Origin of the sequence: Pararhizobium polonicum (assembly GCF_001687365.1) — a bacterium.
Taxonomy (GTDB): Bacteria; Pseudomonadota; Alphaproteobacteria; order Rhizobiales; family Rhizobiaceae; genus Pararhizobium; species Pararhizobium polonicum.
Map to the genome: position 1 here is coordinate 57,672 of NZ_CM004503.1, position 57,671 is coordinate 115,342.

Consider the following 57,671-nt stretch of genomic DNA (forward strand, 5'->3'; position numbering starts at 1 on the left):
TCGATTTTTCCACCGGGCAGAAGGTGCCGGCCCGCTATTCGACACGAGCGATGATCCGCCTCGAGGCGACGATGGTGCGGCAGACGACCTGGCTGTCTGGCAAGGAAACGCATGCGGTCTCCGCGAGCGTGCTGGATACAACGTTCCAGCGGCATGCGCGGCTCTCGGAAGAGCAGAAAACCGCGATCGAGCGCATCGCCGGTCCCACCCGGATCGCCGCGGTGGTTGGACGTGCTGGTGCGGGCAAGACCACGATGATGAAAGCGGCCCGTGAAGCCTGGGAACTGGCCGGATATCGTGTCGTCGGTGGCGCGCTGGCCGGCAAGGCGGCGGAGGGGTTGGAAAAGGAAGCGGGGATCCACAGCCGGACGCTCGCGTCATGGGAACTGCGCTGGAATCGGGGCCGGGATGTTCTGGACCGCAAAACCGTCTTCGTTATGGACGAGGCTGGCATGGTCGCCTCGAAACAGATGGCCAGGTTTGTCGATACAGCGGTCAGAGCCGGGGCGAAGATCGTTCTGGTCGGCGACCCCGAACAGCTCCAGCCGATCGAGGCGGGTGCCGCCTTCCGCGCTATCGTCGACCGGATCGGTTATGCCGAACTGGAGACGATCTATCGCCAGCGCGAGGACTGGATGCGCAAGGCGTCACTCGATCTGGCCCGAGGCAACGTGGAAAAGGCGCTGACCGCCTATGATGCCAATGTCAGGATCACGGGAACGCGCCTCAAGGCCGAGGCGGTCGAGCGGCTGATCGGTGATTGGAACCACGATTACGATCAGACGAAGACAACGCTGATCCTCGCGCATCTGCGCCGCGACGTGCGCATGCTCAACGTTATGGCCCGGGAAAAACTCGTCGAACGCGGCGTCGTCGGTGAGGGCCATGTCTTCAAAACGGCTGACGGCATTCGCCAGTTCGACGCGGGCGACCAGATCGTCTTCCTGAAGAACGAGACCTCGCTCGGCGTCAAGAACGGCATGATCGCTCATGTCGTTGAGGCCGCACCGAACAGGATCGTTGCTGTCGTCGGAGAGGGTGATAAGCGCCGGCAGGTCATCGTCGAGCAACGCTTCTATAGCAATCTCGATCATGGTTACGCCACGACGATCCATAAATCGCAAGGCGCTACCGTCGACCGCGTGAAGGTGTTGGCAAGCCTCTCCCTCGACCGGCATCTGACCTATGTGGCGATGACCCGCCATCGCGAGGATGTGCAGCTTTACTACGGACGCCGGTCGTTCGCCTTCAACGGCGGGCTGGCCAAGGTACTCTCCCGAAAGAATGCCAAGGAGACCACGCTCGATTACGAGCGCGGAAAGCTTTACCGCGAGGCGCTGCGGTTTGCGGAAGGTCGCGGCCTCAACATCGTCCAGGTGGCCCGCACACTTGTCCGCGATCGGCTCGACTGGACGCTGCGCCAGAAAATGAAATTGGTCGAGCTTGGCCAGCGCCTCGCCGTCTTTGCAGAGCGTCTCGGTCTGCACCACCCCTTAAAAACCCAAACGATGAAGGAGGCCGCGCCCATGGTTGCAGGCATCAAGACATTCTCCGGTTCTGTTGCCGATACGCTTAGTGACAGGCTCGGCGCCGATCCTGCCCTGAAGCAGCAATGGGAGGAGGTCTCGGCTCGCTTCGCTTACGTCTTCGCCGATCCCGAAACTGCATTCCGGGCGATGAACTTCGACGCCGTACTGGCCGACAAGGACAGCGCTCGTCAGGCCCTGGGGAAGCTGGAAGCCGAGCCGGCATCGATCGGGGCGCTGAAGGGCAAGACCGGAATTCTGGCCAGCAAGACGGAGCGCGAGGCACGACGTGTCGCCGAGCTCAATGTGCCTGCCCTGACGCGCGACCTCGCGCAATATCTTAGGATGCGCGAGACCGCGACGCAACGCATGGAGACTGAAGAACAAGCCCTGCGCCAGCGTGTCTCGATCGACATTCCGGCGCTGTCACCCGCAGCGTGCGTCGTGCTTGAGCGTGTGCGCGACGCGATCGACCGGAACGATTTGCCGGCAGCTCTTGGATATGCGCTGAGCAATCGCGAAACCAAGCTGGAGATTGACGGCTTCAACAAGGCCGTCACCGAACGCTTTGGCGAACGCACGCTGCTCACCAATGCTGCGCGTCAACCGTCCGGCACGCTCTTCGACAAACTCTCCAACGGGATGCAGCCGGCGCAAAAGGAACAGCTGAAGGAAGCTTGGCCGGTGATGCGGACAACGCAGCAGCTTGCTGCTCACGAACGCACCACACAGACGCTGAAGCAGGCAGAGGAGCTGCGTCTGTCCCAGCGCCAGTCTCCGGTGATGAAGCAATGACGCAGCGCGGAATATTCCTGTTCCTGGCCGGCGCGGGCGGAGTGATCGCCGGTCTGGCGGCTATCGCCTATATGGGCGGCTATCGAGTGAATCTGACGCCGAGTGAGCCGCTTGGGCTCTGGCGTATCGTGGCTCTCCAGCGCCCGGTCGAGGCCGGCGATCTCGTGTTCATCTGCCCACCGGTGACCGCGTCATTCGAGGAGGCACGGCGCCGCGGCTATGTCAGGCGTGGCCTCTGCCCCCGTGGCTTTGCGCCTCTGATCAAGACAGTGGCTGCACTTCCCGGACAGCACGTCGAAATCGGCGCGAATGTCACGGTCGACGGAAGGCCTCTTCCTTCATCGATCGTTCGAACGAGCGATGGGGAGGGCAGGCCGATCACACCGTTCAAAACCGGCATCGTGCCACTGAGAAATCTGTTTCTTCACTCATCCTTTGCGAGCTCCTATGACTCTCGGTATTTTGGGCCGGTTCCCGACACGGGCCTTCTCGGCCTGGCGCAGCCGGTCCTCACTTTCAAACCGTAAATGGCCGCGATCCTTCCTGCTGATCGCCACGTCCGGCGCTTGCGGCTGGACCGCCTGGAGCGGTCATGTGCTGACCCTTCCGGTCGCTGTGTTGTTTCCGGCGCTATGGGCAATGTCGCCGTCGCGGCTGACGGCGGTACTCGTGTCGGCCGGATATTTTCTGGCTGCCTCGCGTGGGCTGCCGCAGGGCGTCGCCAACTTCTATGCCGCCGATCTCTGGCCTGGGCTTCTGCTCTGGGCAGCTGCTTCGCTCTCCTTCGCCGGCGTGCATGCAACGCTCTGGAAAGGGCAAACGGAAGGGAAGTCTCGGGGAGAAGGTCGAACGGGAATGGCAATGGCGCCACGCTATCTGGCGGCGGCGATGCTCATGGGAATGCCGCCCCTCGGCATAACCGGCTGGGCGCATCCGCTCACCGCTACGGGTGTGCTCTTTCCGGGATGGGGATGGTGGGGGCTTGGCGCGATGACAGCCGGCCTCGCGATGATGACATCGCGATATTGGCCGGCTGCCGCCATGGTCCTGGGAGGATTCTGGCTCTGGTCCACTGCCACGTGGACATCACCGAATCTACCGGAAGGATGGAAGGGCGTCGACCTCGAACAGGGTCAGAAACTTGGGCGAGACGGTTCGCTCGACCATCACCGTGACCTGATCGCAACGGTGCGCGCGGCTGCGGGGGAGAAGACCCGCTTCGTCGTCCTCCCCGAAAGCGCACTCGGCTTCTGGACGCCGACCGTTGCGCGCCTCTGGCAGGAAGGCTTGCGAGGATCGGACCTCATCGTGATCGCAGGCGCAGCCGTCATCAATGCCGGTGGCTACGACAATGTCATGGTGGCGATCTCGGCTGGTGGAGACCGCGTCCTCTATCGCGAGCGCATGCCGGTTCCGGTTTCGATGTGGCAGCCGTGGCGGACGTGGGCCGGGCGGGACGGTGGAGCTCGCGCGCATTTGTTCGACAATCCTGCCGTCGAGATCGATGGAAACAGGATTGCGCCGCTGATCTGCTACGAGCAGCTCATCCTCTGGCCGGTCCTGCAGTCGATGCTGCATTCCCCGATCGCAATCGTCGCCACTGGCAACGGCTGGTGGACGGACGGCACATCGATCGTCGCCATTCAGAAGGCGAGTGTCATCGCCTGGGCAAACCTGTTCGGACTGCCCGTCGTCACAGCGTTCAATATATAGGGATATAGTCGCCATGGTCGATGCCGCACTCATCAAGGAATGCAGCGATCCCGGGCTGAAGCCGGCGGTCGTCGAACAGTTCATCGAGCGGGCAGGGTCGCAGGATCCGCTGGCTGTTACGGTCCGCTCGGGCAATCGTGTCGTGCTCGTCCCGAAGCCCGCGACGGCGGACGAGGCAATGAACCTCATCGGCCAGCATGTCGGCCGAAACGTCGTGCGCGTCGGCGTCACGCAATATCCGGCCGGGCTCGGTGTCGTGGAAGCCGGCCAGCTGAAATCCGACATGGTGGATGCTTGCGAGAACATCCGGATGGGCACGGCGCTGTTCGCCAAGGTCTATCGCATCGTTACCAAATGGTACGGCAATCCGACCGACAAGGACGTTCTGCCGCAGGTGTTCGACGATGCGATCATTGCCTGGCAGACCGGGTATTTCGAAGGGACAGCCGTGTTCCGGGCAGCAGATCCGGGCGACGTGAAGCTGCCAGAGCCGGAACCAACGATGGAATCGGAAACGTCCGAAGTCGGCAGTTACAAGATGAAGGCCGGCAACGTCGCTCCAGCACTTGGGGCGGAGCGGGTCGACCCGAACAAGGCCGGTATTCGGATCGACCTTTCTGGCATCGGCGCGCGCGAGAAGTGAGGAACAAGCTCCTCGCTTCTGCGTGGATGAACGCGGGTCAGGAGGAAAAAATTGTTCGGTGCGCGCGCCAGGCGAATCGCTCCTTAACGAGAGCATGGCGGAAAACAACCACGTGTCGCCATCCTCAAGAATGCATTCTATCTTCGGTCGCAAGGCGGCTATGATTTCTTCTTCAAAACTGCAGGCATTAGGGTATTTCGTGCCTTCCGTCGCCGCAGGCATGTGAAGATTTGCACCGTCGTTCTGTCGTTCGGCGCTGGCATCTCTTTGGAATGGCTCTTATAAGGGGAATGACGCAGTACGCGCTGTGTTGCGGCTTAGAATCCGCAGATGAACGGTTGGCGCTGACCGAAACGGTGCCAGGAACCCTCTGACCTTGTGGCCGGGGGCCTGTGACGCATGTCCAGGCGCCTCGGTGCTAAAGGTCTCAGGGCCGATTCATCTCGGATTCTAACCCCCGGCTTGGGTTCAAAGGGTTCAACGTCAGCGGGGGCGCACCGCAGACAAAACCAGGGTTAGGTCAGGAATGGAATCGGAAGATGCAACATTGACGAAGAAGGTCGAGCTTCGCCCATTGGTTGGGCTGACGCGTGGACTACCTCCAGCGGACCTGGAAGCAATCACGATCGATGCTATCCGGACACACCGGCAGTTGGTGGAAAAAGCTGATGAACTGTTCCAGGGTCTGCCAGAGACCTACAAAACCGGAAAAGAAGCCGGCGGCCCTCAGCATATCCGTTACATAGAAGCGAGCATTGAGATGCATGCGCAGATGAGCGCCGTGAATACGCTGATCAGCATTCTTGGTTTCATTCCCAAGGTCCTCGTGAACTGAATTGCTACAAGAACGCCGTTTAGACGGCCCATAGCCTTCGGGCCGTCGCATCGTGCCCGAGTGCGGGACTGCAGTTCAGGAGCTCTGGTCGGCCGGGACATATCACACTTGATTGAGCGGGCATGGGGACCGGGACTAAAGCGCCTCTCAGTTGGCCTTTGCCGGTCCGAGCGCTGAGCCCTGGGTTGCGGGAAGCGGGAGCACGTGGGGCCCTCGCCAGGCAGTCCCGTCGGCTGGGCAATGGTGAACGCAGTTGCTGGAGGTTGGCGCCAGCTTCACATCATCGAACCTGAATTGCTCCGGCAATTCGAGCAGCGCCGTAGCTTCGCATGCAAGACTATGGCTCGCCGCCGTTTGCTCCTCGACCATGTCGTTTGTGCGTTCTCATATTAGTCGACGTTGTCGATGGTCTCGATGATGTCGCAGCTTTTGACGAGCGACGAGACACCCTGGTTCAGCAAGACAACGAGAACGTCCGTCGAAGGCACGGCAATTTCTAGTTTCTCAAGATGCATAGGCTCCCACACGTGCTCAGGATCTCTCTTCACTTCGCGCTTGAGGTAGAGAACCGCCTGGCGGGCAGCCTCTGCAGTTCCATAGAAATGCCGTTGACCCCCGTCTTCATGCCAGCGCTGCTTGCGCTGAGCGGTTGCCGGCGAATAACTGTACAATGTGCAATGCAATCCATCTGCCAATTTCATTCCTCCGGGATCCCGAGTGTGCGGCGGTCAAAATCGTATTCCGATCAGATCAGTTTCCTTCTGATCGCGAGCGCGGTGAGATGAGCTTTGCTGCGGACGTCGAAGCGCTTCATTGCCTCGCGAAGCTTGACGCGGACACTGTTGTACTTGACCCCCTCCACGTCCGCGATCTCCTCCATCGTCTTACCGACGGCGATCCATCTCAGATAAGTCGCCTCTTTTGGATCGAGCCACGCGGCATCTTCCGCGGTGGGCGAGGTGCGAAGGAAGGAGATGCGGGCATGGAGCTGCCCGACGGCCGCCGCTGCTGCAACCGCATCGATCTCCCGATCAAGCGGGATTGCCGGCCTCTCCGACGCCAGCGTGAACATCGACATCGAACCGTTGGCGGTCCTGATGGGGATGGTGATACCGGAGCGGATGCCAAAATCGGCCGCTTGTGCATAGAAGGCACGCTCTTCTGTCGATAGTCTCGGGCGCTCCTGCTCGCCAGACCAGGCGAAGACGTGCTTCCTGGATCTTGCGCGTTTGACGACCGGGTCGAGAGCGTCGAATTTCTTGTCGAAGTAGAGCGACCGCCAATCGTGATGATAGTTGGTCACGGCGATGATGTGCTTGTGCTGGATGTGGAGATAAGCATAGCCGGTGAAGCCGAAATGGTCGGCGACGTCCGCCAGCCCTGTTTTGAGGATGCACTCATCGCCCTCAATTGCGGTAAGATCGGTCAGCTTGTCCAGCCAATGCTGCATTCTCTATCTCCTTCTAGGCGTTGCCAGTATCCTCGTCGTCGCTGTTCGTCCGACAGCATATCGAGGACATCGATGGCTGAACTTCAGATGGGATGTGGCTTCCCGGTCTCACCAGGTTGCTCATGCGGCCTCTCCTGAGAATGTGAAATCGTAGCAGCCTGAAGCCGTGATCGTTGCCTTGCCTTGGGAGAACGAAACTACTAGTTGAGCAAACTCGGCGTCGAGATTCCAGCTTAAAACAAGGCTTCCGGTGTCATCCGTTGCTACCTCGAATGATCCATTGAAGGCCGGATGGGTGTTACGGAAGCGGATCAAGTCCGACAGTCGTTTGACGAGCGGCGATTCAAGAGCGAGATCAATTTCCCGGTCTTCAAGAAAGCGCCGATTGATGTCACGCCCGACACCGGTCTTTCTCAGCAATTCCATGTCGTTAAGCCCCCCCAAGAAACCGACGTAATAGACTTGCGGGATACCGGGTGTGAAAAACTGGATTGCGCGGGCGATGAGGTAGTCGTCGTCGTTGCGGCCGAGGGCGTCGTAATAGGTGCAATTCACCTGATAGAGATCCAGGTTAGAAGCTGCAGCGCCTGTTGCCAAACGGCTCTGCCCCTCGGAGCGCCTATGAATTTCCTCGACCAGATGGTCGATTGCCTGCGGGTCTAAAAGCCCGGGTCGGCCATCACTGTGCGCGCCCACATCGATGACGCCGATCCCGTCGTGAGTGTCAAGAACTGTGATTGCGTTGCGGGGACTGATCTGCAGCCAACGCGCCAGCGCTGTCGCATCACCTGTGAACAATGAATGCAATATCAGTGGCGGCAGCGCGAAATCGTAGACACGGTCAACCTTCCTGGCGATTTCGATCTGGTCACGATAGTAGCTGTGAATTTCGACAAGAACCTCCATCCCGCGATCCCGTGCCTTTTCGGCGAGCTTGGCAAGGAAGGCATAGGTCTCATCAATCATGAAGCAACTGGTTCCGGCCTTCTTGATCGCGTAGCCGGCGGCATCGAGGCGGATTGCCGTTACGTTGGCTTCAGCAAAGCGATCGAGGATGGTCTCCAAGTATAAGGCGCCATGGGCACTGTGGACATCAATGTCGATCTGTTGGGGGGTGAATGTGGTCCACAGCATCCGCTGGCGGCCATCTGCAAGCGTGGCCTTTGAAAACGGCAGGCCAGGGCGCGGCCGATAGATATTCAGGAGGTCCTGTTCGCTGGCACCACGGGGAAAGACCTTGCCGAATGTCATGAACATGTCTGCAAATTCTGATTCAGGTCCCTTTGTGATGAAGTCCTGGAACCAGCTCGATTGCGCCGAGACGTGGTTGACGATGAGATCGGCCATGATCTCCACGGAAGCGGCTAGGCCGCGAACGTCATCCCAGTTACCGAGGCGAGGATCGACAATCGTGTGATCGGTGGGATCGAACCCGGCATCAGCGCCGTCGATCGGGTTGAAGAAAGGCAAGGCATGGACGCCGCCGAACAGGCCTTGTAGCCTCCCGTCGAGCAAAGCTCTCAACTCGGGGAAACCACCTCCGCTTAACCGGTCGACGTAGGTGATAAGTTGTACACTGTTTTTCATACGGTGCTCTTCGTCTGGCGCCCTCCACTGAGGAGGGCGCATGGGTCATTGGGGTCTTTCAGTTGAACTGCCGGTGATGAGACGACTTTCTCCAAGCAGACCCTGTTCGTCCATGATCGGATGCGCAACGGAAACGATATGGGCGTTGATGCGTTTGAGATCACGCAGGATGTCGAGATGAAGGGAGCTGGTCTGCAGGCTTTCGGTCCGTCCGTCACGCAATCGTTCGAGGTGTCGCTCCGAAGACCGTTTCTCCATGTGGCGCACCTCGATCTTTCGCTCCATAAGTTGTTTTGCGAGGTTGACGTCACGGGTGATGAGAATCGTCTGGGCGATCCTGAGATTGTCGATGGTCAGCTGGAAAAGCTGCTGAAGCTCGGCAAAACCGTCATCGGAGAATTTGAGGCCCTGACCGATCTTCTTGGTGACCTCCGGTAAAAGGCCCTTTTCGATAATGTCACCGATATGCTCGAGGTTGATGGCATAGTCGATGATGACGATGGAACGGCGACCCTCATCTTCAGACAGTCCGGCTCGCCCGAGTTTCGAGAGATAGACTTTGACCTCTTGCTGCAGCCGGTCGACCTGACGTTCAAGCGGCGAGATATCCCTGAGCCTTGCGGCATTGTTCCGCTCGAAGGCGTCCGACACTTTCAGGAGCATTCGTTCGATCAGATCTCCGACACCAAGCACCTCGCGTGAAGCGCTGGTGAGGGCCACGATCGGCGTCGAAAGTTCATCCGAATCCAGAAATTTGGGTGTGTTCTCCGTCTGGGCCTCCTCGGGAATCAGGATGGTCATCCAGCGCGCGAGGAGTTTGGAAAATGGCCAGGCCAGAAGCGCCAGAGCGATGTTGAAGGCCAGATGCGCATCGACTGGTAGCTTGGCGTAGGGGAGGGGCAACATCGAAAGCCAGTCGGCCAAAATGCCGGCCGCAGGCAGAGTGAGCACGCAGCCTATCGCCCGAACGATGAGATTGCCCAACGTGACGCGTCTGGAGGCTGCCGGCCCCGACAGAGCAGCAATCACTGGCGGGATCGCGCCTCCCAGATTGGCCCCCAGAACCAGAGCGACAACAAGGCCACCAGACAGAAGGCCGGTCGTAGCCAATGACAGAATGAGGACGACCGCGGCAAGGCTTGAGGATGACACAAATGCGATCACTGCGGCTAAGATCATCGCGACAGGCCACGCGTCGTCGAGCAGCCCGATGAAGGCTCCAAGCGCCTGAGAATGGCGTAAGGGTTCGGTCGCTGCGCTGAGGAGATGCAGCGAGAGCAGCATCAGCGCGATACCTATCATTGCCGTGCCGGCGCCTTGGCGGGAGGTTGAGCCGCCTCGGTAAAGAACGATGCCCACAACCAATAGAAACGGCGAAATCCACTCAATGCCGGTCGCAACGATCCAGGCTGTGACAGCCGTACCGACATTAGCCCCAAGCAGCACGACCTGCGCCATGCGTGGCTTTATCAATTCCCGCTCAACGAACGACGAAACCATAAGCGCGGTCGCTGTGGAACTCTGAAGCGCAACGGTCGCAACGAAACCCGTCAGGAACGATCGGACGCTGCTTTTCGTCCCGGTAGCGAGACTGGTTCTTAGCTTTGAGCCAAGCGCGCGCGATGCCCCATCCTTCACCTGAGCCAGGCCGAACAGCAGCAATGCCACGGCCCCAAACAGGTTGATCATGACGATGGTCGATTCCAACCTATGCTCCTCACCAAGATCTTCGCGTAGCGGCTTCCACCGATGAGACACCCGCTGGATGCGGCGGTGTACGAGGTAGGACATCTGCTATGTTGGATTTTGAGCTGACGCGCGTGGTTGCTCTCCAAGATGGGCTCGGTTTAGCCGTCTTTCGGCGAAGGAGCCGGTGGGCGAGCGGGGAGGATCGCTGCCCACCGGCATCCTGCCCGCGCCGCCTCGCGGGCAGGATTGACCTGATGTCGACCCGTTTTGCTGGCTTGCGAAAAACAGGTGAGTTGGCTGCCAGGTTCTCAACGCCGCCCGACATCTCATTAAAGTCCGTCATATTTTTCTCTCCCTTGCCCAACTCTTGCCTGTCGCTGCCAGACTGATTGATATCGCTCACTATAACAATGGTTTCGGGGAGAATCTTTCCCTGTTGTTTCGGGAAATCGATCGATATCTGCTTTAACCCGCTGCTGCATCGCAGCAAAACTGTCATGAAACTTTCATTTGACGAAGAACGATTCCGCTCATATTGTGATCGATATAGATCATTTTTCTACTAAAGGGAAGCGCTGGTGTTCAACTCGACTCAGGACCGTCAGGCAAAAATCGTCGAGCTGTTGCGTAGCGAGCAGTTTCTGCCTATCGGCAAGCTAACGGAGCACTTTCAGATTTCTGTGGCGACTGCCCGGCGAGATCTCAGCGAACTCCACGAGGCTGGACTTTTGCGTAGGACCCACGGCGGTGCTGTCAGTGTCACTCAAGTCGCTCAGGACAAGCCCAACGCCGCCCGTGCGGTCTGGAATCAGACTGAGAAAGCGGCCATTGCGGCCGTCGTCGCCGGAATGATTGTCGATGGCGACACGGTTCTCCTCGATGCCGGCACAACGGCACTGGAGGTCGCGAGGACGCTTGCCGGGCGCCGGAACCTCACCTTCATTTCGAACGGTCTCGACATCGTTGAGGAACTGACCCGGGGTGAAGGGCAGAGCATCTATTCGGTCGGAGGAGAATATACCGACACGAACCGCTCTTTTCGGGGCCCTCTGGCCGAACAGTTCATTCGGCAGTTCAATGTTGACAAACTCATTCTCAATGCCGCGTCAATCGATATTGACCGCGGATTGATCTGCACCTCGTCGCCAGTGAATGCGAGTGTCGCCCGCGCCATGATCGAGGTTTCGAGCCGCGTGATCGTTGTTGCGGACCACTCGAAGTTCACCAAATCGAGCCTCTCGGTAACTGCCAGGATCGAGGACATCGGTGTCATCGTCACCGACGCCGGAACCCGAAGCATTATCGAGACAGTACCTGAAAAGCTGCGGAAGAAGTTCGTTATCGCGAACTAGGTTCGAAGCTCGCACGAAAATATCAGCCACATTCACACCGATCTGGGAGGACAACTAAATGCTTAAGACCAATCGCAGGCATTTTATGATGGGCACCGCTGCAATAGCGGTCGCTTCAACTGCAGGCGCCAGGTTCGCCTTCGCGCAGGAACGCCGGGAACTTCGGCTCGGTGTAAACGGATTGCCGAACACGCTGGAGCCGGTGAATGCGATCAGCAATGTCGGTCCCCGTATCGTCAATCAGATCTTCGACACGCTGATTGCGCGCGATTTCTTTGCCAAGGGAGCGCCTGGCAACGCTATCGAACTGGTGCCGGCGCTTGCCGAGAGCTGGGAGCGGATTGACGACAAATCCGTACGCTTCAAGCTACGCCAGAAGGTCATGTTCCACGACGGCGCGGAACTGACGGCACACGATGTCGCATATACCTTCTCGTCGGAGCGGCTCTGGGGCCCCGAAGCGGTCAAGACAATCCCGCTCGGCAAGTCCTACTCGCTCGCCTTCGACGAGCCCGTCGTCGAGGACAAGTATACGGTCGTGCTTCGCACGAAGACGCCCAGCTATCTCATCGAAACCTATGCGGCGTCCTGGATGAGCCGCATCGTTCCCAAGGAATATTACAAGAACCTTGGAGCGGTTGCATTCGGCAACAAGCCGATCGGAACGGGTCCGTATAAGTTTGTTGAGTTCGTCAGCGGCGACCGTGTCGTGCTGGAAGCGAACGACGACTACTGGGGTTCAAAGCCGACAGCCTCGAAAATCACGTACCAGCTTGTCGCAGAGCCAGCCACGCGGGTCGCTGGCCTGATCAGCGGCGAATACGACATTGTCACAACGCTGACGCCCGACGATATCCAGCTCGTAAACAGCTACCCCGACCTGGAAACACGTGGAACGCTCATCGAGAACTTCCAGATGTTCACCTTCAACATGAACCAGCCGGTTTTCAAGGAGAAGACGCTTCGTCGTGCGCTGGCGCTTGCGGTCAATCGCCCGCTGATGGTCGAATCCCTTTGGAAGAACAAGGCCTCGATCCCGCATGGTTTCAACTTCCCGAACTATGGCGAAACTTTCGATCCTAATCGGCCCGCCATGGAATACAATGTCGAGGAAGCCAAGCGCCTGGTGAAGGAGAGTGGCTACGACGGCACGCCGATCACCTATCGTACGATGGGCAACTACTACGCCAACGCCGTTCCGGCGCTGATGATGATGATCGAAATGTGGAAGGAAATCGGCGTCACCGTCGTGCCGGAAATTTACGCACCAGGCACTACGGTGCCTGACGAAAAGAGCTGGATGCGGAACTGGTCCAACGGTCAGTGGATGACGGACGCCTATGCCACCATTGTTCCCGAGTTCGGACCCAACGGCCAGGTTCAGAAGCGGTGGGGCTGGAAAGCGCCGGCCGAATTCAACGAGCTGTGCGAGAAGGTCACGGTGCTGCCGAACGGCAAGGAGCGCTCCGACGCCTACAATCGCATGCGAGACATCTTCGAAGCGGAGGCGCCTGCCGTCATTCTCTACCAGCCGTATGACGTCTACGCCGCCCGCAAGGATGTCCACTGGACGCCCGTAAGCTTCGAAATGATGGAGTTCCGGAACAACCTCAGCTTCGCCTGAGCGTGAGTTTCGTTGGTGGCGGCGCGTATTTGGAGGCGCGCCGCCGAGGAGGAGTTTTCAAGTGACAAGTCTTCTAGCAGTTCGCGATCTCACCGTTCAGGTGCCGGCGCGCGCGCTCAAGATCATCGATGGCATCAGTTTTTCGCTGGGCGCGGGTCAAACGCTCGGCCTCGTCGGCGAATCCGGCTGCGGAAAAAGTATGACCTGCTATGCCATTGCCAAAGCGCTGCCGCGCGGCATTGCTCAAACGGGCGGAACGGTAACGTTGAGTTCTGGTGCGCAGGCCGACGGCCAGGGGAGAGCCCCATCGGTCGCCATGATCTTCCAGGATCCGACGAGCAGCCTGAACCCGGTGCATACAATTGGGTACTACCTCGAATCTGCCCTCTTCCGGCATCAGGGTCTCAGGGGCAGCGACGCGCGGCTGGAGGCGATGCGGCTTCTTGAGCGCGTCGGCATTGATCGTGCCAAGAGTCGGTTGCGTTCTTATCCGCACCAGTTTTCCGGCGGCATGAACCAGCGCGTCATGATCGCTCATGCGCTTGCGGCCAAGCCCCAATTGCTGATCGCGGATGAGCCAACTACCGCGCTCGATGTGACGACGCAAGCGCAGATCCTTTATTTGCTGGAAGAATTGAAGGCCGAAACCGGCATGGCACTCCTCATCGTGTCGCACGATCTCGGAGTGATAGCCCGTTTGGCCGACCGCGCAGCGGTGATGTATTGCGGCAAGATCGTCGAGACGGCGCCCGTGACGGAACTGCTCCGGCGCCCGGCTCATCCCTACGCCCGGGCCCTGATCGACTGTATGCCCAGTATCGATCCCGCGGATCTCGAACCTCCGATCCCTATCCCCGGATCGGTACCCCTTCTCGATAGCCTTCCGGAGGGATGCCATTTCCATCCGCGCTGTCCGCGTGCGAGTGGCGAATGTTCCGTACGCTTCCCCGCGCCCACAAATATAGGCCTCGTCCATGAAGCCTCCTGTTACCATCCGGTGGTCGCATGAATACGCCCTTGCTTCAAACCCACGATCTGGTCAAGGCCTTTAGCCATAAGACCGGGTTCTTCGCCAAGCCGACGAGCCAGCTTGCGGTCAACTCCATCAGCTTCGACCTCGCGCCGCGGGAACGCCTCGGCGTGGTCGGTGAGTCCGGAAGCGGCAAATCGACCCTTGGTCGGCTACTGCTCGGCCTGACCCCACCGACTAGCGGTGATGTCTTGTTCGACGGCGTGAACCACAAGGACCGCACTTCTAAAGACTGGACGAAGTTCCGTATGCGCACCTCGCTTGTGCAACAGAACCCGCTGTCGGCTCTGAACCCGCAGATGACGATTGGAGAGCAGATCGCCGAGGGCCTTCTTGTTCATCACGTTGCAGGTCGCGCGAGCGCGTATGAGCGCGCAGCCGCAATGCTCGAGCGTGTGGGGCTGTCAAGTGCAATGATGACCCGGTACCCGCACCAGATGTCGGGTGGCCAGCGCCAGCGGGTCGTCATTGCCCGTGCTTTGATCCTCGACCCAAAACTGGTTGTTTTCGACGAAGCTGTCTCGGCGCTGGACGTATCCGTCCAGGCTCAGGTTGTGGCGCTACTCCAGTCGCTTTGGCAGGAGTTGGATCTTGCCTACGTGTTTATCACCCACGATCTTCGCATCGTTCGACACCTGGTTGACCGGATCGCCGTCATGTATCTCGGGCGGGTCGTTGAGACCGGCCATATCCGTTCGGTCTACGAACGGCCCCGCCATCCCTATACGAGAGCGCTCCTGGATTCAGTTCCGACGATGGATCCGAGCGTGCGCAACCTTCCGCCACCGCTACAGGGCGAAATCGATGCGAGCAAAGCTTCCGAAGGCTGCGTCTTCCGGACGCGCTGTCCGTTTGCCATCGACAGATGCGCGTCCGAAACGCCGAGGCTTCGCGAATTCGACGGCCAGCAGGTGGCATGTCATCGCGCCGAAGACGTGTCATCCGAGATTTGCCGGAAGGAGATCGCATAATGATAGGCTTCATAATCGCTCGTGCCCTTCGGGCTTTGGTCGTTCTCTTTCTCACCGTGACTTTTGTCTTCATCGTTCTTCGACTGAGCGGCGATCCAGCCCAGACGATGCTGGGCGAGCGTGCAACGCCGGAGGTGCTGGCAGTGTTCCGCGCCGACTGGGGCCTCGACAAGCCGATTCTCCAGCAGTTCTTGATCTATGTGGCCAACGCGTTTCAAGGAAATTTCGGCGTCTCGTCCGCAGACGGCCGCGAGGTCTTTTCGATCATTGCCGAGCGCATACCAAAGACGCTGGTGCTGACGGTATCCGCTTTTATTCTGAGTGTGCTCCTCGGCATACCGGTAGGCATCGTCGCAGCTGTTCGACGCGATAGTCCTGTCGACAAAGCCGTCATAACGGGAGCTGTGCTCGGGTACAGCGTTCCCAACTTTCTCCTTGGTCTCACTCTCATCTTCGTGTTTGCCGTCTGGCTGCGTGTCTTGCCGAGCTCTGGCAGTTCTACCTGGCAGCACGCGATTCTGCCCGTCGCAACCTTCGGCCTATTCAACGCGGCCACAATCGCGCGCTTCACGCGCTCGACGCTCATTGAGGTGCTTGAGCAGCCGTACATCGCCGCCGCCCGTGCCGATGGGATATCAAAGTGGGAGGTCATTCTTCGACACGCACTGCCTAACGCCGCCATCCCGATGGTGACCATGCTGGGCTTTGTCGCAGGCGGTCTCTTGGCCGGTTCGGTGCTCATCGAAACCGTCTTTGCCTGGCCGGGCCTCGGAAGCGGCTTCGTTCATGCAACGACCCACGGCGATCTCAACGTCGTGCAGGCAATGATCCTTCTTTTCACGGCCTTCATGGTCACGATCAACTTGGCCGTCGATATTCTCTACGCGGTCCTCAATCCGAAGATCAGGCTTCAGAAATAATGACCCACGCTAAGATACTCTCCTTGCCGAGGGGGCAATTCTGGAATTTTGCCACCCGAACCCCGATCAGCATCTGGCTGTGCATAATATGGATCGCTGCGATCGTAATTGTCGGTGCGACGGCGCAATGGATCGCACCCTTCGACTATCTGCAACAGTCGCCACTTGCACGCTTCGCGTTGCCGGGCGCCCTGCCAGGACATCTGCTTGGCACGGATTATCTCGGCCGGGATGTGCTTAGCAACCTTTTTGCTGCGATCCAAATGACATTGATGATCGCCTTCGCAGGCTCGGTGATCTGTTTGCTTATCGGCACCATTCTGGGTTTTCTGGCTGCGCATTTTGGGGGCTGGGTCGATAACCTCATCATGGGCTTTGCCGATGCCATGCAGTCCGTGCCCTTCATCATCGTGGCACTTGGCGTGCTGGCGTTTTTCGGTTCGAACCCGCTGCTGTTCGTCTTACTAGCGGGGATCTACAACTGGTGGCGTTATGCTCGTCTGACGCGCGGCCTTGTCCTGGGTGCCAACGAGGACGGTTACGCTGAGGCGGCGCGGATCGTCGGCGTACCGTCATGGCGCATCTATTTGCGCCACATACTCCCAAACATCGCTGGCCCGCTCGTTGTTCAGCTCACTGTCAATTATCCAGAGCTCATTCTGCTCGAGAGTGGTCTGAGTTTTCTCGGGCTCGGCATCCAGCCGCCGTCCACAAGCCTCGGGCTTATGGTTGCCGACGGGCGAAACTACCTAGCGATCGCTTGGTGGCTTGCTGCTTTCCCAGGTGTAGTCCTGGTGTTCACAACATTATCCATAAGCCTGCTTGGCGACTATTTGCGCGATCGTCTCGACGCGCGGCTGCGTTAAATGAAAGGAACTAAAATGAATCCGCTCAGAATGACACCTGAGACGATACGTCTTGGCGGTCACAGAGGCCATAGTGCCGGTGCTCCCGAAAACACCCTCGCAGCGTTCAGGAAGGCATTCGAATTCGGTGGCCAACACGTCACTTGTGAAACTGATCTAGGAATTACCCGCGACGGCGAACTTGTCCTGATTCACGACAAGACGGTTGACCGCACCACCAACGGCCACGGTCTGGTGCAGAACATGACGTATTCCGAACTGTCCAAGCTCGATGCCGGCAGTTGGTTTGGCGATCAATTCAGCGGAGAACGTGTGCCGTTGCTGAAAGAGGCGCTGCAGCTCGCCCGTGAACTTGGTATTATCTACCAGCTGGAGCTCAAGATCTACGACGCGAACGATGTGTTCTTTCCGAAGCTGAGGGCACTGATCGACGAGCTGGGTTGCGCGGATCTTCTGCAGTTTTCCTCGTTCGACTACGTTCAACTGAAGGCTGTCAAGCAGGCAATACCTGACGTGCCGACCGTCGGTCTCATGCATTCGCGTCTGATCGACCCTGCCGCTCTCGCGCGCCAGGCCAACCTCGACGCGATGAACATCGAAATCTACCATTTCGCCAGTGGAGAGGCTCGCCAGCTTCACGAAGAGGGCTTCGCCGCTTTCTGCTACCTACCGGCGGGCTACCACGAGAAACTCCTGAAATATGGCGTCGATATTGAAGCCCAGGTCGTTCAATGGGTTCGTGAAGGTCAGTTGGATCAGCTCCTGGGCGATGACGTCGCGCAAGTGGCAAAGATCAGGGACAGAGCCCATCATGGTTGAGTCCCCTCCTTCCACTCTTTCCGCGCGCCCGTTGGCGGCGATAGTTGAAAACATCGCGAGGGAAGCTGGCAAACTGGCCTTGACCCATTTTGAATCCCTGGCAGACCTTCCCGTCGAAAAAAAGGGGCATCTGGACCTCGTGACCCAGGCGGACAAGCAGGTTGAAGAATTCCTGATTGCCAGACTGCAAGAAGCCTTCCCGGATGACGGGATTTTTGGTGAGGAAGGCGGCGAAATCACAGGAACGTCGGGCCGTATCTGGGTTATTGATCCAATCGACGGAACGTTCAACTTCGTGCGTGGCGGGCAAAACTGGGCGGTTTCGATCGGTCTTTACGAGAATCGGCGGCCCGCGTTCGGTGCCATTTTCGCTCCAGTCCGGGATCTGATGCTTGTTGGAGGCAAATCGGTCGAACCGCTCCTTAATGGTAAACCCATCAAGCCGCTGCCGGCCCTCGACATGTCGCGAGCATCAACCGGATTTAGCTTCCATCCTTCGGTACCAACTGCCGACCGGCTGGAAGTGATCCGCTTTATTTCGGACGAGCTGCAGATCAGCTTCCGGTTCTGCGGATCTGCCACCCTCTCGCTCATAGAGGTCATGATGGGGGAGACTGATGGCTATGTGTCAGTGGGAGATTCAACCTGGGACGTCATGGCGGCTCTGCCTATCCTGGCAGGTCTTGGTGCTTCTCACACAATTGACTGGGATCGGATTGAACTGTCTCAAAAACTCCGCTTCGTATGTGGCAGCAAAGAATTCCTGACCAGAGCCAGACCATTGCTGCAGAACCTTTCAGCCGCCGCTTAACCGCATAGTTGGCTAAAAGACCAATGCACAAATCTGCGCGCTTTTTAGCCAGCACACCAAACCCAAAGGCGTCGCGCACTTTCGCGGCGCCGCATCCAACCCGTAACCGATGGCGTGGTTCTCTCGCGCTGTGTGTTTTTGGAACACCAATTTGAAAGCCTTTGATCTACCGCCCGGCCCAATTCTTTGCGTAACGGGTTTCTGTGACACCCGTGTGAAAGCCAAGGGGTCTGATGTCGAGTAAAGCCCCTAAGCCCGGACCTTTCGCACCTCTCCCGTTCGTTACGGATCTGGCGAAGGATGAGGTTAAAACTCAATGTGCCGCGATCTGCTACAGGCGGATTTTCAAAGGTAGCGACGAGATCGAAGTCCTCTTGATCACGAGCCGCGACAGCGGGCGTTGGGTAATCCCAAAGGGTTGGCCGATGCGAAAAAAGAAACTGCATCAGGTTGCCCGGCAAGAAGCCTGGGAAGAAGCTGGCGTGCGTGGCCATGTACAGAAGACGCCATTCGGGCACTTCAGCTACTTGAAGAAGGTTTCGAAAGATGAAGTCTTCCCGTGTCTGGTTCAAGCCCACCTCCTGACCGTATCCAAACTTGAGGAAGACTTCCCTGAGAAAGGACAACGTCAAATCAAGTGGTTTTCACCTGCCGAGGCAGCGCTGGCTGTAGAAGAGCCTGGGTTGCGACGACTTTTCAACAACCTGCCGTACCACGCCGAACCTGAGCCAACGTCGTCCTGACCAACATTGGTTTGGGAACGTTTGCTGTGCGCGACAAACTACAGAGGGCAATATGGATATCAATCTGCTTAGAAAAACCCCTGATCTAAGAGGCGTCGCGGACATACGACTTGCGACGCTGGACGATGGCCCCGGCCGCGGACAACGCATTCTGATTGCCCGCAACGCGACTGGGGTGGCGTTCGAAGTGGCGGTCGATCGTGGTTTCGACATTGCCAGTCTTTCTTTTAGAGGCATCAATATCGGGTGGCATTCGCCCACGCAGATGCGATTTCCCACAGTCGATCCGGGCTCGGAAGACGGATGGGGCTTCATGCGCAACTTCGATGGCTTCATGGTGACCTGCGGCCTTGATCACATCAGTCGACCGCGCGAGATAGATATCTCCCACTACAATCATCCGCACCTGAAAACGAAGAAAGTGCCACAGCACGGCCGGATATCGACTGAGAAGGCGCGACTGGTGGGATATGGCGTGGACCCTGAATCGGGAGACGTTTTTTGCGAGGCTTTGGTTAGGCAGGCCAGCGTTTTTGGCGAAACGATCGAGTTGCGCCGGCGCATAACCGTGCGCGTGTTTGAGTCAGTGCTCGACATCAACGATACGATCACCAATCGAGGCTTTGCTCCAACACATCACGCGATCATCTACCACCTGAACTACGGGTACCCTTTCCTGGACGATAATCTGGAGATAACCGGACTGCCTGAACACTTGAGCGCCAAAATGGTGGTAGATCCACCTGTGCCGGATGACAAATACGGTGAAAAGGTCGATGTAGTGGAAAGCAACCAGCTTCCCCAAACCGCTCCGATCTTGCTAGCTAATCCTGCCCTTGGCATCTCCGTTGGCCTGACATACAGCCACGCCCATCTGCCTAAACTGGCCGTCTGGCGTGCGTACCAGTCGGGGGTGTTCGCACTCGGCATAGAGCCTCGAACAGACGCGGCCGAAAACCATCCCCTGGTTCAGCCCGGGGAAAGCATCAGTCACTCCTTGCGGCTCGTGATGGACGGCGAAAGAAGCCGATGAACTCGATTTGGTGAGGAGATTTTCCAGGGAAATCGAGTCCTTCCCGCAGCATTTTTGGCGAGATGGATACCCTTTGTCGAAGATTGGGGAGTGCTTGAGATGGAAGCAATCAGGCCGATCTCGACAAAAAATGGACGATCGCGTGGTGGGCTGGTGCGATATTATGACAATCGGCCCTGCCACTTCACATTCTGGAATTTTGCGAATTGGCCTCGTGCCTCAATATCCTGGGCAAGGGACTCCAAGAGAACCAGTAACTCCAGTCATGCCAGGCTAGAGGAAATAGATCGCTCGCGCCGTAACGATGAAATAACCACGTCCGAGCTGAAATTGGGATAAATTCAATTATAGGTTAGGGACATGCTGCAGCTACCTCAGGGCATACTGTTCGATCTTGATGAGACGATACTGACGGAAGGGGATAGGCTCACCATCCTTCTCGATGTTGCAGAGCAGATGGAAGAATTTCTTACACCCAACACCCCTGTAGAACTAGCCGCTGCGTTGGACGCCGCGCTGCGCGATTTCTGGTCATCATCTCCTCAAGCGAGAGCAGAAAGACTTGGAGCACGTTTCAGCATCAAAAGCGCGCGAGAAAGCGTGATTTCCGACGCCCTTCGTGAGCTTTCTGCCTCGGGAATGCCGGAAGTCGGCATCGAGTTCTGTGAGCGGTTCACCCAGGCCCGGGCTTCCGCCACGCGCTTATTTGACGGCGCCGCAGACACGTTAAAAGAGCTCAGGCGCGTGGGCGTTCGTCTCGGCTTAGTTACAAATGGGGCCGCCGATATTCAGAGAGAAAAATTGGAGCGTTTCGAACTCTCCACGCTGTTTGACCATGTGCAGATAGAGGGTGAGATCGGCTTCGGAAAACCTGAAGAAATGGCTTATCGTCACGCCATGAAGTCATTGGGTACTGAACCTGCAAATACCTGGATGGTTGGCGACAATCTTGAGTGGGAAGTCGCGGCACCTCAGCGACTTGGTATTCACGCAATCTGGCATGACCCAAGCGGGAAAGGCTTGCCTGCCGCCTGCCGCATCAGACCAGATCGTATAATCGGACGCCTCAGCGAACTGCTGTATCCTGTTTAGACGGATGCACTCTGACGGTCTGATGTCCCGCATCGAGACCGGTCTAGGCTTCTTCCATAACAGCCGTGGAGGAAGATCCGAAGTCAGGACTCCGAAAACACCGTTTTCAGTCTCCCTTTCGATTGTTAAAACCGCTGGCATCTTTCAGTTCCTAAAAGCATTCCAAATCGACTCATGCGGCATCAATGACACGGCATGACAGAGTTATGAACCCGACAATTGAAGCGTTGGATCAAGCTTATCGCGCAGCCAATCCCCAACCAGACTAATCGATAGCGTCGTCAGAAAGATGACGATGCCAGCTGGAATGCCGGTCCACCATGCCGTCGCGAGATAATTTCGCCCCTCACCGAGCATTAGGCCAAGGCTCGTTTGGGGTGGCTGAATTCCAAGGCCGAGAAAGGAGAGTGCCGTTTCCACAAGGATCAGTTCAGGAAAATTCAACGTCACCTGCACAATCAAAACGGGAAGAATATTGGGCAGGATGTGCCGGGCGTAGATGCGGAACGGGTGAACACCTAGCGTGCCGATCGCAAAGGCATAGCCTTGGCCCTTTGCCTGCAGCACGAGGCTGCGCGTTAGACGAGCGTAGACTTCCCAGCCGTAGAGACCGACAACGACAAGAAAAAGCTCGAAATTGTTGCCGAAGAACGCGAGCACCGCGAGCGCGATGATGAAGAACGGCATGCTCGCCTGGAAATCAACGAAGACCATGATGATGTCTTCAATCAATCCGCGAAAATGTGCCGCCAGAAAACCGAGCAGAGTGCCGACGGTCGCGCCGATCATCGAACCGACGATGGCAATCAGCACGCTCATCCGCATTGCGTAAATCAATCGGCTTAAAACGTCACGACCGAGGCCGTCCGTACCAAGCAGATACTTTGGATCGCCGCCGAGGAATGCCGGCGGCTTCAGACGGTTGAGGAGACTCTGTTCAGTATAGGCGAAGGGTGCCAGATAATCAGCTCCGAGCGCGACAACCAGCACGAGGATCAGCCAGGCGATGCAGAGCATAATCAGTAAAGGCAGGCGATGAATGCTTCCAAGGCTAAGCCAACGTGAGCGGGCAGCGGGACCGGATTGTTCGATGCTCATCATGCCTCCTTGCTTCTGCGATTCTCGATACGGGGATCGAGCCAGCCATACGTGATGTCGACGATGAAGTTGGTGACGACCATTGTGAGCGCCACGAGCAATACAATCGTCTGGACCACCGGCAGGTCGCGCTGGCTCACCGCATTGACGAGCATCAGCCCAATACCGGGCCACGCGTAAACAGTTTCAATTACGACCGAACCGGCGATCAACCCGCCGAGACGCAGGCCGAGAACGGTCACGATCGGGATCGCAGCATTGGGGATCGCATGCGACATTATTCGCCGGGTCAATCTCAGCCCCTTGGCACGGGCGGTACGCATATAGGGCTGGTGCAAGACCTCAAGCATCGAGGAACGTGTAAAGCGGGCTACCGTGCCGGCATTGATGATTCCGAGGGTCACCGCCGGTAAGACGAGATGCCACCATGTTGTTCCGCCCGAACTCGGCAGCAAGCGCCACGACATCGAAAAGAGCATGATCATCAGGATGGCGAGGAAGAAGTTCGGTATGCTGTGCCCGAAGATCGAAAAGGCCATAACGACATGGTCGACGCTGGTGCCGCGCTTCAAAGCCGCCGCAATACCCGCGAGCAGTCCGACAACAACGGTAATGGCGAAACTGGAAAGACCGAGCAGCAACGTCATCGGTACCCGTTCGACAACAACCGTCACAGCCGGTCGATCGTCGCGAAAAGAATACCCGAGATCGCCATGTAAGGCGGACCAGATGAACCGGACATATTGCTCTGGCAGTGATCTATCGAGACCCCATGCTGCTCGATATTCTGCGACGATCTCCGGCGGGGTGTCGTCCGGTAGCATCATCGAAACCGGATCGCCCGACAGCCGCAAGACGACGAACACGAAGGTAACTGCGAGGAGCAGGGTAAGGAAGGCCCGTGACAGCTTGATGAGGATAAATTGAGCCATTGCTACTCCCCGGCGGCGTCACGAAAGACATGTCTCGCCGAAACCGGGTCGTTGACCGAAAATCCGGTAGCGCCTTCACGGAACATACGCAGCAACTCCTCGGAATTGTATTCTCCCGTGCGTCGGCCTGTGCTGCCGTCCCCCGTGGAGATCCACACGGGGCGGCCGCGACTGACATGCGATGCGATGCGACCTTCGGCCGTATCCCATTCCCATATGCGAACGATGTCGCCGCCCGCGTTGAAAAACGCCTCCTCGTCAGCGCTCGTGACCAATCCGAGGATTTTGCGGGACCAACCGGCGTCGCGCACATATCGGACGGTGGCTGGAGCGTGCAAGGCAAGAACAAGTTCGCGGTCAGGCTCTTGCGCCAGCGCGGTCAGCAGGATGTCGAGCGACCTGGGCTGTTCATCCTTGACGTCCAACAGGATAGATTGATTCTTGGGTACGGTCTGAAACAGCAACCGGAGTGATGGTACCGCTGGAGACCCATCAACCTCTATTTTCGCCAGTTCCAGATCTGTCGAGCCTGAAATAGTGTCTCCACGACCAGTCAGACGTTTCAGATCGTCATCATGAGAGCAAACGATCTGGCCGTCCCTGGTTATCCGGACGTCCACCTCGATATGATCGGCGTTTGCCTCGACAGCTCCGGCCCAGGCGGCAGGCGAGTTTTCGCGGTAGAGAGCTGAGTATCCGCGGTGGGCGATGATGGATGGGGTTGTCATGATAGCGTCCTCTGTTTCTGCGATGTGTGTTCTCTAGGGCGGCGTTCGCTGGGCATCGCCGCCGGAACTGCCGCCAGCAGCGAGCGCGTATATTCGTGCTGCGGGCTGGCGAAGATCTCGGCTGCCGGACCGGCCTCGACAACCACGCCCTTCCGCATGACCGCGATGCGATCACTGATATGTCTAACGACGCCAAGGTCGTGGGAAATGAACAGGTAGCCCATCCCGAACTTGGCCTTGAGGTCGTTCAGAAGATTGATGATCTGCGCCTGGACGGAAACATCGAGCGCGCTGACCGCCTCGTCGCAGACGACGACCTTGGGATTGAGGACGAGCGCACGGGCAATGACGGCGCGCTGTTGCTGCCCCCCGGATAGCTGGTGAGAGTAACGGTCGCCCATGCCGGGGAGGCCGACCAGGGACAACATCTCTTCGCGACGCATTATGCGGCTCACGCTCGTGATTCCATGCGCTTGCATGGCTTCGTCGATCTGGGCACCGATCGTCATGCGCGGATCGAGCGCCTTGGAGGGATTCTGGAACACCATCTGCACGCCGCATCGTTCCCGCCGCCAGGCGGCAGAGCCGATCCGGGCATAGCACTTCCCATCCAGGGTAATCGTGCCGGAGGTGGGCGCTTCGATGCCGGCGGCGATGCGACCGAGCGTCGACTTGCCGCTGCCGCTTTCTCCAACGATGCCGAGCGTCTCTCCCGGCTCAAGCGTTATGCTGACTCCGCCGACTGCGCTCACAACTGCCTTGCCTCCGAAAAGATGGCCCCCGGAGCCATAGATCTTGACGATATCCTGCAGGACGAGCCTGCCTTTGCCACTCATTCAAAGTCTCCTGCGAAATGACACGCTGCCCGGTGATCGCCGACAACAGGCAAGAGCGCAGGCAATGAGCGGCAAACGTCCTTTGCGAACGAACAGCGCGGCTGGAAACTGCAGCCCTGCGGCCTTCTTGCCGGTCTCGGAACGGTGCCCTCGATCGCGGCGATGCGGCCGTGGCTTGGTGTTGCCGCGTGCAGGCGGCATGCCATCAGGCCGCGTGTGTAGGGATGCAACGGGTTTTCGAACAGTTCGTTGACTGTTGCGGTTTCGACAACCCGCCCTGAATACATCACCGCCACCCGGTCGGCGATCTCGGCGACAACACCGAGATCGTGGGTGACGAAAATCATTGCGGCACCGGTCTCGGCCTGCAGTTCTCGCATTAGCCGGAGGATCTGTGCCTGGGTCGTGACGTCGAGGGCGGTCGTCGCTTCGTCGGCGATCAATAGCTTAGGCCGACAAGCGAGCGCCATGGCGATCATGATGCGTTGACACATGCCACCGGAAAGCTGGTGCGGAAAGGCTTTCGCACGCGTATCCGGTTCGGAGATGCCTACTGAGGCAATGAGTTCAACCGCGCGCCGCTCTGCCTCTCTCCAACTGAGGTCGCGGTGCACGACCAGCACTTCGGCAATCTGCGTGCCAACGCGGCGCACCGGATTGAGGGCAGCCGTTGCATCCTGAAAGATCATTGCCATATCGCGGCCGCGGATATCGGCAAGCCGGTTCTCACTGAGTGTTGTGAGGTCCTGTCCGAGGAAAGAGATTCTGCCGCCTTTGACTACCAACGGCTCGGACGTCAGCCCCATGGCCGCAAGACAGGTCAAGCTCTTGCCACAGCCACTTTCCCCAACGAGGCAAAGTGTCTCGCCAGCCCGGACCTCGAGTGAAACATCGATGACGAGATCTAGGTGGCTAATCCCGACTGTCAGGCCCTCCACCGAAAGTGTGGCCTCGGCCTGGGGGATGGCATCGTTTTTCCTCCGATCAGAAACCTCGGGGTGGGTGTCGGTGAGGAGCGCCGTCATCAACGCTTGGCCCCAAACGAAAGGTTATAAGGGCGAAGGTCCATGTAATAGGACGTATAGGGCTTCCACTCGACTGACTTGTTGACGCCATAGGTTTCGAGCGGTTGATATAGGATCGTTCCAGGCGCTTCGTCTTCCCATACATCCAGCATCTTCTGGAAGACTTCGCGGCGTTGAGCGATATCTGTGGTCCGGTCGAGTTTTTCTCCGAGCTCATTAAATTCGGTCGGCTGCCAGTCTTTGGTCATCTGGATTTTGTTGTAGGGACCCCAAAGGTTCCAGAGGCCGCCGGCGGGATCCGGATAACGGATCGTGTTCGAGTTCGTGATGACGCCGCGCGCGTCACCCGAGACCTGGTCAACGTTTTCAACGATATTGAGTTGGCCGTTGATGCCAACTGCCTTCCACATTTCCATGATGGCCTGTGCGGCCGGTACTGCATTCAGATAATAGGCGGCATGTGTCGCGTAGTGGATCACTTCACCCTTGTACCCAGCCTCCTTTAGCAGCCGTTTTGCCTTTTCCGGGTCATAGACGAGACCCGCGCGATTTTCGTTGTACAAGGCTCCATATTCAGGAAACTGATGGCTTTTCGGCACGACGGCTTTGCCGTTCCAGAGAGCCTCCACCAAAAGCTGCCGATCGATCGCAAGGTTCATCGCCTGACGAACGCGCTTGTCTTTGATGACCGGGTTCTGTGTATTGTAGACGAGCGTGTGAACGTTACCAAGGACAACGCTGCGTGCTTCGACATCCGGGTAGCTGTTGATCTGGTCAATCTGATCCGGTGCAATGTTGGTGGCAATATCGAACTCGCCGCTGACCAGGCCGGCGATACGTGTGGCCTGCTCCGGCACGTTACTGAAAGTCACCGAAGCGGCTGTAGGTCTGCCGCCGAAATAGTCGTCAAAGGCGACGAGCTTGACCGATTGATCTTGCTTATATTCTGAAAGCTTGAATGGGCCGGTCCCGACCGGAAATTTTGGGAACTTGCCATTGGCATGTTCCAACCAATCCTTCTTGTTGACAATCCAGGCTGCCCAGGAGGCCAGCCGCTGTTCCAGGACTGGGTCGGGGTTCTTCGTGGTGAAGCGTACAGTCAGTGGATCGATCACCTCAACTTTTTCGAGAATGCCAAAGTAGGCCGGACCTTGCTTCATCACGGCATTCGCTCCGCTTAGCCGTTCGGGCGAGAAGGTGAAGGCGACGTCGTCAGCGGTCATGATCTCGCCGTTGTGGAACTTGACCTCGGGGCGCAACTTGATTTCCAGCGTCCGGTCGTCGATCCGCCTCCAGCTTTGAGCCAGCGACGGCACCAGTTTGGCTCCGTCGCCGTTCGGCGAGGACAGAAAGTCGCGGCGGATCAGCGTATCGAACATCGAGTAGGTGATCCGCACGCTCACATTCCCTAGCTGGTCGGCCGGTTCAAGCGTGGGTGGCAGAGCTGCGACTGCCACGGACAGATCCGGACGGTCTTGCGCGAGGGTAGGAAAGCCGGACGCAACAGAAATGAGGGAGGCGGCCAGCGCGGTGCGAGAGATACGCAGAAATATCTCCTGGGCGTAAGTTTGTTTCCTTGGGGCGCGCGTCTCCGGCGGCCCGACCATGGCCCTGGCAAGCTCAGTGTGTGTCTGTAGCATTTCCATCCTCCCAAATGGTGCGCTGGTCTTTGGGCTCTTCCCAAGTGCGTCAGCTCTGCCGTCAGTTCTAACAACAAAAATAAACTTTTGACAAATTGTTTTTCAGATGTTCAATTCTGGTTGTTACAAATTTGTCATATCCGGCGACGGATTCCGGTTCGCGTAAGCAGTGATCTGCGTGCTTTCGCCTCATCGGCAACATTCTAGGGGTACTCCATGACACACACTGGCGCCGATTGGGCATTGACTATTGAGAGCGAGCTGAAAGATGTCCTTGTCCAGCGCGCGGCGTTTTCCGTGAACGCGCAAAGCTTTTTGTTTTTGCGCCACGGTCGGACCAACTCGAACGTCAAGGGCATCATCCAGGGTCAGCTCGATGTTGCGCTGGATCAGGTTGGATGCGAGCAGGCAACACATGCCGGCGTGCTTCTCAAGCGTTCCGGTGTGACCAGAATCGTATCAAGCGACCTGTCCCGAGCCCTTGAGACAGCAAAAATTGTAGCGAGGGAAATCGGTATTAGCGCCCCATTGGCCGACGCCCGCCTGCGTGAGCGGAGCTTTGGCGCCCTTCAGGGTAAGATCAATACTCATCTTGCCTGGCTATCGGAAGACCGAAGTGTCGAGACAAGCGCTGTGTTCGCAAACCGAACACTCGACGGAGTCGAGGCCGCGGTGCTCAATTCCACGACCCTCATATGTGCTCACGGGGGCAATCTACGCGTTCTGGCCGCAGCTCTTGGACTGACGCTCGGACAGTCGCTATACGAGAATGCTACGCCGTTGCTGTTCAAGCTTTCCGATGGAAGGTGGTCTTGCCAACGGTTGATTGATATCGAAACTATCGCAATCCCTTTGAACGCATGAGCTTCAGGGCAAGGAATAGACGGATGAGGCGAACAAAAGACGAGCCGAATGAAGATAATTGGGAGCCTCCCGAGTCGTTTGCCGGGGGGCGCGAGCAATTGCTGGCGCGCGTGGCCTGGCTCTATCATGTTGAGGGCCTGACCCAGCAAGAAGTTGCCAGCGAACTCGGCATGCACCGGCTAAAGGTAAACCGTCTTCTCGCCCGGGCACGTCAGGATGGCATTGTCCAGGTTAGCATCAGGTCGCCATACGTTAGCAGCCCGCTGCTGGAAAAAGAGCTTGTTGCAAAATTTGACCTTCGCAAAGCGGTCGTGGTTCCGGCTCCTGTTCGGTCCGATTCGACTCCTGAGGCGGTCGGAGCCGGCATCGGCCAATACCTTAATGCTCGTCTCTCCAATCAGATGAGTTTGGGAATTATCTCGGGGCGGACCTTCCATGCCGCCCTGTCTGCACTGGAAGCGCGGGCAATACCGGGCCTCTCTATTGTTTCCATGATTGGCGGACTGACTGTGAAGGCGGCAATGCGCCCCTACGAAGTCGCTCATCAGCTCGCGCAGATCTATCAAGCGGAATGCTATTATATGCCGGCGCCAACCTACGCCGAGTCCAAGAAGGCGCGGGATGAGTTTCTAGCGCAGTCACTTGTTCAGGAGATCATGCGACGAGCTGCGGCAGTGGATATTGCGATCATCGGAGTGGGCCGACTGACCGAAGATGGTGTGATCCGCGCCTATGATCTTTTGCAGGAAGAGGAGATGGATTCGCTCGTACAGGCCGGGGCTGTAGGTTCGTTTGTAGGCTGGTTCATCAACAAGGATGGGACGCTCGTCGATCACGCCCTTAACGATCGAGTGATCGGCCTGCCGTTGGACCGCCTCAAGGACGTGCCAGAAGTTGTTCTTTGCGGGGGTGGGATCGGGAAGGCACAGGCCTTGGCGGCCGTTCTTCGAGCTGGATATGCCGACGTGCTCATCACAGACGAAGCTGCCGCCAGACGATTGGTCTCCAGCGATTTCTAGCTGGCACCAAATTGAATGCTCGACCGCTATTCGTTCAGATCAGTTTTCTTCTGATCGCGAGCGCGGTGAGATGAGCCTTGCTGCGGACGTCGAAACGCTTCATGGCCTCGCGAAGCTTGACGCGGACACTGTTGTACTTGACCCCTTCCACGTCCGCGATCTCCTCCATCGTCTTGCCGACGGCAATCCATCTCAGATAGGTCGCCTCTTTTGGATCGAGCCATGCGGCATCTTCCGCGGTGGGCGAGGTGCGAAGGAAGGAGATGCGGGCATGGAGCTGCCCGACGGCCGCCGCTGCTGCAACCGCATCGATCTCCCGATCAAGCGGGATTGCCGTCCTCTCCGACGCCAGCGTGAACATCGACATCGAACCGTTGGCGGTCCTGATGGGGATGGTGATGCCGGAGCGGATGCCAAAATCGGCCGCTTGTGCATAGAAGGGGTCGGAACAAGATCTGTTCCTGGCGACACGCTAAGATCGAACGGACCGTGAACCCTCATCGCGAACCCGCATAACCGTCTGTCGACTGGTCGTAAATTTTCGCGCGATAGCCGAAACGCTCATTCCCTTTGCGAGATCATCGCGTACATCCTTCTTCTGCTCATCACTGAGCGTGGATGGCCGACCAAGTGTCTTGCCTTCTGACTTTGCACGCTTGAGGCCGGATTGGGTTCGTTCGATCAGCAAGTCCCGCTCGAACTGCGCGACAGCGTTGAGCACCTGCATGGTCATCGTGCCGGACGAACTGGTCAGGTCCGCGCCGCCAAGTGCAAGGCAGTAAACGCGCACGCCCATCTCGGCGAGAGCCTTCACAGTGGTGCTGACATCGATCGCATCACGGCCGAGGCGATCGAGTTTGGTCACTATGAGAATATCGCCGGACTCCAGCTTGTCCATTAGCCTTGAAAAGCCGCGGCGCTGTGCGATGGCGGTGCTGCCGGAGATCGTCTCTGTGACGATCCTGCGGGGTTCGACCTGAAAGCCCGCTGCTTCAATTTCGTGAACTTGGTTTTCGGTGGTCTGGCCGGTTGTCGAGACGCGGACATAGGCGAAGGTGCGTGGCATGGGTTCAATTTCGTCCGAATAGGCTGTCCGAAATATTTCCTGTGTTCGAAATTATGTCAAGATAATTTGTGGACAGGGCGTTTTACCCCTGTACGCAATCGCTCGTTTTCGGACAGGAGACATGACTGGTTGTTTGAACGAGCTAGCGCATCGGAGTAAGTGAGTGGGTCGAAGGAAACTGATCAGCGCAGCAGAAGCGCAAAACCTTCTGGGCCTGGCGACGGACGAAGACGGTCTCATCCGCCACTACACGCTGGATGCCAGCGATCGTCTCGAATGCGAATTGCGCCGACGGGCTCACAACAAGCTTGGTTTCGCCATCCAGCTTTGTGTCATCCGACAAACTGGAAGACTTCTTCGCGAGGATGAGCATCCGCCTTCAGCTATTGTCAATCATATCGCTGCTCAGCTCGGCGTCGAGCCACGGGCCTATCCCATCTACGCCCGCCGTACCCAGACCCATTTTGACCATAGCCGACACCTTACGGATTATCTCGGCCTTCACACGGCAAACCGCGATGATCGTCGTGCAGCGTTGTTGGCCCAGTCGGCCCGAAGCTGCGATTTTGGCCAACTCGAAGAACCTTGTGGGAACATAGCCTGCAGGATTGACCCGCGACGCGCCTGTTCGTGACATTGCGTTCCAATTTGAGGAGCGTTTTGATGAGTACGGGTATTTCGAGTTCGGATTTTGTCGGCCAATGGAGCCTGAGCTTCGCCGACATTGATTTCATCAATTCCAAACCGGCCGCTACCAGGCTTGGCTTGGCCTCGCAGTTGAAGTTTTTCAGCGCACGCGGATTTTTCGCTGACGATGGCACATTGGTCCCGCACGATGCTGCCGAATACCTGGCCGAGCAGATCGGCGTCCCAGCCGACGAACTGTCCGGTTATGATTTCGGCGGGAGAAGCGCCCGCCGGCATTGCGCCGAGATTTTGCAGTATCTCGGCTTTCGCCGAATGACGCGAGGAGACCGGGACGCGCTTTCTTGCTGGATCATTGGCGAGCTTTGCCCGTCCGGGCAATCCGTGAGCGCCATGCTTGAGGCGGTGTTTCTTTGGTGCCGGGATCGCAATATCTATGGTCCTTCGGCCAAGGAGCTGGAACGGCTTGTTCGTTCGCAGCGGCAACAATATCTGGACGGCTGGCTTCATGAGGTGAGCGCAGCGCTTCCGCCTGGGACTGTTGCAGCGATGGAAATCTCCCTGGCTGACGCGGAAGGGCCGACAGGCTTCAATGCGATGAAAGCCGACGCCGGGCAAGCAACCCTCGACAACATTCTCGAGGTGACCGCCCGGCTGGCGTTCATCCGAAAACTGAACCTTCCCCGGAATATGTTTTCGAACATCAATCCCGCGTGGATCGAGCATGTCGCCCGCCGCGTTTCCGGCGAAAAGGCATCGGAGATGCGCCGTCACACCGTGGCGCGCCAGCTTGCGCTTTATGCGGTTTATCTGATGGCGCGGGAAACCGCGATGACCGATGCAATGGTCGAGCTGCTCGTGGAAACGGTACACAAGATCGGTGCTCGGTCGAAACGGAAGGTGGTGGGCGACATCGCCAAGGATGTCGAACGGGTCTATGGAAAGGAACGGCTGCTCGTCGATATTGCCACTGCATCGATTGACGATCCGGACGGCCGCATTTGTGATGTCATCTTTCCGGTTGTCGGCAAGGAAAAGCTGGCGGCGATCATCAAGGAGAGCAATGCCAAGGGCGCGCTCGACCGCCGCATTTATGCGGTGATGCGCAATTCGTGGGCCAATCATTATCGTCGGATGCTACCAAGCTTGCTTTCCGTGCTGGAATTCCGCTCAAACAATGTGGTCTGGCGACCGGTTTTGTCAGCCCTCGACTGGATCAGGGCAAGGCTGGAGGACGGGTGCCGGTTCGTGCCGCAACAAGATGTGCCGATAGATGGCGTGATCCCGGCAAAGTGGCGCAGTTCGGTCATCGATGGAAATGGTCGCGTCAACCGTATCAGCTATGAACTCTGCGTCCTGACCCAATTACGGGACTGCATCCGGTCCAAGGAAATCTGGGTTGTTGGCGCTGACCGTTACCGCAATCCCGATGATGATCTGCCAAAGGATTTTGCGGATCGGCGTTCTTCTTATTATTCCAAGCTAAACCTGACCCAGGATGCCTGCGAATTTGTGGCAGTGGTTCGCCAGGAACTGGAACACGAGTTGCTGCTTCTGAACGAAACAATGCCACGAAACGAGAAGGTGAGAATCCTATGGCGCGGCGAAAACCGGATATCGATCACGCCGTTCAAGCCAGCACCGGAACCGAAAGGGCTGGCAGCAATCAAATCGGAAATCAGTCAGCGCTGGCCGATGACGGGCCTCCTCGATGTCCTGAAGGAAGCAGCCCTCGACACCGGGCTTCTAGATGCCTTCGAAACCTCGGCCTCCCGCGTCGCCCTGCCCAAGGCTGTTCTGGATCAGCGACTGCTATTTTGCCTCTATGGTCTCGGCACCAATGCCGGTCTGAAGCGAGTCGCCGGAGCTACCACAGATGCCAGCTATGAGGAGCTTCTTCATGTACATCGCCGCTTCATTCACGCGGGCGCTTTGCGGGAAGCCTGCGCTCGGGTCGCCAATGCCACGCTTGCGGTTCGCAATGCAGCGGTCTGGGGTGACGCCGGAACTGCCTGCGCATCGGATTCCACGAAGTTCGGGGCCTGGGATCGCAACCTGATGACCGAATGGCATGCCCGCTATGGCGGGCGCGGCGTCATGATCTACTGGCATGTCGAAAAGCGAGCCACCTGCGTTTATTCCCAGCTCAAACGGTGCTCTTCATCGGAAGTCGCATCGATGATCGAAGGCGTTCTTCGGCATTGCACCGATCTGGAAATCCAACGGCAATATGTCGATAGCCACGGCCAGAGCGCCGTTGGTTTCGCCTTTTGCCGGTTGCTCGGCTTTGAACTCGCCCCACGCCTGAAGGCCATTGCCCGGCAGAAACTGGCGTTACCGGATGCGAGCTTTCGGACAATATTGCCGAATCTGCTTCCGGTCCTTTCCAACCCGATCAACTGGGAGGAGATCGAACAGCAATATGATGAAATGGTCAAATATGCCGCTGCCATGCAGACGCGCACAGCCGATCCGGAGGCGATCCTGCGCCGCTTCGCGCGGGCGGAAGTGATGCACCCAACCTACAAGGCGTTGAGCGAACTCGGACGTGCGGTCAAGACGATCTTTCTATGCCGTTACCTGCGCCAGGAAGCCTTCCGCCGGGAAATCCATGAAGGGCTCAACGTCGTTGAAAACTGGAACAGCGCCAACGGTTTCGTCTTCTTCGGTAAAGGTGGCGAAATGGCGACCAACCGCATTGATGAGCAGGAGGCTTCGGCGCTTGCGTTGCATCTCCTTCAAGCATCGCTTGTCTATGTCAACACGCGCATGCTGCAAACGGTACTCACCGAGCCGTCATGGCAGGGCCGGATGGCACCGGAAGATTATCGCGGCCTCACCCCGCTGATCTACGCTCACGTCAATCCCTATGGCCGGTTCGATCTCGATCTGGACAGCCGGATAGATTTCGACAAAATTGCCGCATGAGCAGCGGCGCGAAAATGCCAGTTGCAAAACTCAGGCGCAAAATTCCAACTTTTGTTGGGAGATTTGCGACGCATTTTCGGCCATACCTCAGGAAAAATATAACGCTGTGGCCGTCATCGCAAACGCTCTCGATCCGTATCGTAATACTATAGTGTCACTTTGTGCTATTAAATTGGCACACCTATTGCATCTATCCTCACGTCCCTCGGAGCGGGTCCGCGGGCTAACACGCGTTAACGTGAGGAAAATATGGAAAATCTTGTCGCAACACGTCGGGCCGCCATGCTAGGTTCAATGGGCCTTGCCGTAGCGGTCGCTGGCGCTCCAAGTGCAAAAGCAAATCAGACTGCCGCAAATATGGGCGGCATCCACGCTATCCCCGAACTGGCCCCGCATTGGAAGCAACTTGATCTCGCTGAAATCCTCTCGCGTCCGGCTGCCTATTGCTCAGTTAGCCAGAACAAGTCCTGCTATGATCCTGGCGGCGTGCAGGCTGCAGAGGGTCACCGCGAGCGAGGCAGCCTTCCGGCGACGGTCAAGGTGGTCGAGGCCGCCCGCAAGGCGAAGAATTTCGTGTCGTTCAACTGGATCGGCTATGAAGTCTTCCGGCAGGATTATCCAATGAACGACTTCGATCGCGTTCAGTTCGGCTCTTGGACTAAAGGTCTGAACTGGACGAAGGAGCAGCAGGCACGCGACAACGAGCTCGTGGGAGAGCTGCAAGCTCTGGTGCGTCCTGGCGATAACGAATTTAACGAGCGCGCACTTCAGACGGCGTTCATCGGAACCCAGCTTCCGCTTGAGCTATCGCGCAAGAAGATCGAAGTCATCGTCCTGACGGGCATCCATCTCGACTGGTGCATCGAAGGCAACGCGCGGCTGGCTCGTGACAACGGGTATCTTCCCATTGTGATCGGCGACGCCTGCGGTTGCCAGAAGCCGGAACAGGAAAAGGCAGCAATGGAGCGCATCAACAATTTCTTCGCGCCCGTCATTTCGTCAGAGACTTTTGTCAAGCTGCTCAAGCAGTCCTCTTGATCCAGCGAGGGGCGTCGTTGAGAAGCGACGTCGCTTGAAAGTCAAATCCGCGTCTACTATCGTAGCACGATGAGCACAGATAATATGGACAAGCGGATTGGAGCGCGTATTCGGACCGAGCGCGAAAGTCGGGGTTGGTCCCTGAGCGACCTCGCAGCCAAGGCGTCAGTTTCTCGCGCGATGGTCTATAAGGTCGAGCGAGGCGAGAGCAGCCCCACTGCAAACATGCTCGGCAAGCTGTCTGGCGCTTTCGGCTTGAGCATGTCCACGCTGATGGCGCGAGCGGAGATACAGCAGGGTCGGCTCCTCAGGAAGGCTGACCAGCCCGTCTGGGCCGATCCTGAAACGGGATATCTCCGCCGCCACGTTTCACCACGCTCGGACATGCCGCTGGATCTTGTCAACGTGACTCTTCCCGCTGGCAAGGAGGTGCCCATGCCAGCCTCAGCCTATGCCTTCCTCCGCCAGCTCGTATGGGTCCTGTCTGGAGAGCTCGTGTTTGTAGAAGGCCAGACGCAGCACGAAATGAAGGAAGGAGATTGCCTGGAACTCGGCCCACCAACCGATTGCGTGTTCAAGAACGCAAGCGAGCGGGAGTGCGTTTATGCAGTGGCGGCATTGACCGTAGGCTGACTTCGGCGGAATGCGTTGCACCAACATGTTTAATATAGTAGACATAAACCTATCATATTAAACAAATGGAAGCGACCATGGAAATACGTGACGTCATCGAAGCAGATATTCCCGGCATCACCGACATCTACAACCATGCAGTCGCGAACACGACAGCAATCTGGAACGACGCCGAAGTCGATAAGGCTAACAGACATAGCTGGCTGGCCGATCGAGGCAGGCTCGGCTATCCAGTCCTGGTGGCTATCGGCGAGGACGGTCAGGTCGTCGGCTACGCGTCCTTCGGCGACTGGCGAGCCTTCGATGGCTACAGACATACCGTCGAACATTCCGTCTATGTGAGGGTGGACCAGCGCGGCAAAGGCACGGGAGTGAAACTCATGGAGGCCCTCGTCGAGCGCGCGCGAGCGATCGGCAAGCACGTTATGGTCGCTGGGATTGAAGCCGAGAACCTCGGCTCCGTACGCCTGCATGAGAAGCTCGGCTTCGAGCATGTCGGTCATCTCAAGCAGGTCGGCACCAAATTCGGCAAATGGCTTGACCTCGTGTTCATGCAGTTGACGCTCAATCCCGGCGGCTTCCCTGAGCAGCGGTGAGGAACATGCCTTCCGCTGTATTCGCGACGATCTCAGCAGCGGACGCTCGGTAGTTGGCTTGATGCCCCTTCAGTCGCAAATCCCCGATTTAAGTTTGCCTCGGCGTACAAACGACAAAACGCATACCCGGAGATTCGCTCACGTCGAGGCTCATATACTCGAATTCGAGTTGGCCGGCTGACGGGTGGCGAATGCGTTTCACGGTGGAGGGCTGAAGCACGACATCGTGACGTGGCCACCATGCGCGGAACTCGGGACTCTCCTTCGTCAGAACGGCAATCAGTCGCTCGAAATCCGGATCGCCCGCATATCGGGCACTGTCCGCCCGGAAGATCGCCAGCGATAGTGGCGCGAGATCGCCCCAATCCGCCAGAAGCCGCCGATGCGCTTCGTTCACGAACATCAGGTGCATCATGTTGCGGGCATCGCCTTCGAGGCGTCCGAAATCGCCGAAGACGGTAACGGCAGCCGCGTTCCAGGCGAGCACGTCCCAGCGACGGCCCAGCACATAGGCCGGCTGCCCGGCCATACTGTCGAGCATCCGGGCGAGTGCGCCTGGCACTTGTTCAGGACCATGGGAACGGGTTTGCGGTGATGGGCGATCAGCCAGCGTGAACAGATGCTGGCGTTCGGCCGGATCGAGATTCAGAGCCTCGGCAAGTGCGTTGAGCACTTCCGCTGAAGGCCGCACGTCGCGGCCCTGTTCCAGCCATGTGTACCAAGTGGTGCCGACCCCGGCGAGAAGCGCAACCTCCTCACGGCGGAGACCCGGCGTGCGCCGCCGGAAGCCGTTGGGAAGGCCAACGGCAGAGGGCGTCAGCCGCTCGCGGCGGGAGCGCAGGAAATCCCCGAACTCTTTTCTCCGCGCGTCAATGTGGTCCACAAGTGCATCCATCATTCGCTCATCATAGCAGTATTGATACCATGATCAAACCAGAACTGTTTGCCGTTTTCGATTCGGCGCAAATCACCTTCAACAGCGATTTGCGTGGAAGGCGATGTTATGGCGGAGACAACAAGAACGATCCTGATCACGGGTTCAACCGATGGCGTCGGTCGCCGGGTGGCCGAACGGCTGGCGGCTCCCGAGACAACGATATTGATCCATGGTCGTGACCGGGATCGTGGCGAAAGCCTTGTTCAAGCCATTATACAATCCGGAGGGAAAGCGGCATTCCATTCTGCCGACTTATCAACTCTCTCTGAAGTCCGAGACCTGGCCGACACCATTCTCCGCGATCACTCCCGTCTCGATGTGCTGATCAATAATGCCGGTATCGGTGTTACCGGCGCTTATCCGGGGCGCTGCGAAAGCCCGGATGGCTTCGAACTGCGCTTTGCGGTCAACTACCTGTCAGGCTTCCTGCTGACCCGGTTGCTTTTGCCGATACTGGAAAGCGGCCCGCGCGCCCGCATTGTCAATGTCGCTTCTGTCGGCCAACAGGCGATCGACTTCTCCGAGGTGATGCTGACGCGTGGCTATAGCGGTCGGCGTGCCTACTGCCAGAGCAAACTCGCGCAAATTCTCTTCACCTTCGATCTCGCCGAAGAACTGAAGGGAACGGGCGTCACCGTGAATGCCTTGCACCCGGCAACATACATGGCAACGGCCATGGTGCGCGGCGACGGTGTGTCACCCACAAGCAGCGTCGATGAAGGCGCTGATGCGATCCTGAATCTGGCCATCTCACCCGATCTCCAAGATAGATCCGGCCTCTATTTTGACGGGCTGCGGCCCTCTCGCGCCCAGGCCCAAGCCTATGACGCCGACGCTCGGCAGAGACTTCGGGCACTCAGCTTCCAACTCACGGGGCTTTCAAACCCCGTCGTGTGACCACCTGATCCAGTTTCAACGCAACGAAAGGAACTCCCATGTCTTCCCAACATATCGTCATCGTCGGCGGATCATCCGGAATTGGTCTCGCCACCGCCCGGCTACTTCTCGGCCAAGGTCACAGGGTTACGATCACTGGCCGGAAAGCCGAGCGGCTGGACACCGCCCGTAATCTCCTGACCGGCAATCTTGATACGCTGGTCATGGACGCCGCCGATCCGAGCGGATTGCCCGGAGCTTTCGAGCGAACCGGCAGTTTCGATCATCTTGTTCTAGCGCTTGGCAGCGGCAAGGGCGCTGGTCCTTTCGCATCAGTATCGCTCACCGATGTGAAGTCCGGTTTCGAGGAAAAGGTCTACGCGCATTTCGCCACGGCGCAGGCGGCGCTTCCGCATCTCGCCAAGGATGGTAGCCTGACCTTCATCTCGGCGGTGACGGCCCATGCTGCCATGCCCGGCACCGCCGGCATCGGCGCCGCCAACGCCGCCGTCGCTGCACTCGTGCCGATCCTCGCTGCTGAACTTCGGCCAATGCGCGTCAATGCCGTGTCGCCGGGCGTGATTGACACGCCGTGGTGGAACTTTCTCACGGGCGAACAGAAGGTCCCTGTGTTTGCTGACTTCGCCGCAAAAACTCCCGTTGGGCGCGTCGGAACGCCTGAGGACATTGCGCAGGCCATCGCCTTCCTGATCGATAACACATTCATTTCGGGCCAGACGATCATTTGCGATGGCGGATTACGGCTGACGGCATAGCGTTCCCCGTTCGCGAATATCCTGACTTTTCACTGGAAAAATTGCGGGCTGACATCGCGCGCAATTCGTGTCGCAAATGTCGGTCGTAAAAGTCCGCCGGAAGCGGGTGACTTTTGCGACAGCGTTCTGCCCAGCATCACTTTTGGGTACGCCCTAGAGTGACATTCAAATGTGACGTGGGCGAAGTGTAACAAAAGGGTGGATTTTCGTTCAAAGTGACATTACACAATCGGAATCACCCTAATGTTACAGAATTGCTATGGCCCGCATCGGATACGCTCGCGTCAGCACCACAGATCAGGACCTTGATATTCAGAACGAGCGTCTGAAGGCCGCAGGTTGCGAAATCATCCGATCAGAAACCGGATCGGGAGCGTCCCGGAAGGGGCGATCCGAGCTGGAAACCATCATGCAGTTTCTGCATGCGGGCGACGAGCTGGTGGTGCTGCGGCTTGATCGGCTTGGCCGCTCCACCCGCGACGTTCTCAATCTTGTTCATGAGCTTGACGAAAAGGGCGCGTCCCTGCGCGTCCTTGAACCCGAAGTGACGACGGCGGGCAGCATGGGCCGGATGGTCATCACCATCCTCGGCATGGTCGCGGACATGGAACTCAAGTTCATCAAAGACAGACAACGTGCGGGCATCGACGCAGCAAAAGTTGACGGCATCTACAAGGGCAGGAAGAAGAATGTCGATGACGCCGAGATTCGCAGGCGGATCACGGCTGGTGCAACGAAAGCTGCCGTCGCTCGTGAGCTGAACATTTCCAGGATGACTGTCTACCGCGCCTTGGAAGGTCAAGGCTCGCCATAAGACTATGTGATCACGAGTTCACCATCCGTTCTTTGAGTTGGCCAAAATCGCAGCTTCGGGCCGACTGGGCCTTGTTGGCTGCGACCGAAGCGGCTGCGACAGGAGACAAGGGACTGCCGATTGCCACAGCGGTCGTGAACGCCTTTCGAGGGCAGAAAGCATTGCTCCCTTCCCAACATTCCATTGAGAAAATAGGCATTGCAGCTCGTGCGCTTGCCCGTCGTCGCGCCGAGAGTGCTTTACTCTCGGATATCGACCCGCAAAAGCTGGAGACCCTTGATACACTGTTGGACGTCGATCCGGCGATCGGACAGACGCGTTTCCACTGGCTGCGGTCAGCTCCCGACGCACCGGGTGCGGTCAACCTGGTCGGATTGACGGAGCGCATCGCGTTCCTGCGCTCGGTCGGGATCGATCCTCGTTTGCAGGCCCGCATTCCTTCCGGACGATGGGACCAGATCGTCCGGGAAGGAGACGCGGTGCCGGCATGGCTTGCCGGAGACTTCGGCGCAAGCCGTCGGCGCGCGACGATCGTGGCACAGGTCATCAAGCTTGGCCAGAAGCTCACCGACGATGCCGTGATGATGTTTATCAAGTTGATGGGCCGGCTGTTCTCCCAGGCTAACAACCGGAAAAAGCAGCGGCACATGAACGCGCGCATTGAAACATCCAAAGCTCTGCGGTTGTTCCTCGACACGATCGTCGCCCTGCAGGCCGCGAATGATGCCGATGAAGATGCGCTTGCGACGGTCAATCGACAAGTCGGCTGGCATCGACTGCTTCAGATCAAACCCGGCCTTGAAGCGATTGTGGGAAGCGCTGACGCTGCGCCGCTGGTGCTAGCGGCCGAGCAGCATGGGAATATCCGAAAGTTCGCCGGTGTTTTCCTTCAAACATTCACGTTCCATTCGCGCCGCCGGCACGATCCGCTGCTTTCTGCGGTCGCGACGTTGAAAGCGCTTTATGTAGAAGGGCGTCGTGTTCTGCCGGATCGTGTGCCCATCGGCCATCTTGGCGCAACCGAGAAGAAACTGGTTTTTGAGGATGGAAAGCCGGATCGGCGGCTTTACGAGATTGCTACGCTCGCGCATTTGCGTGACCGGCTGCGTTCAGGCGATATCTGGGTCGAGGGCAGCCGTTCATTCCGGCCGATTGACGAACATCTTATGCCAAAGCCAGCTTTTGTCGCCCTCAAGGAGCAGGATCGGCTCGGGATCGGTGTCCAAGCTGACTGCGCTGCCTGGCTTACTGAGGTCCGGCAGATGGTGGACGCCAATCTCAAACAACTGGCCTGGCGCGCCCGTTTCGGGAAACTTGATGGCGTCAGGATGGAGAACGGCACGCTGATCGTGACGCCGCTTGCCAGCGATGTACCGGCCGCGGCCGAAGTCCTCAATGCCGAAATCACGGACATGTATCCTCTGGTCGAGGTCCCCGATCTCCTGCGGGAAGTGCATGAATGGACAGGATTCGCCGACCAGTTCACTCATGTCCGAACTGGAGATGTACCGCAAAACATTCCCGCCATGCTGGCCGGCGTGCTTGCCGATGGCACAAATCTGGGTCCGAAGCGCATGGCGGGAGCATCCAAGGGGATCAGCGCTCACCAAATCGGCTGGATGCGCAGCTTCCACGCACGCTCAGAAACCTACCGGGCTGCGCAGGCGACTGTGACCGATGCCCACACTCGCCATCCTCATTCGCAAATCTGGGGTAATGGAACGAAAGCGTCATCCGACGGGCAGTTCTTCCGTGCCAGCGACCGAGCCGCCAGACGCAGCGATATCAATCTTCACTATGGCAGCGAGCCGGGCGCGAAATTCTACAGCGGCCTTTCCGACCAGTACGGCTACTACAGCATCCTGCCGATCAGCCCGACCGAGAGTGAGGCCGTCTATGTGCTCGACGGCCTGTTTGATCACGACACCATTTTGGAGATCGAGGAGCTATTCACGGATACCGGCGGTGCCAGCGACCATGTCTTTGCGCTCTTCTGCCTGATCGGCAAGCGCTTCGCCCCGCGCCTTCGCAACATAAAGGATCGAAAATTCCACACCTTCGAGAAGGCCGACGCCTATCCCTCACTGGCAAATCATATCGGGGCACCGATCAACACCGCGCTCATCATGGAATATTGGGACGAACTCCTGCGCCTTGCCGCCTCGATCACCACACGTACCGTAGCGCCGTCGGCGATTCTCAAGCGGTTGTCCGCCTCGCCGAAATCCGGCGAGTTGGCCAGAGCACTCCGCGAAGTCGGGCGCATCGAGCGTACGTTGTTCATGACCGAATGGTATTCAACGCCGGCACTCCGCCGACGTTGTCAGGCCGGTCTCAACAAGGGCGAAGCTGCCCACAAGCTCAAGCGCGCCGTCTTTTTCCACGAGCGCGGAGAAATCCGTGACCGCTCCTTTGATAGCCAGGCATTCCGTGCTTCGGGCCTCAACCTGGTCGTCAGCGCCATCGTGCACTGGAACACAGTCTATCTTAGCCGGGCCACAACCCACATGCGACAGCAGGGACGGCATGTCCCTGACGAGTTGTTAAAGCACGTTTCGCCGCTCAGTTGGGAGCATATCAATCTCACCGGCATCTATTCATGGGACGCTGAGCACCAGATGCCCGAAGGCTTCAGACCCTTGCGGCTGCCCGGTCGACTCCTTCGTGCGGCTTGATCGAAGCCGCTATTTGCGTCCCATGGCTGGTGCGAGCAACTCCAGTTCATTTGTCATGAGCCCGCCAGACCAGTCATCAGGAAGCGATTTGAGGTCGGCAATTGTATCGACGCCATTAGAATAGTTTCCGCCATGGTAGGGTCCGATAATGAAGACCTCGCTGCCGGCCCCTCTAAACCGGTCAAGCAGGCGATAGGGCCAGCCCCACATGTCAGGCGCCATATTGATCGGAATGTAGACGACGCCGTTCCTGCAGGACGATGGCACTATGCTGGCCCATCCCCATTGCGCATACTCCTTCAGGCAAGCCATTGCTGACACTCTGGTCGTTGTCTTCAAATCCGGCATCAATGCCTTAAGCTTTGCAATCGGGCGTTCTCCGCCATAGACGAAAAGCTTGCCGGTTACCTCCTGAGGAAATGCCTTAAGATAGGAAGCAAATAGGTCCCCTTCCTTCGGATCATTGCTCTTGATGTTCACGAGAAAGCTTTTTCCTGGAAAGGCCTCCAGCACCTCTTTCAGCGTTGGCATCAGGCCTATTCCCTTACCTCTGAACGGAAACGTCTCTCCGCCATCCGCAGTGTAGCCATATCCAACATCGAGCTTCCGTAGGTCTGTCATCGAATGCTCGCGGGTGACACCATGACCGTCGGTTCGGCAGTCGAGGGTCCAATCGTGAAATACCGCAAATTCTCCGTCCGTCGTCGGGTGAATGTCAAACTCAACGGCATCCGCACCGGCCTCGAAACTGGCTTTCATGGAAGCGATTGTATTCTCGATGAAAACGTTAGCTGAAGGCAGCATTCGCGTTGCAGTGCACGTGTCAGATTTGACGTTCGTCATATCGTATCGAGGTGCAATCCCGCGATGTGCAAGGAGGATAGGTTCACCTTCGGGCCGCGCGGCGAGAAGATTGGTGTTGAGAAGGAATATCGTCGATGAAACGACGGCAGCCAGAACTAACAAACTGATCGAAATCTTCTTCAATGCTTTCGACATAACGGTTCGGTCCCCAAAACACCGAAGCTCATTACCGATCATGACCTATTTACGGCGAGAGTTCCCCATTGGGACGATGTTAGTGGGAAATTGGCGCCAGTCGGAGATGCACGTTCACGCTTCGTGCCGCCTTAGCGTGCCTGTGGGAACAAACCTTGTTCCGACCCCTAGAAGGCACGCTCTTCTGTCGATAGTCTCGGGCGCTCCTGCTCGCCAGACCAGGCGAAGACGTGCTTCCTGGATCTTGCGCGTTTGACGACCGGGTCGAGAGCGTCGAATTTCTTGTCGAAGTAGAGCGACCGCCAATCGTGATGATAGTTGGTCACGGCGATGATGTGCTTGTGCTGGATGTGGAGATAAGCATAGCCGGTGAAGCCGAAATGGTCGGCGACGTCCGCCAGCCCCGTTTTGAGGATGCACTCATCGCCCTCAATTGCGGTAAGATCGGTCAGCTTGTCCAGCCAATGCTGCATTCTCTATCTCCTTCTAGGCGTTGCCAGCCTCGTCGTCGCTGTTCGTCCGACAGCCAGCTGCGCGACCGCTGTCAATTGGTTCAGCGGAAGCTGTCGAAGAACGTTTCTGTGCAAGGCAGGCAGACATAACCGCCCTTATTCCAATCGGCCGGTAGTTCGCGAGAAGATTGATTTCGCGTTCCTGTTCTGTGATAGACTTGCCCTCGGCTTGCTCAGCCATCTGTTGTCTCCAGAATTTCTCGTTCCAGCACCGATCCGAGAATTGCTTCTCAAACCGCCTGTTTCATGCCTGCTAGGGCGTTTTTGGTGCCAAATGGGTATGTCGCGTGCGATGCCGCACAAACAAGGCGACAGCCACGATCGCGATCGGGCTTAGAATGCTCATTGCCAGTTCATCGTTTGAAAAATGAAGAGTATGGAACACACCCTTGAAAGTGTATCCGAGCAAACCGACAACATAGTAGCTAACAGCGGCGATCGAGAGACCCTCGACAGTTTGCTGCAATCGCAACTGCAGTTGCGCCCGCTCGCTCATGCTCTCCAGAATCTCGCGATTTTGCTTTTCCATCGCTACGTCGACCTTCGCACGGAGCAGCTGAGTTGCACGCGCCAGCTTCCGCGACAAGTTGATCTGTCGCTCCTCGATTGAAAAGCAGGTCTGCAATGCAGGCGCCATTCTCCGGTTGAGAAACGCCGGGAAAGTTTCCTGATCGGGCACCGGTTCGAAGCCGATGGCGCTGATCCGGCCAAGCACGATGTTCTGATACGCACGGCTAGCCCCGAAACGGAACAATGACTTCGCGGCCCCTGCCTCGAGTCGCGCAGCGAGGACGACGAGCTTGTCCAAGAGACGTTCGTTGTCTTCCAGTGCGAGAGCCCCTGTCATTTCCTGGGTCGTCTCAACCAACGCGTTTTCGATCTCCCGGATGGAAGGCTCCAACCGTTGAGCTTCCGGAAGACATAGAAGTGCCAGCAGCCGATAGGTCTCGAGTTCCAGCAGACGCTGAACCAGCGCACCGATGCGCATGGCCGTCACGTCGGTGTTGATGACCAGGATTTTCACGAAGCCATGGTTATCCGGCTTGAAATCCGTCGCAACGGTGACCGCTCCCTTCTCAGCGGTCATAACGCACAGGGATTCCTTCGCGAAAATCGTGCCCAGCTCGGGTGTGGAAGAGGCTTCGACAATATGCAGGTCTACGGCGACGAGGTGCGGGCCGGGCTGGGGGAGCGTATACATTTCGGGGGCCATGGAAGCCGCCGCGAGCGAGAAGCACTCTGGTCCCGGGTGTTTGTAGTACCAGCAATATGTCGTGAATTCGTTGTGCCGTTCCCAGCGCAGATGAACATTTTCGAATGACACACGGTGATGTCGAGCGTGGGCCGGAATAGGCCCCTGGCCCTTTTCCTCGCAAAGCGCCGAGAGTATCCTGCGCTCCGCATCCCTGTCAGGCTCTACGGATTGAAACGCAAAATGGACAAGACGGGCTGGCGTTTCGATCGGGCGAAACGGGCGCGCATGAACCTCGCCGAGAACAGATGCACGATCGCGATGAGGCGAGAGCGCTTGTGTTGAATTCTCAGGCGGGGATGTCATATTGTGAGCCTTCCCAGGTTCAGGACGCGGCCAGCAGGGCTTGCCGGCGGAGCAGCATTCCGAAAAGATCCCTTGGCTCGTCTGGGTCGGCTAGGAGGTCGAGTGGGCTGCTGTGGCTTGATCCCTCAACGCGGTCGCGGACGTAGCGCAGCGCCGAAAAATCCTCGATCGCAAATCCGACGCTGTCGAAAAGCGTGATCTGCTTGTCGCTCTTTCGGCCGACGTCCTGGCCAGTCATTACGCGCCAAAGCTCCGTCACAGGATGATCTGGCGCGAGTTGCTGGATCTCGCCTTCAATCCGGGTCTGTGGCGGAAACTCCACGAAAATATCCGAACGCAGCAAGATATCGCGGTGCATCTCGGTCTTGCCTGGGCAGTCGCCGCCGACGCCGTTGATGTGGACGCCGGGCCCAATCATATTGTCGCTCAGGATCGTGGCGTTGTGCTTGTCGGCCGTCGCTGTCGTAATGATATCGGCACCTTCGACCGCCTGTTCCGCAGAGGTGCACGCCTCGATCTGAAACCCGAACCGCTGGAGATTGCGGCTGCAGCGAGCGGTTGCCTCCGGGTCGATATCGTAAAGCCGTATCCGATCGATACGGAGCAGCGCCTTGAAGGCGAGCGCCTGGAACTCGCTCTGGGCACCGTTGCCGATCAGCGCCATCGTGCGCGCATCTTTACGCGCCAGATATTTTGCCGCGATCGCGGAGGTTGCGGCCGTTCGCAAGGCCGTCAGGATTGTCATTTCCGACAGCAGCAGCGGATAGCCGCTATCGACATCGGAGAGCACGCCGAACGCGGTCACCGTTTGCCGTCCCGACTTCGTGTTTTTCGGGTGGCCGTTGACGTATTTAAAGCCGTAGAGGGTGCCGTCGCTCGTCGGCATGAGTTCAATCACGCCGTCCCGCGAATGCGAGGCGATGCGTGGAATCTTGTCGAAGCTTTCCCAGCGCCGGAAATCTTCTTCAATGTAGCCGGCCAGTTGAACAAGGAAGTTCTCGACCCCGGTGCTGACCACCAGGTCCATCATGTTCTCAACACTGATGAACGGAACGATGTTGAGGTTGGCAATTGCAGGCATCTTTTGGCCCCCTTCATTGGTTTGATAGACTGTCGGACGAGCCCGGATCACACGGGTTCGACCGTGGTCGCGTACCCGGCAACTACCCGTTTCTTGAGCGTGGGCAGATCCAGCGGGCCGAGGTTTGGAAGCAGGTCGTTTTCTTCGGAAAAGTCGCGTCCGTAGCAGGCGCTTAAAATTCGCACGCCGCTTTCATGCAAAGGCGCCGACACGCAGGCTGCTTTTGCCAAATGCAGGGTGGGGATCAGACCAAAGGGAACGTCCTCGAGCACGTAGCGAGTATCGAGGCTCTTCGGGCCTGCCGGGTCGCTTCCACGCTCGACCAGGATCGATGATATTTCTGAAACCGATTGGCCGGATAGGTCGAACGACAATCGGAAGTGATCGAAGGTCGACCGGACCGTCTTGCCGAAGGCGCAAGCGATTGCCAGCCTCTCCAGATCGAGCGCCTCAAGGAAGCGGCCGACGGCAGGCGTGACGTTTGTGTTCTGACCCCATTCCTCAGCTCGCTCGATACGTGACAGATTGCACAGCGCGATGCCCATATGGTCCTGGGGATTGAGATTGCTCAACGCGATCGTGAGGATATCGTCCTTCACGTCGAAGCGATCACCGAACAGAGCGACACAGGTTTCGTGCGACCGTTCTGCGAAACGTGTCGGCACCGTCGCCATATCGACCTTTGCCCGGATGGCGCCGATGTTGAACGTATCCGCGGCCCGCGGCTTGCAGGTCAGCACAGTGGTGTTCCATGCGGTGATCGGGATTTCGATGCTACGCTCGGCCAGCCCCTTGGCGAGGTAGAGCGCCGCAAAGGAAAGATGGGCGCTGATAATCACCGAATGACGTGCGTTGAGGTGCGGTAGAAGGGCGTCGAGAACAAAGCGGTGGCCATAGGCGGGCAGTGCCAGCACGATCACGTCGGCTTCGGCCAATTCCTGGGCGTTCGTGCAAATATGCGGGTGGAACTCCGTGCTGATCGCACCCGTGATCTTCACCAGTGCGCCGGCAGAGAAAGCAGCAGTTCTTTCGCGTGAACGCGACCAGATCAATGGCTCATGGCCATTCTGTGAGAGGAACGCCGCATACCCAATGGCGATCGATCCTGCTCCGGCTATTCCAACCTTCATCTTCTTCCTCCTGGTTTCGAAGGGTTTGTCTCGATGCGAGAGGCAAACCTCGATCGCACCGGGCCACACCCGGTGGTCAAAATGCTGTTGTCACCCTGTCGAACACGCGCCGGCCGAACAGGCTCGCGGCAAGATCCGTCATCAGGCGGGCAGTGCGCCCCCTCTCGTCCAGAAAAGGATTGAGCTCCGCCAGGTCAAGCGAGGTGACGAGACCGCTGTCATGGAGCATCTCCATGATGAGGTGGGCTTCCCGGAAGGTCGCCCCGCCGGGCACGGTCGTGCCCACCGCTGGCGCGATCGCGGGATCGAGGAAATCGACATCAAGACTGACGTGCAATCTGCCGCTGACCTTACTTACGCGGTCAAGAAAAGCTTCGAGCGGGCGTACGACCCCTTGTTCGTCCAGAACCCGCATGTCGGCGACTTCGATACCGGTCTCGGCAACCCGGCGCCTCTCTTCCGGATCGACGGAGCGGATCCCCATCATCGATACGTTGCGCGGATTCACAGGCGCGGCTAACGGCGGCAGCCCCTCGAAGCCGGATTGGCCCGTATAATATGCTACAGGAGTCCCATGGAGATTGCCGCTCGCGGTCGTGTGGAGGCTATGCAGGTCTGTATGCGCGTCCAGCCAAAGGACGAATTGCTCCTTGCCGAGCTCGGCTGCTCGTTGGGCCACCCCGGAAACGGTGCCAGCAGACATCGAGTGATCGCCGCCGAGAAAGACCGGAAGATCACAGCTGCGGGCCATCTCCAGAGCTTTCTGGGACAGACTGCGCGTCCATCCCACCAGAGCATCGAGGTTCTTCACCGCGGAATTGGCGTGGCTGAGTTCGGGTTCGATCGTCGGCGTCGCATCTCCGAGATCGGTGACAAGCCAGCCCAGCTCCGTCAAAACTTGCGTTAAGCCGGCAGTCCGAAACGCATCAGGTCCCATCAGGCATCCAGGTTGGGATGCGCCACTTTGAACGGGAGCTCCCAGGATTTGGCACGTCTTCAACTCATTCTCCTTGCGATGCCGCGAAGCTTTGATTGCGCCAGCACCGATCATTTCTTGACTGCAACTTTGGCCACCGCACCGCGGCGATGGCCGAACGATCACTCATGTGTCGAAGCTGAAACGACTTCCTCGGCCTGCTGAGCTGCCAGCATCGACACCGTTAATGGAACGAAGGGAGGCCGCGGATTGAACAGGCCGACCTCGCCGGCGGTCAGCCCGGCAACTGACTTCACCAGTTCGTGCACCGGGTAGCCGCACTGCCTTCCCTGACAGGGCCCCATGCCCGCGCGCGTAAAACTCTTCAGTTGGTTGGGGCCTCGGCAAGCGCCACGGACAGCAGCTTCCCTCAACACGCCCGCGCTCAACTCCTCGCACCGGCAGACGATCGTTGCGTCGTCCGGCGGGGTCCGCGCAATATTCGGCGGGTAGGCCCCATCCAGAAATCGCCGGAACGACTTTTGCCGGCTATGCTGTGCTCTCAGCGGTTTTGTCTCGGTATCCGCCTGAGCGGCCGTCAGAGCGCCGTCACGAAGAAGGACGCCGATCGCGGCGATCTCTCCCTCGATCTCGGCATTGACGGCGCCTCCGATCCGCGCACCGTCTCCGGCTATGTACAGTCCGTCCGGACCTGCGTTCATCCACTCGTCGCGCTCAAGCCGGAACGCTGACTGGCCGACATCCCACATCAGTTGCGCGCGGACTGACACCGCTAACTGATGGCTTGGCACCAGCCCCTCGTGAACAAGAAGGGATTTGACCTCCAATCGGTCGGACCTGCCGTTTGAAGTTTCGAACCGTACAGTTTCCAGTCGTCCGCTTCCTTCGGCGCTGATTTTGACCACGTTGCGTACGTGTCGAACGCCACTGAACTGCGGTAACCAGGCAATCCCTTTCAGGATTTGGCCGGGCTCCTGAAGCGCCCCGCGAAAACCGCGCAGCGAACGGCTGATGAGACCCCGAGGGGTCGTATCTAGATAAGCGACGGGCTTTGTCCCGGCGAGCCGCATCTGCTGCATGTATAGTAGGGGAAGAGGTCCGCTCCCGACCACGGCAACTGGCCCCTGTGGCAACTGGCCGGCCGTTTTCAACAGGATCTGTGCGGCGCCGACCGTCATGACGCCGGGTAGCGTCCAGCCGGTGAACGGAACCGGGCGTTCCTGTGCGCCCGTAGCGAGCAAGAGATGCCGTCCCCTGACGGAGCGAATTTCTCCGCCCCAGACGTATTCCACCGTCCAACCCTGGCTGAGCCTGCTTACCTGAGCATCCGGGATGTAGTCGGCGCCACAGGCCAGAAATGCTTCGACTTGCCGGACACCGCGTCGATATTCCGCCCCCAGAACGTTTATGATTGGGCTCGTCGCGTTGCGGCCGGCATTGCGCCAGATCTGACCTCCAGGCTGTGATTGCGAATCCAGCACGATGACGGACAGACCGCCGCGCACAGCGCGCCTCGCTGCGGCCATGCCAGCGGGGCCGGCTCCGACGATCAACAGGTCGGCGCTCGAATGATGGTTCATTTCAGCCTCTTCGGATGGTCATGGCGTTCGACCCTCATGCCGGCGTGAACCGTTTGCTGACAGCTTCGGATCGTGCCGATGTCTTCGACGTGCACGACACATTCGAAACAGACGCCCATCATGCAGTAGGGCGCCCTGGGTTGGGCGGAAGGAAAGGAGGTCCGCGTGTGGATGTCGTCCAGACGCAGAAAGACGGCGGCCAGAGGCTCTCCATCGCGAGCGGTCACGAGACGACCGTCGATGGTGATTTCCACGGCTTGGCCGGAGGGAAAGAGAATTTCACTCGTCACGCCGCGATCCCCATCTTGAATCTGCTGCCGCGGAAAGCGTCGTAGGATGGCTCCCTTCCACCGGCTGCCAACCATTCGGCAAAAGGACCTGCATGCAGAGCGGCAAGGGTGACGCCGGAATGGCATGCGACGACGTGGATACCTGGGTATCGCCGCGACCGATCGTAGACAGGCACCCCGTCCGGGGTCAGCACGCGTAGTCCCGCCCACTGCCGTATGACACGCAACGCGCCGACGTCAGGCATCACATTGATCGCGCGATTGGCGATATGACGTGCGCCGGCATCTGTCACGTCGGTAGACCGGCCCACACGTTCATTCGTAACGCCGAGCTGAAACGTGCCCGTCATGGTCTGACGGATACCGCTGGCGGCGTAAGGGAAAACCGGGGCGACCCGTTCCGTGATGAGAAGCTGCCCCTTTTCCGGGACGAGCAGAAGCGGAAGGTCCAGGCTCTTGGCAAAAGCCATGGAGTCATTTCCCGCTGCAATAATCACCCGCTCCGCCTCTATCGTGAGGCCATCCGTCGCCAGTCGGAAGCCGCCAAGCGTAGGCGCGATGCTGTCGACGTGTTCGCCCGTCATCAAGGTTCCACCGAGGCGCACAAATCCGTCCAGCATAGCGCGAAGGACCAGCAGAGGATTGACGTCACCGTCCATATGACTGAACGACGCTGAACACACCTTCGGCCCGAGACGGATGTCGGGGAGCATGCGCTCAACGCGCGAGCGCTCCAGCATCTCGAAGCGATAGTCAGGATGAATGGCAGCCATCTTCTCGCCGATCGCTTTTTCTTCTTCCGCCTGAGCTTCCGACACACAGAAGAGCAAACCACCGTTGCGGCGATACTCCACGTCGACACCTGTCAGTTCTTTCAACTCGGATGCAAAACCTGGCCACAGCTCAGCGCTTTGCCGCGTGATGCGATGATACTCAGGATATTCGTCGCCCTTGCCCTGAACCCAGATCAGGCCGAAATTCGTTCGGGACGCACGCAGCGCATCGTCCGCGCCATCGATGATGATCACCCGGCGCCCCAACTTGGCTAACCCGTATCCAATTGCGGCACCCACTACGCCGCCGCCAACAATGGCTGTCTCGAACTCGTGATCCATTTAACTTTCTCACAATACGAAGGCTTGCGTGCCCGGGCGAAACGTTCGATCCGTGGCCATTAGCCCCCAGTGAGCCAGACGCATCCTTCAATCCTCGTGCGGTCGGCTATACAGTGTGTCCAGCTGTCGCCGTTTGACGGCCAAGTTTTGAGGACCTTCTTTGCTTCGGTTTCATCAGTCTTGAACAGATGATCACCATGTGAAGCGGGTCGATTGCGGATCTGGCTATCTTGGAATTCTTGCCTTCGGCTTAGGGATAAGGCGTTGCCGTCCATGCTACAAGGGCAGTAATAGGCATACGGCGATGTTCAAATGTTATGAAGGCGGCACGGTCCTAGGGCCGTCGCGAGCCACAGGACGCGACCGGTTAATCTCAGTCACCTTCGTCGCCCTCATTTTCTATAAGCAGGCCAGTCTCATCCGTTCCGATTGATTGCCGTTGCCAATCAATCGGTGGGATATGCAAATTCTCCAAACGGAGTGAGCAGCGTATTCATCGCTGAAATATCGCGATGATCATTCCAGGACGGAGACAGGTTTCATGCAGACCAGAATAGATCGAAATACCCCGCAGGCCGACCAACTGAAGAAGCGAGGGTGAGCGGCAGATGCTTAGAATCGGCGTTGATATCGGTGGGACGTTCACAGATTTTTGCGGGTGGCGTGAAGGAGAGGACAGGATCGTCACTCTGAAGGTTCCTTCGACTCCTCCCGCTTTCGAAAACGGTTTCCGCGAGGGATTTGAAAAACTACTGGAACGGCTCGCGCCCGAGCCGGGCGAGGCAGCCTTCGTCATGCACGGCACCACGGTCAGCACGAATGCCGTAATCGAGCGAAAAGGCCCCAAGATCGCGTTCTTCGTAACGAAGGGATACAGGGACCTGCTCGAACTGCAGCGGATCGGCGTCCGCAACCCTCTGAACCTGTTCGAGACCCGAACCAGGCCGCTGATCGATCGCGAGATGGTTTTCGAGGTTGAGGAACGACTGCTGCGCGGCGGCTTGGTTCGAACCTCGACCGACGAGGCCGCAGTCGAGGCACTTGCCCGTCGTGCAGCCGACGCAGGTGCTGCCGGCTACGCGGTCGCGCTGCTTCACAGCTACGCCAACCCGCAGCATGAACAAGCGGTCGCGCGGGCTATCCGTAAAGCGGTCGGCGAAGATGCCGAGGTCAGCCTGTCCAGCGAGATCTGGCCGCGGATCGGAGAATACGAAAGAGCGATCGTCAGTGTGCTCAACGCTTTCGTGAAGCGCCGGATGAACGAGTATATCGGTGCGGTCGAAACTTATGTGGCTGAACGGTTGCCAGGGTCGCAACTTTTCGTCACACGCTCGAACGGTGGTGCGATGGCCGCCAGTGAGGCGCGCAACTTCCCCGTCCATACGCTTCTGTCGGGTCCGGCGTCTGGCGTGACGGCTGTGCAATATCTCGGCCGCGCCTTGGGCGAACACAACATCCTCACCATGGACATGGGTGGCACCAGCACTGACATCTCGCTCGTGCGCGATGGCGAAGCTCTGACCTCGACTTCGGCCGAGGTGGGTGAGTTTCCGGTTGTCATGCCAGTTACCAGCATCGAGGCGATCGGCGCAGGCGGCGGTTCGGTCGTCACGATTGATGGCGGGGTGTTGCGTATCGGCCCGCGCAGTGCTGGGTCCTATCCTGGCCCTGCCTGCTTCAGCCGAGGCGGCACGGAACCCACGCTGACCGATGCCTTTTTGCTTGCGGGCTATTTGCCTGAAGCCCTTCTTGGCGGCGATATGCAGCTCGATCGTCATGCCGCCGAACGCGCTATGGCGCCGATTGCGGAGACTCTCAAGACGGACGTGCTCAGCGCCGCGGAAATGTGCGTCACGGTCGCAAGCTCGAACATGGTGGCCGGTGTCTTGCCTTATCTCGCACGCCAGGGCGTCGATCCCGAAGATCTGACGGTGCTCGTTTACGGCGGAGCTGGCGCGATCCAGGGGCCGCTCCTTGCGGCCGAGATCGGCGTGAACCGCGTTCTTGTGCCGGCGACACCTTCCGTATTCTGTGCCCTCGGGGGCCTTGTCTCTGATTTGAGCAATGACGCGCTCGAAACCGTCCACGGCCTTGATATCGATGGTTCTCTCATCGCGAAGAAGTTTCAGGTCCTTCGCGAGCAGGGAGCCGAATGGTTATCGCGGCAGGCACCGCCGGAGCGTCTCGTGTCCAAAACGTTCGAGTGCTGGGCCGAGATGCGCTACGTCGGGCAGTCCTTCCAGGTCGACGTGCGGCTGCCGGATACGGCGATCGAAGCGCACGACATTGCCGCAATGCATGCCGCCTTCCACCAAGAGCACGAACGCATCTACAGCCATGCCGACAAAGCGGCGCCAGTCGAGTTCGTCGACCTGCGCATGCGCGTGCGTGGATCGATGTCGATACCTCAGCCCACAACACCGGAAACGTCCGGGGCTGGCGGTGCGCTCAAAACGGTTCGTTCGATGCGCTTCCACAACAAACTCATTCCCGAGGTACGCGTCTTCGATCGCGCATCTCTCACCCCCAACGATGCGATCCAGGGGCCGGCCGTCATCGAGCAGCGTGATGCGACGATCGTCGTTCCGCCAGAGTTCGTTGCCCGCGTCGGAGCCTTTGGCGCAATCCTCATGACACGGAGCTGATCAATGGATGCCGTTCGTACTGCCGTCATGAACAATCGCTTCAACGCGATTGTCGAAGAAGCCTCTGCCGCAATCTACCGCACCGCCCACACGACTTTCGTTAAGATCGTGCAGGATTACCAGTGTGCGATTGCGACTGCCGAAGGCGAAATGTTCGCTTATCCGATGTTGTCTGGCGTCAATGTCTTCGTCGGCTCCCCGTTGAAGCCGACGCTAGATGCCATCGGCCGGGAGAACCTGAAGCCAGGCGATATCATCATCACCAACGATCCCTTTGCCACGGACGGTCTGGTGACGCACCTGATGGACGTTACGCTGCTTTATCCGATCTTCTTCGACGAGAAGCTGATCGCGATCGGCTGGGCATTTGTCCATGCGTCCGATATCGGCGGCGCCGTTCCAGGAAGTATCTCGCCAGCCTTCACGGAAGTATTCCAGGAGGGCCTCCGTGTCAGGCCAATGAAGCTCTACGAAGGAGGGGTGTTGAACGAAGCGATCAAGTCGATCTTCCAGGACAACAGCCGAATTCCGACCGAGTTGTGGGGCGACATTCAGGCCATGATCTCGGGCCTGAAGAGCATGGACCGGCGCGTCAGCGAGCTTTGCGAGCGATATGATCGTGAGAGTGTCGAGGAGGGGATGCAGGACGTCATCAACTACGCGGAGACCAAGGCCCGCGCGGTGATCAGGACGATTCGAGACGGTGTCTATACCTTCTCGGACTATCTTGAAGGGATCCATGATGGTCAGCTGGCCTATTTCAGCGTGACCATGACGGTGAAGGACAGCGAGATCGAGGTTGATTTTACCGGCACGGATCCGCAATTGGCGGCCGCCTACAACCTGGTAACGGGGGCAACCACCCACCCCTACATTATCCAGTGCCTTTACGCCTACATCCTGACCGTTGATCCGCTGACGCCGCGCAACTCCGGTATCTTGCGGGCGATCCACGGCCATGCTCCGCGTGGCACGGTTCTCAACGCGGTCTATCCCGCTTCCGGCGGGTCTCGTGCTGCATCAGCGACACGCGCCTACGACGTTATCCTGGGGTGCCTCAATCAAGCACTACCGGAGGGCCTTGCCGCAGCCGGTGGCGGTATGAGCGGGGTTATCGTCGTTTCGGCTCCCGATCCTCGTACAGGCCGTGACCGTGTCAACGTGGTGGGTACGATCGACGGCGGCGGCGGTGCCCGCCGTGGCGTTGACGGCCTGGACGGATCGGAAGTACGCTACTCACAGCGCAGCGTGCCAGTCGAAGTCATCGAGATCGAAACGGTGCTAGTCATGCGGGCGCTCCGCCTCGTGCCGGACAGTCGCCGCGCGGGAAGGTTCGCCAGCGGCGCCGCGCTCGAAATTGAAATGGAAAACACGTCAAATCGCGCGGTCATAACGGTCAGAAACCTGAACCGGTTTGTGTTCGCGCCGTGGGGCTTCAAGGGGGGAGAGATCGGTCTTCTGGGTAAGGCAGTCGTCAATCCTGGCCGACCCGATGAGCGATCGGTCGGCAAGATCTCGGTGCTGGAGCTCGGACAGGGCGATATTCTCAGGATCACCAGTTCCACAGGCGGGGCGTTCGGCGAACCTCTTGAGCGGGATGTGGCGGCGATCGCGCGCGAGATCGAAAACGGCATGCTTTCCCCGGAGCGGGCCGCCGACGTCTATGCTGTCGTCTTCGACCGGGACAGTAAGATCGACGAGGCGGCGACCGCAGAACATCGCCGCGAACGCGCAAACCGAAAGTCAGACGACTTCAATTTCTGCATCGTACGCCAGCGTCAGGACCAGGTGTGGTCGCAGCAGACACGCAGGGAACTGGCATCGCGGGCGTTGACCTATGAACAGCGCATCCGCAGCCAGCTCGTCGATCGCGTTCATCACCGCCTGTTGGCGAAAGGTGAGCGGGTTGATGCCGGGAAACTGGATCAATTCATCGCCGAAGAAGCCGGCCGGTTGTAGCGGCGATGGTCCTGTGATCGTAATCCGTTAGACTAGTGTGAACGGTCGTCTGAAAGTGCGGCTATTGGGATGCCTCCTCCAGGGGCATCCTTTGTTCATTCAGGATTTCAAAAGCGCCGCTATTTTCGTGCTGAAATCAGGTTTTGCGCAGCCAACGTCGCAAACTCGACGAAAGGCAGTATCCCTGGAACCGGGCAATCTGGATTCCAGCCCACGGCCATCGAAATTTCGACGGACATATCGTTTACAACCCGGGTAACAACGCCGTCAGGGGCCATCGCAGACACCCACTCCGGCAGGAACGTGATCCCGACCCCGGCAGTCACCAGGGCCAGAGCTGTATTGGTGTCGGAAACCGCTATGTCGTTCTCGATCAGCAGGCCGGCGCCGAAAAGTTGTTCGTATACAGTCTCAAAACACGATAGCTCGAAGCGCTTCAGCGCAAAAACACCGTGCCCGGCGAAATCTGACAATCTCAACGCCGGTTTCCTCGCAAGCGCCGATTGGCGAGGCATGACGGCGACAAATCGTTCCGAGAGCAGGTGGCGAAACCGCACGAGATTGCTGTTGGATGGCGGTCGCATCAACCCGACATGGAAGTCACCGCGCTCGATCCCTCGCAGAAGTTCGATAGAATCGACCTCTTTGATGGCAAGCTTTGTCCTGGGAAACCTTTGCCGGAAACGGCTCAAGATCAAGGGGAGCAATTGACTGGTGGCCGGGCTGATCGCTCCGATGATCAGCTCTTCTCCGCCGGGACTGAGACCGCCGGCTTCCAGCTTGGCATTGAGGATCGCCTCGTCGATTTTCAAAAGGATATCTCGCGCGTGATCAAGGAATGATGCCCCCGCACGCGTCAGATCCACGCGCCGCGTAGAACGGATGAACAGTTGCACCCCCATAAGCTCTTCGAGCCGCTTGATCTGCTGGCTGAGCGTTGGCTGCGACATGTTCAGTCGGATCGCGGCCCTGCGGAAATGTAGTTCTTCAGCGGCAACGACAAAGCAGCGGATGCTTCCGATCTCTATTTGATACGACATCTCCGCTCACCAATACAAAGCAACGTAACATTCAAACCCGAAGATTTGAATGTTACGTCGACATTCGCGTGAGCGCACTCTTTCGATCGCTAATCCAACGGGGATTTCCAAGTTCTAATGCGTCTCCGCGGCCTTCGGAGCCGTTCCGCCCACCCGGGCGCGCATGTGCGGATTCAGCCACCACTCCGCCAGCATGACCA

At 58.3% G+C, this 57,671-nt stretch carries 52 protein-coding genes and 3 pseudogenes (2 of these 55 cut by a window edge); 29 read left to right on the plus strand and 26 right to left on the minus strand.

Going from position 1 to position 57,671, the window contains the following annotated elements; genetic code table 11:
• From traA to ADU59_RS01135, 5 genes are all read left to right on the plus strand, one after another.
• Positions 1-2,321, plus strand: the 3' portion of a protein-coding gene (gene traA, locus ADU59_RS01115) for a Ti-type conjugative transfer relaxase TraA (RefSeq protein ID WP_068951002.1). Its footprint begins 982 nt before the window's first position; only the last 2,321 of its 3,303 coding nucleotides appear in the window; its start codon lies off the left edge, out of view; the stop codon is at positions 2,319-2,321.
• On the plus strand, positions 2,318-2,848 hold the full coding sequence (gene traF / locus ADU59_RS01120; RefSeq protein WP_068950868.1) for a conjugative transfer signal peptidase TraF: 531 nt from the start codon (positions 2,318-2,320) through the stop codon (positions 2,846-2,848). The genes traA and traF overlap by 4 nt, the downstream gene beginning before the upstream one ends.
• Before the next feature lie 16 nt (positions 2,849-2,864).
• Positions 2,865-4,034, plus strand: a complete 1,170-nt coding sequence (locus ADU59_RS01125; RefSeq protein ID WP_068951004.1) for a conjugal transfer protein TraB — start codon at positions 2,865-2,867, stop codon at positions 4,032-4,034.
• Between the two features lie 13 nt (positions 4,035-4,047).
• A complete protein-coding gene (locus ADU59_RS01130) occupies positions 4,048-4,677 on the plus strand; it encodes a TraH family protein (RefSeq protein WP_068950870.1) in 630 nt (209 codons plus the stop codon).
• A gap of 526 nt (positions 4,678-5,203) precedes the next feature.
• Positions 5,204-5,512, plus strand: a complete 309-nt coding sequence (locus tag ADU59_RS01135; protein WP_068950872.1) for a transcriptional repressor TraM — start codon at positions 5,204-5,206, stop codon at positions 5,510-5,512.
• 147 nt (positions 5,513-5,659) lie between these two features.
• Here ADU59_RS01135 and ADU59_RS31420 read toward each other — a convergent pair.
• The 6 genes and pseudogenes from ADU59_RS31420 to ADU59_RS30175 form a co-directional block, all read right to left on the minus strand.
• Positions 5,660-5,881: pseudogene (locus ADU59_RS31420) on the minus strand (methyl-accepting chemotaxis protein); the annotation flags it as partial.
• Between the two features lie 20 nt (positions 5,882-5,901).
• Positions 5,902-6,213, minus strand: coding sequence for a hypothetical protein (locus tag ADU59_RS29460; protein ID WP_060716481.1), 312 nt, complete (start codon positions 6,211-6,213; stop codon positions 5,902-5,904).
• A gap of 44 nt (positions 6,214-6,257) precedes the next feature.
• Positions 6,258-6,962: an autoinducer-binding transcriptional regulator TraR gene (gene traR / locus ADU59_RS01145; RefSeq protein WP_068950876.1), complete on the minus strand. Its 705-nt coding sequence runs from the start codon at positions 6,960-6,962 to the stop codon at positions 6,258-6,260.
• Between the two features lie 120 nt (positions 6,963-7,082).
• Entirely contained in the window at positions 7,083-8,549 is a 1,467-nt protein-coding gene (gene gtfA, locus ADU59_RS01150; RefSeq protein ID WP_068950878.1) for a sucrose phosphorylase, read from the minus strand.
• A 45-nt stretch (positions 8,550-8,594) separates the two neighbouring features.
• Positions 8,595-10,256 (minus strand): Na/Pi cotransporter family protein, encoded by a 1,662-nt coding sequence (locus ADU59_RS01155; protein WP_068950880.1) that lies wholly within the window; start codon positions 10,254-10,256, stop codon positions 8,595-8,597.
• A gap of 10 nt (positions 10,257-10,266) precedes the next feature.
• A complete protein-coding gene (locus ADU59_RS30175; protein WP_139093127.1) occupies positions 10,267-10,737 on the minus strand; it encodes a hypothetical protein in 471 nt (156 codons plus the stop codon).
• A gap of 76 nt (positions 10,738-10,813) precedes the next feature.
• Between ADU59_RS30175 and ADU59_RS01160 the strand changes: the two genes are divergently transcribed.
• The 11 genes from ADU59_RS01160 to ADU59_RS01210 all read left to right on the plus strand — a co-directional run bounded on the left by ADU59_RS01160 (position 10,814) and on the right by ADU59_RS01210 (position 21,499).
• Positions 10,814-11,590 (plus strand): DeoR/GlpR family DNA-binding transcription regulator, encoded by a 777-nt coding sequence (locus ADU59_RS01160; RefSeq protein WP_068950882.1) that lies wholly within the window; start codon positions 10,814-10,816, stop codon positions 11,588-11,590.
• A gap of 58 nt (positions 11,591-11,648) precedes the next feature.
• Entirely contained in the window at positions 11,649-13,214 is a 1,566-nt protein-coding gene (locus ADU59_RS01165; protein ID WP_068950884.1) for an ABC transporter substrate-binding protein, read from the plus strand.
• Positions 13,215-13,314: 100 nt separating this feature from the next.
• On the plus strand, positions 13,315-14,223 hold the full coding sequence (locus tag ADU59_RS01170) for an ABC transporter ATP-binding protein (protein ID WP_083198081.1): 909 nt from the start codon (positions 13,315-13,317) through the stop codon (positions 14,221-14,223).
• A complete protein-coding gene (locus tag ADU59_RS01175) occupies positions 14,220-15,215 on the plus strand; it encodes an oligopeptide/dipeptide ABC transporter ATP-binding protein (RefSeq protein WP_068950888.1) in 996 nt (331 codons plus the stop codon). The genes ADU59_RS01170 and ADU59_RS01175 overlap by 4 nt, the downstream gene beginning before the upstream one ends.
• Positions 15,215-16,135, plus strand: a complete 921-nt coding sequence (locus tag ADU59_RS01180) for an ABC transporter permease (RefSeq protein ID WP_068950890.1) — start codon at positions 15,215-15,217, stop codon at positions 16,133-16,135. The genes ADU59_RS01175 and ADU59_RS01180 overlap by 1 nt, the downstream gene beginning before the upstream one ends.
• Positions 16,135-17,001 carry an ABC transporter permease gene (locus ADU59_RS01185; protein ID WP_068950892.1) on the plus strand — a complete coding sequence of 289 codons (867 nt, stop codon included), beginning with the start codon at positions 16,135-16,137 and terminating at the stop codon, positions 16,999-17,001. Before ADU59_RS01180 ends, ADU59_RS01185 begins: the two co-directional genes overlap by 1 nt.
• 15 nt (positions 17,002-17,016) lie before the next feature.
• Entirely contained in the window at positions 17,017-17,820 is an 804-nt protein-coding gene (locus ADU59_RS01190) for a glycerophosphodiester phosphodiesterase (RefSeq protein ID WP_068950894.1), read from the plus strand.
• Entirely contained in the window at positions 17,813-18,631 is an 819-nt protein-coding gene (locus ADU59_RS01195) for an inositol monophosphatase family protein (RefSeq protein WP_068950896.1), read from the plus strand. Before ADU59_RS01190 ends, ADU59_RS01195 begins: the two co-directional genes overlap by 8 nt.
• A gap of 233 nt (positions 18,632-18,864) precedes the next feature.
• On the plus strand, positions 18,865-19,374 hold the full coding sequence (locus ADU59_RS01200; RefSeq protein ID WP_083198077.1) for an NUDIX hydrolase: 510 nt from the start codon (positions 18,865-18,867) through the stop codon (positions 19,372-19,374).
• A gap of 52 nt (positions 19,375-19,426) precedes the next feature.
• On the plus strand, positions 19,427-20,407 hold the full coding sequence (locus ADU59_RS01205; protein WP_068950898.1) for a DUF4432 family protein: 981 nt from the start codon (positions 19,427-19,429) through the stop codon (positions 20,405-20,407).
• 360 nt (positions 20,408-20,767) lie between these two features.
• A complete protein-coding gene (locus ADU59_RS01210) occupies positions 20,768-21,499 on the plus strand; it encodes an HAD family hydrolase (RefSeq protein ID WP_068950900.1) in 732 nt (243 codons plus the stop codon).
• 204 nt (positions 21,500-21,703) lie between these two features.
• Here the strand turns inward: ADU59_RS01210 and ADU59_RS01215 are convergent, their stop codons facing one another.
• The 6 genes from ADU59_RS01215 to ADU59_RS01240 are packed head-to-tail and all read right to left on the minus strand — an operon-like array spanning position 21,704 to position 27,758.
• A complete protein-coding gene (locus ADU59_RS01215) occupies positions 21,704-22,600 on the minus strand; it encodes an ABC transporter permease (protein ID WP_162843342.1) in 897 nt (298 codons plus the stop codon).
• Positions 22,597-23,529 carry an ABC transporter permease gene (locus ADU59_RS01220; RefSeq protein WP_068950901.1) on the minus strand — a complete coding sequence of 311 codons (933 nt, stop codon included), beginning with the start codon at positions 23,527-23,529 and terminating at the stop codon, positions 22,597-22,599. Before ADU59_RS01220 ends, ADU59_RS01215 begins: the two co-directional genes overlap by 4 nt.
• Positions 23,530-23,531: 2 nt before the next feature.
• Complete coding sequence (locus tag ADU59_RS01225; RefSeq protein WP_068950903.1) at positions 23,532-24,257, minus strand: glycerophosphodiester phosphodiesterase; 726 nt, start codon at positions 24,255-24,257, stop codon at positions 23,532-23,534.
• Positions 24,254-25,093: an ATP-binding cassette domain-containing protein gene (locus ADU59_RS01230; protein WP_068950905.1), complete on the minus strand. Its 840-nt coding sequence runs from the start codon at positions 25,091-25,093 to the stop codon at positions 24,254-24,256. Before ADU59_RS01230 ends, ADU59_RS01225 begins: the two co-directional genes overlap by 4 nt.
• The gene (locus ADU59_RS01235; protein ID WP_068950907.1) at positions 25,090-26,118 is read right to left on the minus strand and encodes an ABC transporter ATP-binding protein; all 1,029 of its coding nucleotides are present in this window, start codon (positions 26,116-26,118) and stop codon (positions 25,090-25,092) included. Before ADU59_RS01235 ends, ADU59_RS01230 begins: the two co-directional genes overlap by 4 nt.
• The gene (locus tag ADU59_RS01240; RefSeq protein ID WP_234885337.1) at positions 26,118-27,758 is read right to left on the minus strand and encodes an ABC transporter substrate-binding protein; all 1,641 of its coding nucleotides are present in this window, start codon (positions 27,756-27,758) and stop codon (positions 26,118-26,120) included. Before ADU59_RS01240 ends, ADU59_RS01235 begins: the two co-directional genes overlap by 1 nt.
• A 216-nt stretch (positions 27,759-27,974) precedes the next feature.
• Here ADU59_RS01240 and ADU59_RS01245 point away from each other — a divergent pair, with 216 nt between their 5' ends.
• Positions 27,975-28,622, plus strand: coding sequence for a histidine phosphatase family protein (locus ADU59_RS01245; protein WP_068950909.1), 648 nt, complete (start codon positions 27,975-27,977; stop codon positions 28,620-28,622).
• A gap of 23 nt (positions 28,623-28,645) precedes the next feature.
• The gene (locus tag ADU59_RS01250; RefSeq protein WP_234885338.1) at positions 28,646-29,641 is read left to right on the plus strand and encodes a sugar-binding transcriptional regulator; all 996 of its coding nucleotides are present in this window, start codon (positions 28,646-28,648) and stop codon (positions 29,639-29,641) included.
• 34 nt (positions 29,642-29,675) lie between these two features.
• Here the strand turns inward: ADU59_RS01250 and traR (ADU59_RS01255) are convergent.
• Positions 29,676-30,080: pseudogene (traR, locus tag ADU59_RS01255) on the minus strand (autoinducer-binding transcriptional regulator TraR); the annotation flags it as partial.
• A gap of 33 nt (positions 30,081-30,113) precedes the next feature.
• Complete coding sequence (locus ADU59_RS01260) at positions 30,114-30,707, minus strand: recombinase family protein (protein WP_068950913.1); 594 nt, start codon at positions 30,705-30,707, stop codon at positions 30,114-30,116.
• A 163-nt stretch (positions 30,708-30,870) separates the two neighbouring features.
• Here ADU59_RS01260 and ADU59_RS29465 point away from each other — a divergent pair, with 163 nt between their 5' ends.
• The 5 genes from ADU59_RS29465 (at position 30,871) to ADU59_RS01290 (ending at position 36,547) form a co-directional block, all read left to right on the plus strand.
• Entirely contained in the window at positions 30,871-31,341 is a 471-nt protein-coding gene (locus ADU59_RS29465; protein ID WP_083198082.1) for a DUF4158 domain-containing protein, read from the plus strand.
• Positions 31,342-31,370: 29 nt separating this feature from the next.
• Positions 31,371-34,280 (plus strand): Tn3 family transposase, encoded by a 2,910-nt coding sequence (locus ADU59_RS01275; protein ID WP_068950919.1) that lies wholly within the window; start codon positions 31,371-31,373, stop codon positions 34,278-34,280.
• 357 nt (positions 34,281-34,637) lie between these two features.
• A complete protein-coding gene (locus ADU59_RS01280) occupies positions 34,638-35,318 on the plus strand; it encodes a cysteine hydrolase family protein (protein ID WP_244506333.1) in 681 nt (226 codons plus the stop codon).
• Between the two features lie 69 nt (positions 35,319-35,387).
• Entirely contained in the window at positions 35,388-35,951 is a 564-nt protein-coding gene (locus tag ADU59_RS01285; protein ID WP_068950921.1) for a helix-turn-helix domain-containing protein, read from the plus strand.
• Positions 35,952-36,028: 77 nt separating this feature from the next.
• Entirely contained in the window at positions 36,029-36,547 is a 519-nt protein-coding gene (locus ADU59_RS01290) for a GNAT family N-acetyltransferase (protein ID WP_068950923.1), read from the plus strand.
• Between the two features lie 88 nt (positions 36,548-36,635).
• Here ADU59_RS01290 and ADU59_RS01295 read toward each other — a convergent pair whose 3' ends face one another.
• Positions 36,636-37,442: a helix-turn-helix transcriptional regulator gene (locus ADU59_RS01295; protein ID WP_068951012.1), complete on the minus strand. Its 807-nt coding sequence runs from the start codon at positions 37,440-37,442 to the stop codon at positions 36,636-36,638.
• Between the two features lie 108 nt (positions 37,443-37,550).
• Here ADU59_RS01295 and ADU59_RS01300 point away from each other — a divergent pair, with 108 nt between their 5' ends.
• The 4 genes from ADU59_RS01300 to ADU59_RS01315 all read left to right on the plus strand — a co-directional run bounded on the left by ADU59_RS01300 (position 37,551) and on the right by ADU59_RS01315 (position 42,625).
• Complete coding sequence (locus tag ADU59_RS01300; RefSeq protein ID WP_068950925.1) at positions 37,551-38,381, plus strand: SDR family NAD(P)-dependent oxidoreductase; 831 nt, start codon at positions 37,551-37,553, stop codon at positions 38,379-38,381.
• Between the two features lie 38 nt (positions 38,382-38,419).
• Complete coding sequence (locus ADU59_RS01305; RefSeq protein WP_068950927.1) at positions 38,420-39,136, plus strand: SDR family oxidoreductase; 717 nt, start codon at positions 38,420-38,422, stop codon at positions 39,134-39,136.
• A gap of 259 nt (positions 39,137-39,395) precedes the next feature.
• On the plus strand, positions 39,396-39,950 hold the full coding sequence (locus ADU59_RS01310) for a recombinase family protein (RefSeq protein ID WP_068950929.1): 555 nt from the start codon (positions 39,396-39,398) through the stop codon (positions 39,948-39,950).
• Positions 39,951-39,973: 23 nt separating this feature from the next.
• Entirely contained in the window at positions 39,974-42,625 is a 2,652-nt protein-coding gene (locus tag ADU59_RS01315) for a Tn3 family transposase (RefSeq protein WP_425331989.1), read from the plus strand.
• A 9-nt stretch (positions 42,626-42,634) separates the two neighbouring features.
• Here ADU59_RS01315 and ADU59_RS01320 read toward each other — a convergent pair whose 3' ends face one another.
• From ADU59_RS01320 to ADU59_RS01365, 9 genes and pseudogenes are all read right to left on the minus strand, one after another.
• Positions 42,635-43,624 (minus strand): glycerophosphodiester phosphodiesterase family protein, encoded by a 990-nt coding sequence (locus ADU59_RS01320; RefSeq protein ID WP_068951014.1) that lies wholly within the window; start codon positions 43,622-43,624, stop codon positions 42,635-42,637.
• Between the two features lie 170 nt (positions 43,625-43,794).
• Positions 43,795-44,097: pseudogene (locus tag ADU59_RS01325) on the minus strand (autoinducer binding domain-containing protein); the annotation flags it as partial.
• 292 nt (positions 44,098-44,389) lie between these two features.
• Complete coding sequence (locus ADU59_RS01335; RefSeq protein WP_068950933.1) at positions 44,390-45,694, minus strand: DUF3422 domain-containing protein; 1,305 nt, start codon at positions 45,692-45,694, stop codon at positions 44,390-44,392.
• Positions 45,695-45,713: 19 nt separating this feature from the next.
• A complete protein-coding gene (locus tag ADU59_RS01340; RefSeq protein ID WP_068950935.1) occupies positions 45,714-46,775 on the minus strand; it encodes an ornithine cyclodeaminase in 1,062 nt (353 codons plus the stop codon).
• Between the two features lie 47 nt (positions 46,776-46,822).
• Positions 46,823-47,905 carry an NAD/NADP octopine/nopaline dehydrogenase family protein gene (locus ADU59_RS01345; RefSeq protein ID WP_068950937.1) on the minus strand — a complete coding sequence of 361 codons (1,083 nt, stop codon included), beginning with the start codon at positions 47,903-47,905 and terminating at the stop codon, positions 46,823-46,825.
• A 76-nt stretch (positions 47,906-47,981) separates the two neighbouring features.
• Positions 47,982-48,956, minus strand: coding sequence for an arginase (gene rocF / locus ADU59_RS01350; RefSeq protein ID WP_099050721.1), 975 nt, complete (start codon positions 48,954-48,956; stop codon positions 47,982-47,984).
• Between the two features lie 47 nt (positions 48,957-49,003).
• Positions 49,004-50,422: an FAD/NAD(P)-dependent oxidoreductase gene (locus tag ADU59_RS01355; protein WP_068950939.1), complete on the minus strand. Its 1,419-nt coding sequence runs from the start codon at positions 50,420-50,422 to the stop codon at positions 49,004-49,006.
• Complete coding sequence (locus ADU59_RS01360; protein WP_068950941.1) at positions 50,419-50,712, minus strand: (2Fe-2S)-binding protein; 294 nt, start codon at positions 50,710-50,712, stop codon at positions 50,419-50,421. Before ADU59_RS01360 ends, ADU59_RS01355 begins: the two co-directional genes overlap by 4 nt.
• Positions 50,709-51,827 carry an NAD(P)/FAD-dependent oxidoreductase gene (locus ADU59_RS01365; RefSeq protein WP_068950943.1) on the minus strand — a complete coding sequence of 373 codons (1,119 nt, stop codon included), beginning with the start codon at positions 51,825-51,827 and terminating at the stop codon, positions 50,709-50,711. The genes ADU59_RS01360 and ADU59_RS01365 overlap by 4 nt, the downstream gene beginning before the upstream one ends.
• Before the next feature lie 608 nt (positions 51,828-52,435).
• Between ADU59_RS01365 and ADU59_RS01370 the strand changes: the two genes are divergently transcribed.
• Together ADU59_RS01370 and ADU59_RS01375 are read left to right on the plus strand one after the other, a co-directional pair.
• Positions 52,436-54,472 (plus strand): hydantoinase/oxoprolinase family protein, encoded by a 2,037-nt coding sequence (locus ADU59_RS01370; RefSeq protein ID WP_068950945.1) that lies wholly within the window; start codon positions 52,436-52,438, stop codon positions 54,470-54,472.
• Positions 54,473-54,475: 3 nt separating this feature from the next.
• Entirely contained in the window at positions 54,476-56,431 is a 1,956-nt protein-coding gene (locus ADU59_RS01375) for a hydantoinase B/oxoprolinase family protein (protein WP_068950947.1), read from the plus strand.
• A gap of 119 nt (positions 56,432-56,550) precedes the next feature.
• Here ADU59_RS01375 and ADU59_RS01380 read toward each other — a convergent pair whose 3' ends face one another.
• Together ADU59_RS01380 and nocM are read right to left on the minus strand one after the other, a co-directional pair.
• Positions 56,551-57,471, minus strand: a complete 921-nt coding sequence (locus ADU59_RS01380) for a LysR family transcriptional regulator (RefSeq protein WP_068950949.1) — start codon at positions 57,469-57,471, stop codon at positions 56,551-56,553.
• Between the two features lie 114 nt (positions 57,472-57,585).
• Positions 57,586-57,671, minus strand: partial view of a nopaline ABC transporter permease NocM gene (gene nocM / locus ADU59_RS01385; protein ID WP_003523894.1) — the 3' portion only. The gene runs 640 nt beyond the window's last position; only the last 86 of its 726 coding nucleotides appear in the window; the start codon falls outside the window, past its right edge; it ends in the stop codon at positions 57,586-57,588.

What these genes read in the sequence shown, in the direction of transcription:
- ADU59_RS01310 (WP_068950929.1), top strand. Translation starts at nt 39,396, where the DNA reads ATGGCCCGCATCGGATACGCTCGCGTCAGCACCACAGATCAGGACCTT.
- ADU59_RS01240 (WP_234885337.1), bottom strand. Translation starts at nt 27,758, where the DNA reads ATGCTACAGACACACACTGAGCTTGCCAGGGCCATGGTCGGGCCGCCG.
- rocF (WP_099050721.1), bottom strand. Translation starts at nt 48,956, where the DNA reads ATGATCGGTGCTGGCGCAATCAAAGCTTCGCGGCATCGCAAGGAGAAT.
- ADU59_RS01230 (WP_068950905.1), bottom strand. Translation starts at nt 25,093, where the DNA reads ATGAGTGGCAAAGGCAGGCTCGTCCTGCAGGATATCGTCAAGATCTAT.
- ADU59_RS01175 (WP_068950888.1), top strand. Translation starts at nt 14,220, where the DNA reads ATGAATACGCCCTTGCTTCAAACCCACGATCTGGTCAAGGCCTTTAGC.
- ADU59_RS01130 (WP_068950870.1), top strand. Translation starts at nt 4,048, where the DNA reads ATGGTCGATGCCGCACTCATCAAGGAATGCAGCGATCCCGGGCTGAAG.
- gtfA (WP_068950878.1), bottom strand. Translation starts at nt 8,549, where the DNA reads ATGAAAAACAGTGTACAACTTATCACCTACGTCGACCGGTTAAGCGGA.
- ADU59_RS01280 (WP_244506333.1), top strand. Translation starts at nt 34,638, where the DNA reads ATGGGCGGCATCCACGCTATCCCCGAACTGGCCCCGCATTGGAAGCAA.
- ADU59_RS01165 (WP_068950884.1), top strand. Translation starts at nt 11,649, where the DNA reads ATGCTTAAGACCAATCGCAGGCATTTTATGATGGGCACCGCTGCAATA.
- ADU59_RS30175 (WP_139093127.1), bottom strand. Translation starts at nt 10,737, where the DNA reads ATGACAGTTTTGCTGCGATGCAGCAGCGGGTTAAAGCAGATATCGATC.
- ADU59_RS01195 (WP_068950896.1), top strand. Translation starts at nt 17,813, where the DNA reads ATGGTTGAGTCCCCTCCTTCCACTCTTTCCGCGCGCCCGTTGGCGGCG.
- ADU59_RS01275 (WP_068950919.1), top strand. Translation starts at nt 31,371, where the DNA reads ATGAGTACGGGTATTTCGAGTTCGGATTTTGTCGGCCAATGGAGCCTG.
- ADU59_RS01300 (WP_068950925.1), top strand. Translation starts at nt 37,551, where the DNA reads ATGGCGGAGACAACAAGAACGATCCTGATCACGGGTTCAACCGATGGC.
- ADU59_RS01355 (WP_068950939.1), bottom strand. Translation starts at nt 50,422, where the DNA reads ATGAACCATCATTCGAGCGCCGACCTGTTGATCGTCGGAGCCGGCCCC.
- ADU59_RS01210 (WP_068950900.1), top strand. Translation starts at nt 20,768, where the DNA reads ATGCTGCAGCTACCTCAGGGCATACTGTTCGATCTTGATGAGACGATA.
- ADU59_RS01200 (WP_083198077.1), top strand. Translation starts at nt 18,865, where the DNA reads ATGTCGAGTAAAGCCCCTAAGCCCGGACCTTTCGCACCTCTCCCGTTC.
- ADU59_RS29460 (WP_060716481.1), bottom strand. Translation starts at nt 6,213, where the DNA reads ATGAAATTGGCAGATGGATTGCATTGCACATTGTACAGTTATTCGCCG.
- ADU59_RS01335 (WP_068950933.1), bottom strand. Translation starts at nt 45,694, where the DNA reads ATGACATCCCCGCCTGAGAATTCAACACAAGCGCTCTCGCCTCATCGC.
- ADU59_RS01345 (WP_068950937.1), bottom strand. Translation starts at nt 47,905, where the DNA reads ATGAAGGTTGGAATAGCCGGAGCAGGATCGATCGCCATTGGGTATGCG.
- ADU59_RS01260 (WP_068950913.1), bottom strand. Translation starts at nt 30,707, where the DNA reads ATGCCACGCACCTTCGCCTATGTCCGCGTCTCGACAACCGGCCAGACC.
- ADU59_RS01305 (WP_068950927.1), top strand. Translation starts at nt 38,420, where the DNA reads ATGTCTTCCCAACATATCGTCATCGTCGGCGGATCATCCGGAATTGGT.
- ADU59_RS01245 (WP_068950909.1), top strand. Translation starts at nt 27,975, where the DNA reads ATGACACACACTGGCGCCGATTGGGCATTGACTATTGAGAGCGAGCTG.
- ADU59_RS01215 (WP_162843342.1), bottom strand. Translation starts at nt 22,600, where the DNA reads ATGATGAGCATCGAACAATCCGGTCCCGCTGCCCGCTCACGTTGGCTT.
- ADU59_RS01375 (WP_068950947.1), top strand. Translation starts at nt 54,476, where the DNA reads ATGGATGCCGTTCGTACTGCCGTCATGAACAATCGCTTCAACGCGATT.
- ADU59_RS01135 (WP_068950872.1), top strand. Translation starts at nt 5,204, where the DNA reads ATGGAATCGGAAGATGCAACATTGACGAAGAAGGTCGAGCTTCGCCCA.
- ADU59_RS01190 (WP_068950894.1), top strand. Translation starts at nt 17,017, where the DNA reads ATGAATCCGCTCAGAATGACACCTGAGACGATACGTCTTGGCGGTCAC.
- ADU59_RS01205 (WP_068950898.1), top strand. Translation starts at nt 19,427, where the DNA reads ATGGATATCAATCTGCTTAGAAAAACCCCTGATCTAAGAGGCGTCGCG.
- traF (WP_068950868.1), top strand. Translation starts at nt 2,318, where the DNA reads ATGACGCAGCGCGGAATATTCCTGTTCCTGGCCGGCGCGGGCGGAGTG.
- ADU59_RS01340 (WP_068950935.1), bottom strand. Translation starts at nt 46,775, where the DNA reads ATGCCTGCAATTGCCAACCTCAACATCGTTCCGTTCATCAGTGTTGAG.
- ADU59_RS01320 (WP_068951014.1), bottom strand. Translation starts at nt 43,624, where the DNA reads ATGTCGAAAGCATTGAAGAAGATTTCGATCAGTTTGTTAGTTCTGGCT.
- ADU59_RS01290 (WP_068950923.1), top strand. Translation starts at nt 36,029, where the DNA reads ATGGAAATACGTGACGTCATCGAAGCAGATATTCCCGGCATCACCGAC.
- ADU59_RS01370 (WP_068950945.1), top strand. Translation starts at nt 52,436, where the DNA reads ATGCTTAGAATCGGCGTTGATATCGGTGGGACGTTCACAGATTTTTGC.
- ADU59_RS01365 (WP_068950943.1), bottom strand. Translation starts at nt 51,827, where the DNA reads ATGGATCACGAGTTCGAGACAGCCATTGTTGGCGGCGGCGTAGTGGGT.
- ADU59_RS01285 (WP_068950921.1), top strand. Translation starts at nt 35,388, where the DNA reads ATGAGCACAGATAATATGGACAAGCGGATTGGAGCGCGTATTCGGACC.
- ADU59_RS01295 (WP_068951012.1), bottom strand. Translation starts at nt 37,442, where the DNA reads ATGGATGCACTTGTGGACCACATTGACGCGCGGAGAAAAGAGTTCGGG.
- ADU59_RS01180 (WP_068950890.1), top strand. Translation starts at nt 15,215, where the DNA reads ATGATAGGCTTCATAATCGCTCGTGCCCTTCGGGCTTTGGTCGTTCTC.
- ADU59_RS01185 (WP_068950892.1), top strand. Translation starts at nt 16,135, where the DNA reads ATGACCCACGCTAAGATACTCTCCTTGCCGAGGGGGCAATTCTGGAAT.
- ADU59_RS01250 (WP_234885338.1), top strand. Translation starts at nt 28,646, where the DNA reads ATGAGGCGAACAAAAGACGAGCCGAATGAAGATAATTGGGAGCCTCCC.
- ADU59_RS01380 (WP_068950949.1), bottom strand. Translation starts at nt 57,471, where the DNA reads ATGTCGTATCAAATAGAGATCGGAAGCATCCGCTGCTTTGTCGTTGCC.
- traR (WP_068950876.1), bottom strand. Translation starts at nt 6,962, where the DNA reads ATGCAGCATTGGCTGGACAAGCTGACCGATCTTACCGCAATTGAGGGC.
- ADU59_RS01235 (WP_068950907.1), bottom strand. Translation starts at nt 26,118, where the DNA reads ATGACGGCGCTCCTCACCGACACCCACCCCGAGGTTTCTGATCGGAGG.
- ADU59_RS01225 (WP_068950903.1), bottom strand. Translation starts at nt 24,257, where the DNA reads ATGACAACCCCATCCATCATCGCCCACCGCGGATACTCAGCTCTCTAC.
- ADU59_RS01220 (WP_068950901.1), bottom strand. Translation starts at nt 23,529, where the DNA reads ATGGCTCAATTTATCCTCATCAAGCTGTCACGGGCCTTCCTTACCCTG.